General features: G+C 51.7%; 60 protein-coding genes (2 of these 60 running past the window's edge). 16 read left to right on the top strand and 44 right to left on the bottom strand.

All coding sequences use genetic code 11. The annotated features are described in order from the left end of the window. Positions 1-135: the 3' portion of a valine--tRNA ligase gene (locus tag CVV30_02795; protein PKL70303.1), read on the top strand. The gene continues 2,460 nt to the left of window position 1, outside the view; 135 of the gene's 2,595 nt are visible here — the last part of the coding sequence; its start codon lies beyond the left edge, outside the window; it ends in the stop codon at positions 133-135. Positions 136-441: 306 nt separating this feature from the next. On the opposite strand, the gene CVV30_02790 is transcribed toward CVV30_02795, so the two are convergent. Together CVV30_02790 and CVV30_02785 are read right to left on the bottom strand one after the other, a co-directional pair. Further along, positions 442-1,059, bottom strand: coding sequence for a dTMP kinase (locus tag CVV30_02790; protein PKL70946.1), 618 nt, complete (start codon positions 1,057-1,059; stop codon positions 442-444). Then, the gene (locus CVV30_02785) at positions 1,053-1,724 is read right to left on the bottom strand and encodes a nickel transporter (protein PKL70302.1); all 672 of its coding nucleotides are present in this window, start codon (positions 1,722-1,724) and stop codon (positions 1,053-1,055) included. Before CVV30_02785 ends, CVV30_02790 begins: the two co-directional genes overlap by 7 nt. Positions 1,725-1,768: 44 nt before the next feature. Here CVV30_02785 and CVV30_02780 point away from each other — a divergent pair, with 44 nt between their 5' ends. From CVV30_02780 to CVV30_02745, 8 genes are all read left to right on the top strand, one after another. Further along, entirely contained in the window at positions 1,769-2,455 is a 687-nt protein-coding gene (locus CVV30_02780) for a hypothetical protein (GenBank protein PKL70301.1), read from the top strand. Between the two features lie 17 nt (positions 2,456-2,472). Next, positions 2,473-3,942: an IMP dehydrogenase gene (locus tag CVV30_02775; GenBank protein ID PKL70300.1), complete on the top strand. Its 1,470-nt coding sequence runs from the start codon at positions 2,473-2,475 to the stop codon at positions 3,940-3,942. Between the two features lie 625 nt (positions 3,943-4,567). After that, a complete protein-coding gene (locus CVV30_02770; GenBank protein ID PKL70299.1) occupies positions 4,568-6,874 on the top strand; it encodes an arginine decarboxylase in 2,307 nt (768 codons plus the stop codon). Further along, on the top strand, positions 6,874-8,310 hold the full coding sequence (locus CVV30_02765; protein ID PKL70298.1) for an amino acid permease: 1,437 nt from the start codon (positions 6,874-6,876) through the stop codon (positions 8,308-8,310). Before CVV30_02770 ends, CVV30_02765 begins: the two co-directional genes overlap by 1 nt. A 47-nt stretch (positions 8,311-8,357) precedes the next feature. After that, positions 8,358-8,804, top strand: coding sequence for a hypothetical protein (locus tag CVV30_02760; GenBank protein ID PKL70297.1), 447 nt, complete (start codon positions 8,358-8,360; stop codon positions 8,802-8,804). 318 nt (positions 8,805-9,122) lie between these two features. After that, positions 9,123-9,653, top strand: coding sequence for a hypothetical protein (locus CVV30_02755; protein PKL70296.1), 531 nt, complete (start codon positions 9,123-9,125; stop codon positions 9,651-9,653). Between the two features lie 71 nt (positions 9,654-9,724). Continuing rightward, positions 9,725-10,351, top strand: coding sequence for an ArsR family transcriptional regulator (locus tag CVV30_02750; protein PKL70295.1), 627 nt, complete (start codon positions 9,725-9,727; stop codon positions 10,349-10,351). Next, positions 10,341-10,769, top strand: coding sequence for a hypothetical protein (locus tag CVV30_02745; protein ID PKL70294.1), 429 nt, complete (start codon positions 10,341-10,343; stop codon positions 10,767-10,769). Before CVV30_02750 ends, CVV30_02745 begins: the two co-directional genes overlap by 11 nt. Positions 10,770-10,830: 61 nt before the next feature. Here the strand turns inward: CVV30_02745 and CVV30_02740 are convergent, their stop codons facing one another. The 3 genes from CVV30_02740 to CVV30_02730 form a co-directional block, all read right to left on the bottom strand. Next, complete coding sequence (locus CVV30_02740) at positions 10,831-11,775, bottom strand: hypothetical protein (GenBank protein ID PKL70293.1); 945 nt, start codon at positions 11,773-11,775, stop codon at positions 10,831-10,833. Positions 11,776-11,866: 91 nt separating this feature from the next. Continuing rightward, on the bottom strand, positions 11,867-14,050 hold the full coding sequence (gene nrdD / locus CVV30_02735) for an anaerobic ribonucleoside-triphosphate reductase (GenBank protein PKL70945.1): 2,184 nt from the start codon (positions 14,048-14,050) through the stop codon (positions 11,867-11,869). Next, positions 14,050-14,319: an NrdH-redoxin gene (locus CVV30_02730; GenBank protein ID PKL70292.1), complete on the bottom strand. Its 270-nt coding sequence runs from the start codon at positions 14,317-14,319 to the stop codon at positions 14,050-14,052. Before CVV30_02730 ends, nrdD begins: the two co-directional genes overlap by 1 nt. Before the next feature lie 159 nt (positions 14,320-14,478). Between CVV30_02730 and CVV30_02725 the strand changes: the two genes are divergently transcribed. Further along, positions 14,479-15,018: an RNA 2',3'-cyclic phosphodiesterase gene (locus CVV30_02725; protein PKL70291.1), complete on the top strand. Its 540-nt coding sequence runs from the start codon at positions 14,479-14,481 to the stop codon at positions 15,016-15,018. Further along, a complete protein-coding gene (locus CVV30_02720) occupies positions 15,012-16,376 on the top strand; it encodes a CCA tRNA nucleotidyltransferase (protein ID PKL70290.1) in 1,365 nt (454 codons plus the stop codon). Before CVV30_02725 ends, CVV30_02720 begins: the two co-directional genes overlap by 7 nt. A gap of 650 nt (positions 16,377-17,026) precedes the next feature. On the opposite strand, the gene CVV30_02715 is transcribed toward CVV30_02720, so the two are convergent. Genes CVV30_02715 through CVV30_02700 form a run of 4 tightly spaced genes read right to left on the bottom strand, consistent with a single transcriptional unit; the run spans position 17,027 to position 21,360 of the window. Next, positions 17,027-18,049, bottom strand: a complete 1,023-nt coding sequence (locus CVV30_02715; protein PKL70944.1) for a hypothetical protein — start codon at positions 18,047-18,049, stop codon at positions 17,027-17,029. A 5-nt stretch (positions 18,050-18,054) separates the two neighbouring features. Further along, positions 18,055-18,798 carry a hypothetical protein gene (locus CVV30_02710; protein ID PKL70289.1) on the bottom strand — a complete coding sequence of 248 codons (744 nt, stop codon included), beginning with the start codon at positions 18,796-18,798 and terminating at the stop codon, positions 18,055-18,057. A gap of 1 nt (position 18,799) precedes the next feature. Then, on the bottom strand, positions 18,800-20,311 hold the full coding sequence (locus CVV30_02705; protein PKL70288.1) for an FMN-binding glutamate synthase family protein: 1,512 nt from the start codon (positions 20,309-20,311) through the stop codon (positions 18,800-18,802). After that, positions 20,308-21,360 (bottom strand): hypothetical protein, encoded by a 1,053-nt coding sequence (locus tag CVV30_02700; protein PKL70287.1) that lies wholly within the window; start codon positions 21,358-21,360, stop codon positions 20,308-20,310. The genes CVV30_02705 and CVV30_02700 overlap by 4 nt, the downstream gene beginning before the upstream one ends. 119 nt (positions 21,361-21,479) lie before the next feature. Here CVV30_02700 and CVV30_02695 point away from each other — a divergent pair, with 119 nt between their 5' ends. The 3 genes from CVV30_02695 (at position 21,480) to CVV30_02685 (ending at position 24,614) form a co-directional block, all read left to right on the top strand. Beyond that, positions 21,480-22,805: a type I glutamate--ammonia ligase gene (locus CVV30_02695; protein ID PKL70286.1), complete on the top strand. Its 1,326-nt coding sequence runs from the start codon at positions 21,480-21,482 to the stop codon at positions 22,803-22,805. Positions 22,806-23,064: 259 nt separating this feature from the next. After that, the gene (locus CVV30_02690; GenBank protein PKL70285.1) at positions 23,065-24,273 is read left to right on the top strand and encodes an ammonium transporter; all 1,209 of its coding nucleotides are present in this window, start codon (positions 23,065-23,067) and stop codon (positions 24,271-24,273) included. A gap of 11 nt (positions 24,274-24,284) precedes the next feature. Then, a complete protein-coding gene (locus CVV30_02685) occupies positions 24,285-24,614 on the top strand; it encodes a transcriptional regulator (protein PKL70284.1) in 330 nt (109 codons plus the stop codon). A 137-nt stretch (positions 24,615-24,751) separates the two neighbouring features. On the opposite strand, the gene CVV30_02680 is transcribed toward CVV30_02685, so the two are convergent. Beyond that, positions 24,752-25,153, bottom strand: coding sequence for a hypothetical protein (locus tag CVV30_02680; GenBank protein ID PKL70283.1), 402 nt, complete (start codon positions 25,151-25,153; stop codon positions 24,752-24,754). Between the two features lie 132 nt (positions 25,154-25,285). Here CVV30_02680 and CVV30_02675 point away from each other — a divergent pair, with 132 nt between their 5' ends. Further along, the gene (locus CVV30_02675; GenBank protein ID PKL70282.1) at positions 25,286-26,434 is read left to right on the top strand and encodes a hypothetical protein; all 1,149 of its coding nucleotides are present in this window, start codon (positions 25,286-25,288) and stop codon (positions 26,432-26,434) included. 639 nt (positions 26,435-27,073) lie between these two features. On the opposite strand, the gene CVV30_02670 is transcribed toward CVV30_02675, so the two are convergent. The 34 genes from CVV30_02670 to CVV30_02505 form a co-directional block, all read right to left on the bottom strand. Beyond that, entirely contained in the window at positions 27,074-27,508 is a 435-nt protein-coding gene (locus tag CVV30_02670) for a hypothetical protein (GenBank protein PKL70281.1), read from the bottom strand. 20 nt (positions 27,509-27,528) lie between these two features. Continuing rightward, on the bottom strand, positions 27,529-27,861 hold the full coding sequence (locus tag CVV30_02665; GenBank protein PKL70280.1) for a nitrogen fixation protein NifD: 333 nt from the start codon (positions 27,859-27,861) through the stop codon (positions 27,529-27,531). A gap of 373 nt (positions 27,862-28,234) precedes the next feature. Then, positions 28,235-28,573 carry a transcriptional regulator gene (locus tag CVV30_02660; protein PKL70279.1) on the bottom strand — a complete coding sequence of 113 codons (339 nt, stop codon included), beginning with the start codon at positions 28,571-28,573 and terminating at the stop codon, positions 28,235-28,237. Between the two features lies 1 nt (position 28,574). Further along, entirely contained in the window at positions 28,575-29,936 is a 1,362-nt protein-coding gene (locus CVV30_02655; GenBank protein PKL70943.1) for an ammonium transporter, read from the bottom strand. A gap of 463 nt (positions 29,937-30,399) precedes the next feature. Next, positions 30,400-31,116, bottom strand: a complete 717-nt coding sequence (locus tag CVV30_02650; protein ID PKL70278.1) for an ABC transporter — start codon at positions 31,114-31,116, stop codon at positions 30,400-30,402. Further along, on the bottom strand, positions 31,113-31,922 hold the full coding sequence (gene modB, locus CVV30_02645) for a molybdate ABC transporter permease subunit (GenBank protein PKL70942.1): 810 nt from the start codon (positions 31,920-31,922) through the stop codon (positions 31,113-31,115). Before modB ends, CVV30_02650 begins: the two co-directional genes overlap by 4 nt. A gap of 61 nt (positions 31,923-31,983) precedes the next feature. Next, complete coding sequence (gene modA, locus CVV30_02640) at positions 31,984-32,811, bottom strand: molybdate ABC transporter substrate-binding protein (protein PKL70277.1); 828 nt, start codon at positions 32,809-32,811, stop codon at positions 31,984-31,986. A 46-nt stretch (positions 32,812-32,857) separates the two neighbouring features. Then, complete coding sequence (locus tag CVV30_02635; protein ID PKL70276.1) at positions 32,858-33,136, bottom strand: hypothetical protein; 279 nt, start codon at positions 33,134-33,136, stop codon at positions 32,858-32,860. Positions 33,137-33,142: 6 nt separating this feature from the next. Further along, complete coding sequence (locus tag CVV30_02630) at positions 33,143-33,805, bottom strand: nitrogenase (protein ID PKL70275.1); 663 nt, start codon at positions 33,803-33,805, stop codon at positions 33,143-33,145. A gap of 4 nt (positions 33,806-33,809) precedes the next feature. Continuing rightward, positions 33,810-34,118 carry a 2Fe-2S ferredoxin gene (locus CVV30_02625; protein ID PKL70274.1) on the bottom strand — a complete coding sequence of 103 codons (309 nt, stop codon included), beginning with the start codon at positions 34,116-34,118 and terminating at the stop codon, positions 33,810-33,812. A gap of 1 nt (position 34,119) precedes the next feature. Then, entirely contained in the window at positions 34,120-35,505 is a 1,386-nt protein-coding gene (locus tag CVV30_02620) for a nitrogenase (protein PKL70273.1), read from the bottom strand. Continuing rightward, the gene (nifE, locus tag CVV30_02615; GenBank protein PKL70272.1) at positions 35,502-36,881 is read right to left on the bottom strand and encodes a nitrogenase iron-molybdenum cofactor biosynthesis protein NifE; all 1,380 of its coding nucleotides are present in this window, start codon (positions 36,879-36,881) and stop codon (positions 35,502-35,504) included. The genes CVV30_02620 and nifE overlap by 4 nt, the downstream gene beginning before the upstream one ends. A 28-nt stretch (positions 36,882-36,909) precedes the next feature. Further along, positions 36,910-38,277: a nitrogenase molybdenum-iron protein subunit beta gene (locus CVV30_02610; protein PKL70271.1), complete on the bottom strand. Its 1,368-nt coding sequence runs from the start codon at positions 38,275-38,277 to the stop codon at positions 36,910-36,912. After that, a complete protein-coding gene (nifD, locus tag CVV30_02605) occupies positions 38,270-39,895 on the bottom strand; it encodes a nitrogenase molybdenum-iron protein alpha chain (GenBank protein PKL70270.1) in 1,626 nt (541 codons plus the stop codon). The genes CVV30_02610 and nifD overlap by 8 nt, the downstream gene beginning before the upstream one ends. A gap of 15 nt (positions 39,896-39,910) precedes the next feature. Then, positions 39,911-40,330 (bottom strand): P-II family nitrogen regulator, encoded by a 420-nt coding sequence (locus tag CVV30_02600; GenBank protein ID PKL70269.1) that lies wholly within the window; start codon positions 40,328-40,330, stop codon positions 39,911-39,913. 11 nt (positions 40,331-40,341) lie between these two features. Beyond that, positions 40,342-40,668, bottom strand: a complete 327-nt coding sequence (locus CVV30_02595; protein ID PKL70268.1) for a P-II family nitrogen regulator — start codon at positions 40,666-40,668, stop codon at positions 40,342-40,344. A 50-nt stretch (positions 40,669-40,718) separates the two neighbouring features. Further along, complete coding sequence (gene nifH, locus CVV30_02590) at positions 40,719-41,546, bottom strand: nitrogenase iron protein (protein ID PKL70267.1); 828 nt, start codon at positions 41,544-41,546, stop codon at positions 40,719-40,721. A gap of 86 nt (positions 41,547-41,632) precedes the next feature. Beyond that, entirely contained in the window at positions 41,633-41,881 is a 249-nt protein-coding gene (locus CVV30_02585; protein ID PKL70266.1) for a hypothetical protein, read from the bottom strand. Between the two features lie 827 nt (positions 41,882-42,708). Then, positions 42,709-44,298 carry an FMN-binding glutamate synthase family protein gene (locus tag CVV30_02580; protein PKL70265.1) on the bottom strand — a complete coding sequence of 530 codons (1,590 nt, stop codon included), beginning with the start codon at positions 44,296-44,298 and terminating at the stop codon, positions 42,709-42,711. 253 nt (positions 44,299-44,551) lie between these two features. Next, entirely contained in the window at positions 44,552-45,658 is a 1,107-nt protein-coding gene (locus CVV30_02575; protein ID PKL70264.1) for a 4Fe-4S ferredoxin, read from the bottom strand. 187 nt (positions 45,659-45,845) lie between these two features. After that, complete coding sequence (locus CVV30_02570; protein ID PKL70263.1) at positions 45,846-46,334, bottom strand: ferritin; 489 nt, start codon at positions 46,332-46,334, stop codon at positions 45,846-45,848. 137 nt (positions 46,335-46,471) lie between these two features. After that, the gene (locus tag CVV30_02565) at positions 46,472-46,930 is read right to left on the bottom strand and encodes a hypothetical protein (GenBank protein PKL70262.1); all 459 of its coding nucleotides are present in this window, start codon (positions 46,928-46,930) and stop codon (positions 46,472-46,474) included. Continuing rightward, positions 46,927-47,940 (bottom strand): hypothetical protein, encoded by a 1,014-nt coding sequence (locus tag CVV30_02560; GenBank protein PKL70261.1) that lies wholly within the window; start codon positions 47,938-47,940, stop codon positions 46,927-46,929. The genes CVV30_02565 and CVV30_02560 overlap by 4 nt, the downstream gene beginning before the upstream one ends. A gap of 134 nt (positions 47,941-48,074) precedes the next feature. After that, positions 48,075-48,677, bottom strand: coding sequence for a hypothetical protein (locus CVV30_02555; protein PKL70260.1), 603 nt, complete (start codon positions 48,675-48,677; stop codon positions 48,075-48,077). Between the two features lie 145 nt (positions 48,678-48,822). Then, positions 48,823-48,963 (bottom strand): YHS domain-containing protein, encoded by a 141-nt coding sequence (locus tag CVV30_02550; GenBank protein PKL70259.1) that lies wholly within the window; start codon positions 48,961-48,963, stop codon positions 48,823-48,825. A gap of 15 nt (positions 48,964-48,978) precedes the next feature. Beyond that, a complete protein-coding gene (locus tag CVV30_02545; GenBank protein ID PKL70258.1) occupies positions 48,979-51,411 on the bottom strand; it encodes a copper-translocating P-type ATPase in 2,433 nt (810 codons plus the stop codon). A 134-nt stretch (positions 51,412-51,545) separates the two neighbouring features. Continuing rightward, complete coding sequence (locus tag CVV30_02540) at positions 51,546-52,469, bottom strand: hypothetical protein (GenBank protein ID PKL70257.1); 924 nt, start codon at positions 52,467-52,469, stop codon at positions 51,546-51,548. Between the two features lie 86 nt (positions 52,470-52,555). Next, positions 52,556-52,840, bottom strand: a complete 285-nt coding sequence (locus tag CVV30_02535) for an aldolase (GenBank protein PKL70256.1) — start codon at positions 52,838-52,840, stop codon at positions 52,556-52,558. Between the two features lie 4 nt (positions 52,841-52,844). Continuing rightward, positions 52,845-53,213: a cupin domain-containing protein gene (locus CVV30_02530; protein PKL70255.1), complete on the bottom strand. Its 369-nt coding sequence runs from the start codon at positions 53,211-53,213 to the stop codon at positions 52,845-52,847. Positions 53,214-53,533: 320 nt separating this feature from the next. Beyond that, positions 53,534-53,770 (bottom strand): hypothetical protein, encoded by a 237-nt coding sequence (locus CVV30_02525; GenBank protein ID PKL70254.1) that lies wholly within the window; start codon positions 53,768-53,770, stop codon positions 53,534-53,536. 311 nt (positions 53,771-54,081) lie between these two features. After that, complete coding sequence (locus CVV30_02520; protein ID PKL70253.1) at positions 54,082-54,417, bottom strand: cupin domain-containing protein; 336 nt, start codon at positions 54,415-54,417, stop codon at positions 54,082-54,084. A 41-nt stretch (positions 54,418-54,458) separates the two neighbouring features. Further along, complete coding sequence (locus CVV30_02515; GenBank protein PKL70252.1) at positions 54,459-54,701, bottom strand: ferredoxin; 243 nt, start codon at positions 54,699-54,701, stop codon at positions 54,459-54,461. Between the two features lie 269 nt (positions 54,702-54,970). Next, positions 54,971-56,191, bottom strand: a complete 1,221-nt coding sequence (locus CVV30_02510) for an anion transporter (GenBank protein PKL70251.1) — start codon at positions 56,189-56,191, stop codon at positions 54,971-54,973. Positions 56,192-56,297: 106 nt separating this feature from the next. Next, positions 56,298-56,978, bottom strand: coding sequence for a 2,5-diamino-6-(ribosylamino)-4(3H)-pyrimidinone 5'-phosphate reductase (locus CVV30_02505; GenBank protein ID PKL70250.1), 681 nt, complete (start codon positions 56,976-56,978; stop codon positions 56,298-56,300). Positions 56,979-57,066: 88 nt separating this feature from the next. Here CVV30_02505 and CVV30_02500 point away from each other — a divergent pair, with 88 nt between their 5' ends. Next, positions 57,067-57,671, top strand: partial view of a PAS domain-containing sensor histidine kinase gene (locus CVV30_02500; GenBank protein ID PKL70249.1) — the 5' portion only. It continues 1,186 nt past the right edge of the window; only the first 605 of its 1,791 coding nucleotides appear in the window; the start codon lies at positions 57,067-57,069; its stop codon lies beyond the right edge, outside the window.

Genomic DNA, 57,671 nt, shown 5'->3' with positions numbered 1-57,671 from the left:
ACGATTATGCTCGAAGGCACAGAAACCGCAGTTCCCGAGAACGCCTTTACACCAAAATATTCGTATATGGAAGAGGGCGCACAGGTGGATGTGATCACGGTCGGCGATGTGATCCTGACGATCGCGAAAGTGTAAGATTTTACTCTCTAACTCTTTTTTTTCAATTTTTTACGATTGCATTCTTCCGTTGATGCTCATAGAAAAATGCGAATGTGACCCCCTCTCTCCCCCAGAGGGGGAGGCACCCCAAGGGGAGCGCCCCTTGACCCCCTTTTTGTTTTTTTACAAACATTCCGGAGTTATCACACTTTGGAAAAATTTACGGTGACTGAAATAAACAAAATAAGAACCTGCCCAGCCGCGACCCGACGAGGCGTCGCGGCGACCCCCATCAGGGGTGGGAAACATCCCAACATTAGAATCCTAATAACCTGACCCGTTCTACCGCTTCCGCCCCTCTTTCCCCGACCGCACAGCCTGCCGGATCCCATCCGCAACAAATTTCGCAATATCTTCTTTTCCCAAAGAAGCATCCACGATCACAAACCGCGAGGGTTCGTTGCGGGCATACGCGAGATAATTATTCTGGACTCCTTCGAGCACTTCCCGCCGCTCGAAATGCTCCCGCCCGCTCTTATCTGCGAGACGGGCAAGCGCATCGTCAATCGAGAGCACGAGCAAAAACGTGCGGTCCGGCGTGATCGACCAGCCATCATGCATTGCCCGTAACCATCCTTCCGGGTCCGGGACAATTCCTTTGAGCGTCACGGACTGGTAGGCAAAGCGGCTGTCGCTGTACCGGTCCGAGATAACGAGCCGGCCTTCAGCAAGAGCAGGACGCACGAGCGTTGCGAGATGTGCGGCATGGTCCGCAACAAAGAGCGAGGCTTCCGTGATCGGATCTATCTGCTCGGCAATCGCTCTCCTCACTGCTTCGCCAACCCAGGTAGCGCCCGGCTCCCGGGTGAAGAGGGGATCGAGATCGGTAAGCTGGCTCTTGAGTGCGGTGAGCAGGGTGCTCTTGCCGCTCCCGTCAATTCCTTCAATCGTGACTAACAACAGGTTCCCCTCCGTATCCATTCAATTGGAATCTGGCCCCGGTGCAGGGCCGTGGCAATGATTGCGCCATCAAATCCTGCTGCGCTGAGGGTTTCGAGATCCTTGACGGTTGCCACCCCCCCCCCGTACAATAGCCTGCCGCGATAGGCAGCCCGCAATGCTTTGAGAGCATCATAGTCCATACCCGATTCCGTTCCCACGGCACCAATGTTGAGGATAATGCATCCTTCGAAATGCCAGTCATTTACCCGGGTGAGGAATGCTTCCGGCGTTTCGTTGGTTGGGATCACCCTGCCATCTTTCACATCGACACTCAGGTAGCCGCCACGGTAACACGAAAGGTCCGCTCCCCCGGTCTCGGTGCCGGTAATATTTTTAATATTTTTTCCGGAAAGCAGATCTGCTGGTGAACGGCAGCCGCGATCAACATAACAGCATGCGACTTTTTCCGCGCACTGTTTTACGATTGCATCATGCGCACCGGTGCCTTCAATGCGATCGAGATCTGCGATGTAGAGATATTTTGGCCGGATAGCGGTTACGTACCCAAGGGGTTCTGCCGTCGGTGACAGCCCCCAGTCCAGCGGTTTATAGGTCTCCCGGTTCCCGGATTTACCATGAACTACACAATTCTGCCGCAAATCCATCGCAAGAACGAGATCCATAGGTGAACAGCAATCACTATTAGGACAAAAGATCATTAAATTCTATGCAATTGCTGGTCAGCCCAAGCTCAATCGATGAGGCAAGATATTCGCTTGCTGCAGATATCATCGACGTCAAAAAACCATCAGAGGGCTCGCTGGGCGCCAACTATCCATGGGTGATTCGCGAGATCAAATCCTTTGCAAAAAAGCCCGTTAGTGCGGCCATCGGCGACTTCGATTTCAAACCGGGCGGAGCCGCCCTCACGGCTTACGGTGCAGCCTGCGCCGGTGCAGACTACATCAAGATTGGACTCACCTTTGAAGGCAAGGAAAAAGCCCGCGAGTTGATCGCTGGCGTCGTAAAAGCAGTAAAAGATGAATTTCCCGAAAAATTTGTCGTGATTGCTGCCTATTCCGATTACCAGCGCATGGGTTCGATCTCGCCGTTTGACATGGCACCTATCGCTGCTGATGAAGGTGCCGACTTTGTCATGGTAGATACCGGCATCAAGGACCGGCAGAGCACCTTTGCCTTCATGGATGAAGAAGCGCTCCGGACATTTACCGAAACCAACACAACACTCGGCCTCAAGACCGCACTTGCCGGGGCCCTGAAATTTGAAGACATTGATGCACTCAAGCGCATCAACCCGGATATCATTGGCGTACGCGGGATGGTATGCGGGGGCGACCGGAATGCAACGGTCCGCGAAGATTTGATTAAGACCGCCCTTGCGATGATCAGGTAATAGTTTACAGGTGACCTATGTACGTCGAGAAACTGGATGTGCCACTCTCATTAACCTTCGATGATGTACTGCTCAGGCCGCAGGCTTCCTGGCTGGAACCGGCAGAAGCAGATATCCGCTCGAAATTTTCGAAAAATATCCGCATGAATCTCCCGCTTGTCTCTGCGGCGATGGATACAGTGACTGAGTCCGGGATGGCAATCGCTCTTGCCCGTGAAGGGGGTATCGGGGTCCTCCACCGGAACATGACCGCCGAGCACGAGCTGCAGGAGCTCATCGAGGTCAAGCAGGCTGAGGAACTGATCGAGCGCGATGTACTCTATGTAGAAGAGCACGCCTCGGTTTCCGATGCCGAACGGCTGATGCACCAGTACAGCATCGGGGGCGTCCCGGTGGTCAATAAGGGATGCATCATTGGTATTGTCAGCCGGCGGGACGTCCGCGCAATCGTCTCCAAACGCGGCGATGAGAATATCAAGACCATCATGACGACAAAACTCGTCACCGCCCCGGAAGATATCACGTCTGAAAAAGCGCTCGAGCTTATGTATACCAACAAAGTCGAGCGCCTGCCGGTGGTCAATGAGAAAGACAAACTTATCGGCATCATCACGATGCAGGACATCTTAGAAAAACGCCAGTATCCCAATGCAACCCGGGATGCAAAAGGTAATCTCCGGGTCGCAGCAGCGGTCGGGCCGTTTGATTTTGCGCGGGCCGAACTGCTCGACCAGAACGGGGTCGATGCACTGGTGGTTGACTGCGCTCATGGGCATAACATGAAAGTGGTGGCTGCCGTCAAGGAGATCAAGGGCAGTGTCAAAGCCGATGTGATTGCAGGAAATATTGCAACATCCGAAGCGGCCGAGGCGCTGGTGAATGCCGGGGTTGATGGGATCAAGGTCGGTATCGGACCCGGCTCAATCTGTACAACCCGTATTGTTGCAGGCACCGGGGTTCCCCAGATCACCGCAATCGCACAGGTAGCTGACATCGCTCATCCTGCGGGAGTGCCGGTCATTGCAGACGGGGGCGTAAGGTTCTCCGGAGACGTGGCAAAGGCCATTGCCGCGGGAGCAGACTGCGTGATGATGGGCAGCATGTTTGCCGGCACCGATGAATCGCCCGGCAAAGTGATCACCATCAAGGGACGGCGGTACAAGCAGTACCGCGGCATGGGTTCACTGGGCGTGATGAGCAGCGGGCAGTCAAGCGATCGTTACTTCCAGAAAAAGGATATCGGGGCCACCAAGTTTGTACCTGAAGGTGTTGAAGGGGTGACTCCGTATGTCGGCCATGTCGGGGAAGTCATGTACCAGCTCGTGGGCGGACTGAAATCGGCGATGGGCTACACGGGATCAAAAACAATTGCCGATATGCATGCCAATGCACAATTCGTCCGGATTACCAATGCCGGCATGACCGAGAGCCACCCGCATAATATTCTTATTACCGATGAAGCGCCGAACTACCGGCTATTTGAATAAATTTTTTTATGAAAACCCGGGAACCGCCTGGTTCCCATGACTTTTTTCTTTGAATTATCTTGCCGTCACATTAAGAGACCAGCGTTACCGTAAATCCGATTATCTTTTCGTGTATCGCTCAAGGTATTGCATAAAAACGAGATGATGAAGACTACCGGACGCTGCTCCGCGGTAGCAGGATGACGCATTGACGGTTGTGAGATTGAGATGTCTGCTGCATCTGTAGCAGGCTTCTTTTTGCAGTTTTTACAGGATTTTTTTGCACCGTTAACCGCAAATAGGCTCCACGAGATCCTGGAGCAGGTAATTGTATCCGCAAATCTAGGTTAGAGTTCGCGATATACCAAAGATATGCTTAAATATCACGTCGCAACAGTTCTGTTGTGCGGGGCAGGTACCGGAGAAGGGGAATGATTATCATTCTCCAATAAACCGATAACCTGCCCTGTAACCGGATTAGGAACGGATACTTCTGACGGTAGTGCCCAGACGAAGGATTAAAAAAACCTGTGAACTGGAGCCGCCGGGGAACATATATGGAATCGTTACTGCTTCTCATACAATACCCGGAAATTAAAAACCCGGGTACTGAACAATCGTACCGGACAAATACGGGGAGAACACCATGAAAAACGAAGAGTCATTGACGGTCGCCATCATCGACGATGCCCATAAGACCGATTCACCGCAGGGGCGTGCAATCCTGCGAATCATTAACGGGCTCAAGGAATATGGTATCCGGGTAGGAGAAGCCGCCTCACCTGAAGATGCCCGGGCTGCCTACGCAGCACTTCCTGAAGTTGACTGTATCCTTATCAACTGGAACCTTGGAGGCGACACCCACGAAAAGCATCTCGTGACGGAAAAACTCATTGACGAGATCCGGGAGCGCAATGAAAAAATTCCCATCTTCCTGATGGGCGAACCAACCAATGCCCCGCAGACGTCCCTTCATTTAAAAACCGTCCGGGAGATCAATGAATACATCTGGGTGATGGAAGATACTCCCGAATTTATTGCCGGGCGAATCACTGCCGCAGCAAAACGCTACCGGGAGAATCTCCTTCCCCCGTTCTTTGGCGAACTGGTAAAGTTCTCCAAGGATTTCGAATACTCGTGGCACACGCCGGGACATGCCGGGGGAACAGCGTTCCGGAAATCACCGGCCGGGCGTGCGTTTTTTAATTTCTTTGGCGAACAACTCTTCCGGTCCGATCTTTCCATCTCTGTCGGCGAACTGGGTTCACTCCTCGATCACTCAGGACCTGTGGGCGAGGCAGAAAAGTACGCCGCAAAAGTATTCGGCGCAGATATGACCTATTTCGTGACAAACGGCACATCCACGGCAAACAAGATTGTCTTTTTCGGCCGGGTGAGCAAGGATGAGATCGTTTTAGTTGACCGCAACTGCCACAAATCAGCGGAACATGCGCTGACCATGACGCACTCCGTTGCAGTGTACATGATCCCGACACGGAACCGGTACGGTATCATCGGCCCGATTCCCCCGGAAGAGATGACGCAGAAAGCACTGAAGGCTAAAATTGCCGCCTGCCCGCTGGCAAAAACCGCCCGCAGCCAGAAGCCGGTGCATGCGATCATCACCAACTCAACTTATGACGGGCTCTGTTACCATGCCAAACAGGTTGAGGAGAACCTGGGAAAAAGTGTAGACAGTATTCATTTCGATGAGGCATGGTACGGGTATGCCCGGTTTAACCCGATCTACAAGGACAGGTTCGCGATGCGGGATGGCGCCCGGAACGAAAAAGGCCCGACCATCTTTGCCACCCAGTCCACCCATAAACTGCTGGCGGCCCTTTCCCAGGCATCCATGGTCCACGTGAGAAACGGGAGAATCCCCATTGAACATGGCCGTTTCAATGAAGGGTTCATGATGCACAGCTCCACCTCCCCGCTCTACACCATCATCGCATCGCTCGATGTAGCTTCAAAGATGATGGACGGGGTATCCGGTAAGATGCTGACTACCGAGTCCATTGAAGAAGCGATCCGGTTCCGGAGAACAATGGCACGCATCAAGCATGAGATCGAGACGGTAAAGGGAAAGAAGGACTGGTGGTTCCCGATGTGGCAGCCGGATACCGTCACTGATCCCAAAACCCGGAAGAAGACTGCATTCCAGGATGCATCGCTCGATACTCTCCGGGACAACCCGTCCTGCTGGGTCCTGCACCCGAACGAGATCTGGCACGGGTTCAATGGCCTGCCGGACAATTACTGCATGCTTGACCCCATCAAGGTCACCGTGCTTATGCCCGGCGTGAACAATGACGGCACCCTGGCCAGCTGGGGTATTCCGGCAGCACTCATGGTCAAATTCCTCGATACCCGGGGCATCATCAATGAAAAATCCGGCGATTATTCCATCCTGTTCCTCTTCTCCATGGGAATTACCAAAGGAAAATGGGGAACACTCATCACTGAACTCTTCGAGTTCAAACGGTTGTATGACGAGAATACCCCGCTTGAAGAGGTCTTCCCGGACCTCACGACCGGGCACCCGGAACGCTATGGCGGCATGACGCTTAAGGGACTGGCCGATGAGATGCACCAGTTCAAGAAAGGACATAAAATGTGCGACATTCTCCAGAAGGCTTACGCAGTCCTGCCGGAGCCGGCGATCACATACGCTGAAGCGTTTGAAAAACTGGTGCACAACGAAGTCGAACACATACCCATAGAAAAGGCAGGAAACCGTATCGTGGCAACCGGAATATTCCCGTACCCGCCCGGTATCCCGATCCTCGCACCGGGAGAGCGTTGCGGGAAACAGAACGGCCCGGTGCTCCAGTACCTTAAAACCCTGCAGGATTTCGATCGGCACTTCCCGGGATTCGAGCATGATACGCACGGTATCGAGTGTGTTAACGGGGAATACCGGATGTACTGCATCAAGGAGAAAAGATAATGAGTGACGAAGAAACCGGCGGGAGCACGGGGCTCCCCTCGAAAAAAGTGCTGGGACTTTTTGCCCTGGCAATGATAAACGTGGCTGCGGTCCTGAGTATCAGGAACTTCCCTTCAATGGCAGTCTATGGATGGTCATGTATCGGCTGGTATATTTTAGGAGCGGTCATGTTCCTCATCCCGATCTCCCTTGCCGGTGCTGAACTGGCAACCGGCTGGCCGGAAGGGGGCGGTGTCTATGCCTGGGTCAAACAGGCATTCGGGGAGAAGGGAGGTTTTACGGCCCTCTTCTGTGAATGGTCGAACAACCTTGTCTGGTTCCCCACCGTTCTTTCGTTCATCGCATCCACGCTCGCATTTGCCCTGACACCGGCCCTGGCAAATAACCCCTGGTACATGTTCAGCGTCATGATGATCGCATTCTGGGGCACCACCGCAATCGCGTACTTCGGGGAAGAGGCTTCAACGAAGTTCGGCAATGTGGGGGTCATCCTGGGTAGTATCATTCCCGCGGTCCTGATTATCATGCTCGGCATCTGGTGGATGGGATCCGGACAAGCCATTGTGCTTCCGCCCCTCACGCTTGATGCAATGATCCCGGTAATCAATGTTTCAACCCTCCCATTCTTTGCTACGATCATTCTCCTGTTCGCAGGGATGGAGATGGCGGGTTTCCATGCTCTCGAAACAAAAAATCCCCAGAAGGATTTCCCCCGCGCAATGGCCCTGTCAGCAATCATCATTGTGATCTGCACAGTGCTTGCCACGCTTGCAATCGCGATGGTGATCCCGGCAAACCAGCTCAATCTGGCATCGGGTGTCATGCAGGCCATCGAGTACTTCTTCAAAGCTGCCGGTATGTCCTGGCTTGTGGCACCGATGGCAGTATTGATCACGCTGGGCGGGGTTGTTTCCCTGGCAGCCTGGCTGATCGGCCCGGCCAAGGGTCTGGGTATTGTTGCTGAAGAAGGTAACATGCCCCCGCTCTTTGACCGGACCAACAAGTATGGCGCACCTGTTGCAGTACTTGTCATACAGGCACTGATCGGTTCTGTCATCTCCCTTCTCTATGTCTTCCTCCCGTCAGTCAACCAGGCATACTGGATTCTTTCGGCAATGACAGTCGAACTGCTCTGTATCGTGTATGTCCTGGTCTTTGCATCGGTGATCAAACTCCGGTACAGCCAGCCTGATGCCCCACGCCCCTTCAAGATCCCCGGCGGGATGGCCGGCATCTGGCTCGTTGGGGGACTAGGCATGTTCGGGACCATCTTTGCATTCATTGTAGGTCTCATGCCACCCTCGTATTTCACGACCAGTGGATTTGTGTACGTGGGTTCGGTGCTGCTCGGCACCTTCCTGCTCGCGGTGCCACCGCTGGTATTCCTGAAATTCAAAAAGGCCAGCTGGCTCAAATCAGCTGGAGGAGTGCGGTGAGGGATGATGAAAACAACTGATACCATCACGCGGAATGGAGGAGAATCATGAGCACCTACACCCGGCTGGAGATCGGGCTCTTCCTACTCGTCATCATGGTGGTCCTGATGCCCTTTGTTCTGATTATGGGAATTGCAAACGCATCTCCTTACCACCAGGTATCCGGTGAACCGGTGAATGAAGCTGCGCAGGCAACGGGAATTACCGTTGCGAGTGTCAGGGATTCAACCTGGAACCTGCCCGGAGCACAGGGTGGGAAAACCTATGTCCTCACGGACAATACCGGCGAGACAATTTCCGTATCCACGCAGTCATTTGACAACGCCGAATCCCGGGATGCGGCGGTCCGTTTACATTATGCCCAACAAGTCGGGCGCAGCAAGCCGGTGGGAAGCCTTGTTGTTATCGGCCAGCACCTGATCTACGTGACTCCTGCCAACAGTAACATTCTTGAGCGTCTTGCACCGATCCTGAAACAGAAAATATCACCGTAATTTTTTTTTTAGAAATTGTTCTGTTGAAAATTTTTTCCCATTGCTTGGTTATCCTCTGTGGCTGATAGGAAGGGGAAGCAGCCCAAGAGGTGCACCCCCTTGACCCCCTTCATATTTGGAAGGTCTCATCTATCACCTGGTGGGCAGTCCAATTTGATTCAACCCCACTTCTCCAGAGCGTGAAGTTGTGCAAAAAAATACAACTTTCGCATAATTTACAAACAACCTCAATGGCATAACCTCACGGTTGTGCGAATGAACCTGCACAATTTTTTGATTATTTATCCGCATTCTGCTCATGTCTGACTAAGAATTCTTATGTCAGATCATACTCCCGCATCCCACCATCACCAGAAAAAGATCCATGTCCTGGGTGTCAGCAGAAAGAAAAAATATCTCAAGGTCCTGATCGTCATTCTTTTTGCTGTTTTTGCAGCAATGGCCTGGTTCACCATCTCATCGGGCATCCTTGCAGATGAAAATCCGGAAATTCCCCGACACCTGGTTGCCTGGATAAATACGGAGCGCGCGGCTTCCAGCCTGCCGGCAGTCACCATCAGTGACACACTCGCCCATGAGGCATTGCTCGCGAGCCAGGAAATCCAGGTATCCCGGACAGCCTATTCCACCTGGCAAAAAACACCAGCGGATCAGGATTCCGATGTTTTCATTTATCCGAAATTATCCTGGGCCATGTCCGGTATCCGACTGGAACCCATGCTCTTTGATGCGTGGCGGACAAGCGATCCCGGTTCTGTTTCCCGGATACTGGACAAGGATACCAGTGATGTCGGAATCGGGGTCTCAAGCGATGGCTACAATTATTATATCGTCACAAAATGGCAGTAATTGTTCGCTCTAATTCCTATGAACGCTCCTCAAGTGATTTATCTGTGACCAACACTAACATTATGTAAATCATGGACGATGATCGGGAAGTTGCCCGCCTGTTAGATATACTCGGGAACCGGAACCGGCGGCGCATCATCGAACTGCTCCGGCAGAAACCCTGTTTTGTCACCGAGATATCTGACACGCTCCTGCTCTCCCCAAAAGCGGTCATCGATCACCTCCAGTTGATGGAGCGCGAATCAATCCTGTCCTGCGAGACCGATGACCGGCGCAGGAAATATTACTACCTGGAAAACGACATCCTGATCGATGTGAGCCTGAGGCAGGCACGGGTTCCAAGCGCCATGACGGGCACTAAGGGAGAGCAGAACGAACAACTGAAAAATTCAGTCATCATGCTCGCGCGGATGATCAAGGCGCATGACCAGATCCTCTCTTCGCTTGAGCAGGTTAACCACGACATAGAGCTCAAGATTTCTGATATTGCCCATAACCATAAGGATATATTTTTGAGCGAGAGAGATTTTACTGTAATTATCGCACTCTCGCACGATTCACTTACCCTTCCTGAACTTGAGGAAGCAACCAAGGTGCCCCAGAATGAACTGGTCACCCACCTCAGAAGATTTGAACGGGTGGGGATCGTAAAGAGAGTAAAAGAACAGTACTCACTTCGAGGCGTTCATGCAGAATAATCCGAACAATCCCTACGATGATGTTTTCAGCAACCTGGCAAAGATTGTTGAAGATATCGTCAAGAACATGCCGGATAATGAACATGCCCGTATCGTGGGATATACCATCATCTCCCGCCAGCCCATGAATGGCGATCCCGGTATCTTCCGGGGAGGCATACCTGAAGACGATGGCGAGATCCCTTACGAGCTGACTGAGAGCGAAGACCAGATCTTCATCACCGCAGAGATGCCGGCTACCCTCAAGAACGCGCCTATCGCTGACATCGAACCGGAAGTTGTGCGAATTATTGCCGATGATCACACCACTACCATCATACTTGAGCATAAGGTAGACCGGATCCACAGTTACTACCGGGTCCACCGTGGCGTGATGGATATCACGCTCAAGAAAGAGCCGGTATATTCCCAACTCTGATACTTTTTTTAATAATTCACAGATTCTGTGCAAAACAGAAACAAAAAGAAATTGATGAATATCAGCCGAGTTTCCAGGCAGCCCGGTCATTGCTGTCAAACTGGATCTCAACGTAGGTGTCCTCTGGTTTCAGGGACGTGGGTACCTGGTAAATCAGGTAGCCATCGATCGCATTTCCCTGCCCGGGATAGACAAAATCCTGGGTAGTTGCATGAGAGTACCCATAATCCTCAACCCGCTCCAGGTTGAAATAATCGGACTGCGTCTCGACTTCCTTAATCTCGACAGGTATCGCCTTGCGGTCCGTTGCCTTATCCGGAAGGTAATGGGTGGAGTCGACATAGTAGACATCACCGTCATTGTGCACACGGATCATGCTGGACTTCGGGTAGGGATACCCATCCTTACCAATATTTTCGATATTCACAAAGACAAACAGGTACTTGAATCCCTGTTTCGGTTTCTCCGTATAGTAGCGATTATCCATATCATTGTGCCACTGGTAGGTCGCATTCATCCAGTACCGGTATAAGGTTGCCCTGCTGGCGTACTTGCCTTCGTTAAAATTGAACAACTCCTTCACCTTGTATGCATCCGGAAATGGATCGGGAATCAGGGTCGGGGGTACCTCAATTGTCGCAACCATAGCCGGTGTCGATTCAGTTACCACGGGGGTAGCGAGAGGGGTCGGGGTTCCCGTTGTTCCTGGGAGAACGGGAGGAATAGATCCACCGGACAGTTTTGGCAGCACAAAAATATACGCTACTCCGGCCAGAAGAACGAGGACAATTACGATTCCCACAATGATCTTGGGAAGGGGGATTGCTTTCGTTGTTCCTGCCGGTTCGGGAGATACGGGCGCTGCGGGTGCCGGTGAGCTCCCGGCCGGGGGAAACGCCGGGGGAAACGCCGGGGGAAACGGCTCAATCGCCGCACCGCAACTTTCACAGAATTTTACCCCCGGGGAGAGGACAGCCCCGCAAGCAGTACAGAATTTTTGTCCCATACTGAATTAGTCACCCCGGCAACTAATAAAAAAAGCGGATTTTATCCGGTTACGCTGCCCGCAAGGGCAATGGGCACTGGCAACTGGACGATTATACTTTCACGGGAATATCGGAAGGTTCCCACTGGCTGATGGATTTCTTTTCCGGCCGCATCTCATGGAACTGCTTGAGCGAGACCGTGATGTCGCGGGTAAAGGCAAAGTACCCGATCTGGGTGGTGCGGCAGAGTTTCATGGCCATATCCATAAGACCTCGTGGATCGGGGCGCCCTTCTCCCAGCCAGATATGGAAGATGTTGCCGCCATCTACGATCGGGAAGAAGACATGCTCGATCTCCATGCGCTTTGGCAGGGAAACATTCGCCCCCGGGGCCACGTGCGTACCGTTCGTATAGTAGATCGGGAGATCACGGGATTTGCCCAGTTGTTCAAGGCCGAGCTCGACGTCGCCCTTGATCACCTTTACTGCAAAGTCGTGGTAGCGGCGGTCAAGAAGATCGGCTACCGCAAACCGCTGACCGGTCGTCTCGGCCGGTGTGCGGGCAAGTGCAATGGTCATGTTGTTCTTCTTGCTGAGTTCGCGCCCGTAGAGTTCCAGCTCGGTCATTGCCCGGATAGCAAGTTTGAAGGCGTCCTTGGATTCGTGCAGTTGCTTTCCGATATGGTGCTGGACCATCTCGTTGACGCCGACCACACCGATCGTGTACACGAGACCTTCGAGATCAACGGCAACGGCACCGCGATCACCCGTGTTGGGATCCTTGGGGCGCTGCATGGCAAAGGGCATCCGCCCGTTCCCGCGGATATTGTCCATCCAGCGGCGCTTGATCTTGAAGATCTCGACTGCCACATCCATGAGTTTCTTGAGCTCGGCAAAGAGACGGGCATCGTCTCCCTCCGCATTGTAAGCCGCACGCGGGCAGTTGACCGAGACTACCTGCCACGAACCCATCGAAAAATGCTTGCCTTCTTCAAAGAAGAGTTTCCGGTCGAAATCCGAATCTTCCTCCGCAACTGCCGAGAACTGGTAAGCGCAGCACTGGTAACAGGAGATGCCCTTGCCCGCACCGCGGTATGCGGGAAGCTGGTTGTCATAGTAGGGCGTGCCAAACTTGGAGGCCAGCTCAAAGGTCAGCAGGTAGAGTTCCTGGTACGTGGGGAGCTCGGGGTGCATTTTGTTGAACTCCTCGCGCTCACCCATGAACTCCGGTTCAATGCTGATCTCGGGCTTGGGGAAGTTGAAGGGCTTGCCCCAGTAGTCACCCTCAAGCATCACTTCCATGGTTGCCTTGAAGAGCAGGCGAACCTCGCGCTCGAACTCGCCATAGGTTCGCTTGGGTGCGGATTTCCCGTCCCAGACCTTTCCTTTAAAGACACAGGGCTTGTCCTGCCAGAGGGAAGGGACACCGGGAGTGAGCTGGATGGAGGAGAAGACGAGCTGCCCGCCCCGGGCCACCATCATCTGCGTCATCTCGTACACAAACATCTGTATCAGCTGTTTGATCTCTTCATACGCCATGCCCTCGACAAAAGGCGAGAGGAAGGTTAAGAAATTATAATAGCCCTGTCCACCGGCAAAATTCGTCTGGGCGGAGCCGAGCGCCTTGACCGCGTGAAGAATTGCAACTTCCGCCCGCTTGGCCGGGCCCGCAACCGAGGCTTTCGTGCCGGTGCCATCCGGCATCAGGCCGTAATAGAAGAAGTAGCGCAGGTCCCAGTCCTGGCAGAACGGGCGCGTGCCGAAATATTCGAGATCATGGATGTGCATCTCGCCGGATAAGTGGTAGTCGGCAAGACTGGGCGGGAGCTGGAGCAGGTACTGTTCCTTGGAGATCTTGTCCGCCTTCTTCTTGTGGCTGGTCTCGGCATTCTCCTGCAGGTTCGCATTGTCGTGCGCTTCAAATCCCTTACCCACGTCAATCATGTGAGCATCGTAAACAGGAGTACCGACCCGGGTTGAGACATTCCGGTATTGGATCATTCCCTTTTCAAGCAGGGTAATATTCACGATCTCGCGGATGAGGGGGCCGGAGAGGGACTTGAGTCCCATGCTTTTTATCTTGTTCTCCACGTCCCGGGCAATCTCCTGCGCAGTAGCCTCGTCCGCACCGTGATAGCCGTAAAACGTCTCGACAAGTTTGGTCTCTTGTACAATCTGGTGGATGATCCGGTCACGGTCCCATTCGACGATATGCCCATCGCTGGTCCGCACCGGGGGAAGGGTTGGGGCATACGCACCAAAGATAGTCTGCTGGCGGGTCTCCTTATGGGGCATCATTCACCCGCAATCAGTTTTGTTATATGTGCGCCATCCAGTTTACCTGAGGGAAAGAGATCTGCGGAGGTAAAGAAGTCGTCATTCACTTGCAGGACGGGAGCTTCTGAAACAAAGACTCCGTTCAGCCGCAGCTCGGTAAGGGATTCCGCTGTTGATAGATCGCGTTCGGCAAAAGCATGACCCCCCGTTTTTAAAAACCCTTTCAGGAGGTCGCAGTTCGGGCAAAATTCTAGCGTATATACAATCAACTGCGGATTTTCTGGCATAAAAATAACCCTCACTCTGTAATTATCAATTAGGCATTAGGTGAATAAAAAAATCATGGTTTGTGCACGCAGATTTTTCCAAACATAAATTCATCACTACAAAAGCGGAACATAAAAAACGATCACCATTTGTAGAGGTATGCAATAATAATACATTCAATGGTACGGGTTTTTGTTGCGCTTGAGCTTTTCACGGAGATACGGGAGCAGCTGACAGAAGCACAGGATGTCCTGCACGGGTGCAGGGCGCGTCTTACCTTCGTAGAACCTGCACTCATCCATATCACGGTCAAATTTTTAGGCGAGGTCACAGAGCAGAAGATCCCCGCGGTTATGGATGCGCTCCGCACAATCCGGGTTGCCCCGTTTTTGGTTACGGCTCGCAAAGTAACCCTCAACAACCCGTCACGCCCGCACACGGCCTGGTGCACGATTGACGATGACGGGGAGTCGGAGCGGGTGTTCCAGCGCGTTGAAGAAGCACTTCATCCCTTAGGGTTTGTCCGTGAAACCCGCAGGTTTACCCCTCATGCAACGGTAGCCCGGGTTAAATCGCCGGATCCCTCGCTCTTTGCAGCAATCAGCCAGCTGGACACCAGGGAATACGGGAGCTGTTCAATCACCGGGCTGAAATTAAAAAAGAGTACCCTTACACCGCAGGGGCCGGTGTACGAGGATCTGCTGGAGGTCACATGGTAACCCGGCTGCCCCTTGAAGAGGCAGTGCTTGCTACTCTCCGCCCGACACTCGCGGAGCGCGAGCATGTCTGCGGCATCGCAAAACGCCTGCTGGAGGCGATTGCCAAGAGCGGGAAGGCGCAGGGCATGGTGGTGGGATCGATTGCCCGCCACACCTGGGTGCGGGGAGACCGTGACCTTGATGTGTTCATGCTCTTTGATGCCGGTCTCTCCCGCGAGGCGCTTGAAGAGGAGGGACTTGCCCTTGCACGAAAGATTGCCACAGAGTTCTCGACTAAGTATCACGAGAAGTACGCCGAGCACCCGTATATCAATGCCGTGATTGACGATGTGGATGTAGATCTTGTGCCCTGCTACAACGTGGACAGTGCCACAAAGATCCAGAGCGCAGTTGACCGCACCCCGTTTCACACGCGCTATATCACCGACAAGATCAATGGCCTGATCGATGATGTGCTCCTGCTCAAGCGATTCACCAAGGCCGGGGGCATCTACGGCTCCGATCAGATGACCGAAGGGTTCTCCGGGTACCTCTGCGAACTGCTGGTCCTCTACTATGGCGGGTTTACCCCGCTCCTGCAAGCTACGGCCGAATGGCACCCGCATATGGTCATTGATCCGGAACATCATGCAGCAAAAGAGTTTGACGAACCGCTCATCGTGATCGATCCGGTAGATCCCCGGCGCAATGTTGCAGCGGCAGTGTCGCTCGACCGCATGGTGGAATTTGTGGAACTGGCCCGGGGATATATCGAATCCCCCTCAGAAAAATATTTTTTATTGCCTGCGCCGCAGACAATCACCAGAGAAGAGCTTGGCAACCTTCTTGCAAAGCGGGGCACGGGCCTCTATGCGATCACGTTTGCAACACCTCCCTATATTGAAGAAGTCATTGTGCCGCAGCTCAAACGGAGCATGATTGCCATTGCTGAACATCTCGAACGAAACGGGTTTGCGGTGCACCACGTTCACTATACCATGGAAGAGGAGCGGTGCATGTTCCTGATGGAATTATTAGTAACAGAACTCCCCAGCGTCCGCATACACCAGGGACCTCCGCTCTGGAACCGGGTGAATGCGGAAAAATTCCGGGAAAAGCATGTCGTCTCTTCCTTACCGGGACCCTATATCAATGAAGGGAAGTACGAGATGGAAGTGCCCCGGGAATTTACCCGGGTAGAAGACCTGCTCACTTCCGAAAGTCTGCTGGAGGTAAGATTGGGAAAACATGTCCGGCAGGTGCTTGCAAGCGGGTGGAAACTCCATTGTGGGACGGAGTGCTGGCACGAGGAATTCGCACCGTTTATAGCGGGATTTTTTGACCGGTGTTCTCCACTGGTGCGGGTCAAACGGGAGTGAAAGACAGCTCTTTAAAAATTGCGAGTGTGACCCCCTCTCTCCCCCAGAGAGGGAGGCAACCCAAGGGGAGCCCCCCTTGACCCCCTTTCAGGTTCTTTTGGTTTCATAATTTTGCGGAACTGCACGCAGCACTGCGATGATTATGAGATCGCATTAAAAAGTATCAAAACCGCCGCGGTGGCGCCCCTCCGGGGGGGGTGGGGTTCATCGCTATTGGAGGTATGGGGATTCCAACCCCCATGATAAATAATGAAAAAAATACGCCATTTGCGGGCTCTTTTTCCCGTTTTTAGATTCTGGTCAATACCGGAAAACCCCGATAATTCCTTCTTTTCTAATTGTAAGGAAAATATTCCCGAATATCGCTCCGTTTGCCAAAATAAAGGTGGAAACAATCTCACTCAAAGCCCGCCAAAGGCCCTTAAACCGAGTCAAAAAAAGCCACTTGGTTTACTCCATCCGGGCGCTGTAAACCCTGCCGGAATGAGAATATGAGGATCTTTTTTTCCGACGTGTCGGTTCCTGGATGATAAGATAGTAGACGAACGGTGTGCATCACGTTAAAAAAAAGGGAATATGATAGATTCAGGAAAATGGGTATCGCAGGGGTTCTTTTCCCCACTTCGATAATCAGTCACCGGAACAAGGACTCACTTTTTTGCATTTTTCTTAATTTTTGCCGATGCCAGCTTCTCGATGGGAGCAGTATCGACACCCGGAGTCAGGGTAAGTTTGTGGTTCTGCACGGCACTGTCAACAAATCCTTTGCCCGTGGGGGTCCGGATGATCAGTGTTGTGTTGCCGGCAGGGCTCCCGATGGCCCCGGCAGAGATATCGGATAACACCGCGGTGAGATCCGTGCAGGAGTGACACCCTTTGCGGATGCAGGATTCCAGTTCAGCAAGCGGCACGATAACCGTGGTGCCATCATGTTTGAGAATTTCGAGTTTTCCTTTTACATCCAGTTTGCTAATCTCGTGTGCCTCTACTTTGTATTCGGTAAGGATTTTTCCCTGGATGAGGGTCGCGTAATCGAACGTCTCGGTGCAGAACAAACCGATGACCAGCCGGATCGCCTTCCCGTACGGCATGAGCAGATCGTTATCGCTCTCCCGCATGCGTGCAACCGCCTGGACTGCACAGGGAACTCCTATGACAGCGATTCGCTTGAACTTGCGTTCCACCACCGCGTGCTTGAGCGCAGCAAGAAGCGGCACCCACCAGCTGTAGCGGCTGCCGGCCTGCTGTACCAGCACATCGGATTTCGTGATGATGACTGATGACGGTTTGAGAGTCCAGCGATCTTCAGTGACCGTAACGATTGCGTCGATGAGGCCCTGGTCCAGTGCATTGGCAAGGATTGCTGTGACTGCCCCCCCGCTCTGTTTATGCGGGACGTCAAAGGCCGCTTTCGCACAGGCCAGTTCGAGATACTTCCCGAGTGTCTCGGCCGGTTGGTCGCCAACCCGGGGGCATACCGCGTAACATGCCCCGCAGCTCACGCCATCAGTTGCCTGCTTGCAGTACCCGTTGCTCTTTGGTGTAAGCACCATCTCCCCTTCATCAAAGGAGATGGCATCGGCCGGACAGACCGCCACGCAGGCACCACATCCCGAGCAGATACCCTTGTCCCAGACCTCGCTTTTCAAATCGAGATAACTCTTGAGTGCCATCTTCATCACTCCCATGTGTACTTGTTTGCAAACGGCCGTGCACTTGCCGGAGCAATTCGTGTGTAGTCAGCAGCCAGCAGCGGAGCCGGGTCGAGGTTAAACATCTTCGCAAAATCCTCGATAATCGGTTTGATCATGGCTTTCTGTTCATCGGTTGCCGGGGTCTGTTTCGCACCGACGCCGAGATACTGTTCATCCACCGGACCCCGCACCAGGATCTCGCCGCCATGAATGCCGCTTCCGACACCCCGTTCTGATATCGGCGTTACACCATTGAGGCCCAGGACAATGAGAAGCCCCCCGGCCATATATTCTCCGAGGAATGCCCGTGCTGCGCCCCCGACAACAAGGATCGGTCGCTTCTCCATGTACTGCTTCATGTGGATGCCACCACGGTACCCGATATTGTCGCGGACATAGACCCTGCCGCCCCGCATACTGTGGGCAACTGCATCCCCGGCACTTCCATGGATGATGACTTTGCCCTTGTCCATGGTATTTCCGGGTGCATGGTCGGCGTTGCCGTTGACGATGACGGTCGGACCGCTCATGAACATGCCCAGATCTCCGCCCGGGACTCCGTTGACGGTGATAGTGACATCCTCTCCCCTCACACCATCACCGATAAAACGCTGGCCTAAGACATTGTCGATAATGATCTCTTTGGCGCCATTGGCAATCGCAGCCCGAATCTGCTGGTTCAGGGGCGTGTAATGGATCTGGTGTGCGTTAATGCGAACCATAGTCATCTCAGGCCCCCACGGACTTAACATCGAGGACTTCCATCAGGCCTTCGTCGAGCATGTAGCCCCGGAGCCGGTCCCGGTTGCCCCGCAGGCTTTCGATGCTGTTGATACCTGCAGCACCCATCAGCTCGGCAAGCTCATCGGTCCACCCATGGATCAGGTTTGCAACCTGCACAGCATTTGTCTCGGGATCCAGGCGCTTTGTCAGCTCAGGTTTCTGGGTGGCAATCCCCCAGGCACAGTTACCCCGGTAACAGGTACCACAGACCCGGCAACCCATGGCAACGAGTGCTGATGTGCCGATGTAGACTGCATCAGCACCGAGACAGATGATCTTTGCTACATCTGCACTCTCGCGGATACCTCCGCTTGCAATGATGGACACTTTGTGCCGGATACCCTGCTGGCGGAGTTTTGCGTCAACGCTGGCGACCGCGGCTTCAACCGGAATACCCACGTTATCCCGGAATACCCGGGGGGCTGCACCGGTTCCGCCTCGGAACCCGTCAATAACAACGGCATCTGCAGCGGAACGTGCGATCCCCGCAGCAATAGCAGCTGAATTATGGACTGCGGCAATCTTGACAAAGACGGGTTTTTTCCATTCGGTGGCTTCTTTCAGGCCGCGTACCAGTTGTTTGAGATCTTCAATACTGTAGATATCGTGATGCGGAGCGGGGCTGATTGCATCGCTTCCTTCCGGGATCATCCGGGTGCAGGACACATCCGCGCAGACTTTTTCGCCCGGCAGGTGCCCGCCAATTCCCGGTTTTGCTCCCTGGCCAATCTTGATCTCGATGGCTGCCCCGCGCTCAAGATAGTTGATATCCACACCAAACCGGCCTGATGCCACCTGGACAATCATATTCTTCTGGTACGGGTAGAGGGAATCGTGAAGACCGCCTTCTCCGGTTCCCATGAAGGTACCAACTTTGGTCACGGCTTTTGCAAGAGCAGTCTGGGCATTCAGGCTGATGGCACCATAGCTCATGTGCCCAATCATGATGGGCGTCTCTATCTGGAGATTGGGGACGAGTTTGGTTATGAGTTCGACATCGCCATCAGGGTGTTGCTTTAATTTAAGCGATGAAGGTTTCTTGCCGATATACGTGCGCAGCTCCATGGGCTCACGGAGGGGATCGATGCTCGGGTTGGTTACCTGACAGGCATCCAGCACCAACCGGTCAAAGATGACCGGGTAGGGCTTGGCATTTCCCATCCCGGCAAGGATAATTTTACCGGTTTTTGCCTGGTTGAAGATCGCTTCCCTGACTTCCCGGGTCCAGAGCGGGTGGCTCCGGTAATCATTGGGTTTTTCCTCGATATCGATCGCATCGCGCGGGCAGAAGGCGATACAGCGGTGGCAGGCAACACAGTTCCGGGAGTTGATCCGGATCTCATCTCCTTCCTGCCGGAACACGCCATACGAACAGTTCTCGACACAGCGTCCGCAGGACATGCAGCGATCCGGATCAATTGATACTTTGAATTTTTGAGGAATGCTGCCGATGCTCATGAATACACCCTCCCGATCACCGGTTCACCGGCTTTTGGCATGGTAATATTTTCTACATCCGGATCGATCCTTCGTATGGCAGATTCTTCGCTGGAAATGTAGAGTCGATCACCGGATTCACCGCTGACGAGCGGGCGGAGCTTGATACGGTCCGTAAATCCCACGAGTGTATTCTCGTTGGCAACACAGATCGCAAACGGACCATTCATGAGCGCAGGTCCATAAGTGAGACGTATAGCCCGGTTGAGTTCCTGCTCTTTGGGTGGCATCCGGTCAATGTCTTCCCAGAATGGCGGGGCAAGTGCCCGCACGGCCAGTTTCTCAGAGAGGCCGTGTTTCCGTACCAGCAGGTCAACTAGATAGGCTACTACTTCGGTATCGGTATACATGGTGCATTTGTAGCCAAAACTCTCGATATAGCGCCGGTTCGTACCATAGGAGGTGATCTCACCGTTGTGCACAACGCTCCAGTTCAGGAGATTAAAGGGGTGTGCCCCACCCCACCACCCGGAGGTATTGGTCGGGTACCGGTTGTGGGCTAGCCAGAGATATCCCTTGTAATCCTCGATCCGGTAAAAATTTGCCACATCTTCCGGCCAGCCGGCGGCTTTGAAGACACCCAAATTCTTTCCCGAGGAGAAGATCAGCGCACCGTTCTTTTCTGCATTAACCTTCATGACCAGGTGGGTGATGATGTCTTCATCGGGTGTGGTACTTTTCGGCATCAGGCTGCGGTCAGGGCGGAAGAAATATCTCCAGGGGGTGTGGACTTTCCGGATATTGGGTTGCTCGTAGGTCTTGATCTGCTCATCATGGACGATGGTACCCCATTTCTCGAGCAGGGTATCAAGGGCTCCCTTGTTCTCACGGATATTGTCGAAGAATACATGCAGGGCATAGTAGTCCTTGTAATCCGGGTATATCCCATAGGCGACATAACCGGCTCCTTCTCCGCTACCGCGCTCATCCATCATAGCGAGCGAATCCCTGATCTTCCCGCCATCCATGAGCTGGCGGTTCCTGTCAATTACACCAATTATACCACACATATTATCACAAAGAACAATGATTCATTATACTAAGCCTTTCTTAAAAGTTCGTTGAGTTTTTGCTCAATTACGTTAGTTAACAAAATATATATGCGATTGGGTGGAATCTTTCTTCCATTATGTCAGCAGACGTAACGAAGATGCTCAAGAAAATTGAAGCGGATAAAGTCAAATTCATCCGGCTCCAGTTCACGGATATCCAGGGGATGCCCAAAAATGTTGCTATCCCTACAATCCAGGCGGAGAAAGCCCTTACAGAAGGAATCTGGTTTGATGGATCATCTGTTGAAGGTTTTGCACGGATCGAAGAATCCGATATGATCTTAAAACCGGACCCGGAATCCTACGCGGTTCTCCCCTGGAGACCCCAGGAAGGAAGAGTCGCACGTTTCATTTGTGATGTCCAGACCTATGGGAACAAGTCCTTTGAAGGAGACCCCCGGTTTGTCCTGCGCAAAACAATGACTGAAGCAGCTAAGATGGGATATACCTTCAACACCGGACCTGAACTCGAGTTTTTCCTGTTCAAGATGTACGATGGCGTACCCACTACAGAGTTTGAAGATCACGGCGCGTATTTTGATCTTGCACCTACAGATTCTGCAGAAGATGTCCGACGCGATGTTGTTATGGCACTGACCGACATGGGATTTGAGATTGAAGCCTCCCACCACGAAGTCGCCGACAGCCAGCACGAAATTGATTTCAAATATGGCGATGTCCTTACCACTGCTGACCGTGTGATCACGTTCAAATTTGCCACCAAGTCAATTGCCCTCCAGTATGGGCTCCACGCATCCTTCATGGCAAAACCGATTGCCGGCATTAACGGGAGCGGTATGCACACCCACGGTTCCCTTGCCAAGAATGGGAAGAATGCATTCTATGATGCAAATGCAGAACTTCAGCTCTCCGACACCGCGATGTATTACATCGGCGGTATCCTGAAGCATGCACGGGCAATCACCCGGGTAGCAAACCCGACCATCAATTCGTACAAGCGCCTCGTCCCCGGTTATGAAGCTCCCTGCTACATCTCATGGAGTGCAGCCAACCGTTCAGCCCTTGTCCGCGTTCCCGCAGCCCGCGGTAATAGTACCCGTGCAGAGTTCCGCAGTCCGGATCCGATGTGCAACCCATACCTCACCTTTGCCTCCATGCTCGCAGCAGGACTTGATGGTATCAAGAACAAGATCATGCCACCGGAAAGCACCAATACCAACATCTACCACATGGATGCAAAAGCACGAAAGAAACTTCATATCGAAATGCTGCCCGCAAGCCTTTCTGAGGCAAATGCAGCGCTCCTCAAGGATGATATCATCTGCAAGACTCTTGGCGACCATGTTGTAGAGAACCTTACCCGCATCGCAGAGATGGAGACCGATTCCTTCCGCCTTGCAGTTCACCCGTGGGAACTGGACAGGTACCTGGCTACCTACTAATTTTTTTTTGGATCACAAACAATTATTTTAAATACGTAGGAATGCAACTTCCTTCTAGTAAATCCAAAAACAAATCGTTGTATTGATCAGAATGACAAACTCCCACTATGACACAAATCAATTTCCCGGACTTTCTATCCGGATTAACATCTGGTGGAAGTCTTTACCGGCCCTCTTGCAGGATCGAAATTCTGGAGTAAAGGAAATACCTTTATATTCTCCAATAAATATGAAAAATTAATTTTTACAGGTGAAATGAATGGCTATTGAAACAGGAGCAACAGCATGGATTCTTGCCTCAACGGCGCTTGTCATGATCATGACGCCGGGCGTAGGATTGTTCTACGGGGGCCTTGTACGGAAGAAAAATTTCATCAACATGATCACCCTGTCGTTCGTTGCCTTTGCACTCGTCAGCATCCAATGGGTGTTGATCGGGTATTCCCTCGCATTCGGTTCGGATGTCGGCGGGTTCATTGGCAACTTGGAGTACCTCGGGTTGAATAACGTAGGCATGGAAGCGGGACCCTACAGCCCGGTTATACCGGGACTGCTTTTCATGGTCTTCCAGCTGGTCTTTGCTACGGTGACTATGGCAATCGTAACCTCAGGGTTTGCAGAGCGGATCAAGTTCAGCTCATTCCTGGTCTTTGCGGCGCTCTGGACAACTATTGTGTATGACCCGCTTGCTCACTGGGTCTGGGGTGGTGGCTGGACTGCACAGTTCGGTGCAATCGACTTTGCCGGGGGGACGGTTGTCCACATCAGTTCTGGTTTTGCAGCACTTGCACTCGCGCTGGTCATCGGTAAACGTGTTGGGTACGGCAAGTACGCAATGGAGCCGGCAAACATTCCCTGGTCCATTCTCGGTGCGGCCCTCCTCTGGTTCGGCTGGTTCGGGTTTAACTCGGGCAGCGCAATTGATGCGAACGGGTTGGCATCGTTAGCATTTGTCACTACCAATACCGCAGCTGCAGCAGGTGCACTCGCATGGATGCTCGTGTCCTGGGCACATGGCGGCAAACCGAGTTCGCTTGGATTTGTCTCGGGCGCAGTGGCAGGTCTAGTTGCGATAACTCCCGCAGCCGGGTTCGTAACACCAATGGCGGCGATAATCATCGGTGCAGTTGGAGGAGCGCTCTGTTACAGCATCATGCTCTGGAGGCAGTCCAAAGGAGTTGACGAGAGCCTCGACGCATGGGCGGTCCACGGTATGGGCGGCCTTTGGGGAGCACTCGCTACGGGTATCTTTGCCGTGGCAGCTATCAACGGGAAATCAGGACTTATCGAAGGCAATGTCCAGCAGTTTATTGCACAGGTTGTCGGGGCAGGCGCTGCAGTAATATACGCCTTTGTCATAACGTACATTCTCGCAGTTGTTATCGACAAAACCATGGGCCTTCGCGTCAGTGAAGAGGAAGAGTACGTAGGTCTCGATATCTCCCAGCATGGGGAGCGGACAATATAACGGTGATTAACATGAAAATGGTAAAAGCAATTATTAAACCGGAACGATTCGAGTTTGTCAAAAAAGCTCTTGAAGACAAAGGCTTCAACGGCATGACCATCACAGAAGTCAAAGGTCGCGGCGAACAGAAGGGAATTGCCCTGGAGTACCGGGGAGGGCTGATGACAGTGGATCTCCTGCCAAAAATCCAGCTCGAAATCGTTGTCAGGGATTCTGAGGTTGATAACCTGGTCCTGACCATTACCGAATCAGCCCGCACGGGAAAAATCGGGGATGGGAAGATCTTTATTATGCCGGTTGAAAAATCCTTAAGGATACGAACCGGAGAGATTGAAGCATAAAATAAAATCGGGTCAGCTATCACTTTCCCGGGGGAATTAATCCCCTCTTTTTTTGGTTATTACCGGCCATAGCACAAAATTTCTATCGTAGCGACATTCCCATGCAGCAGGATGATACGGCGGAAATAAAAAAAAAGTTATTGGAAATCCAGTAGGGCGTGTAATTTCATTTCTATGTGTGGAGTAATCGGGTAATGAGACGGAATCATTAATTTTCCGGTATCCTGCTGTATTGCTTCCTCAAGATCGTCTTCTGATATACCCAGTTTTTCATGATCGACAACTTCATGGAAGTATATCTTGCCGCCACCCGGCACTATCCGGCACAGGGAACAATAGTCCTCTCCGGCACGGATATAAAAATACGAAGAACCAATGAGCGAATACTGGTATTCCTGTAACTGTTCAAGAATTGCCGCATAATCAGGTTCCGATGCATCCGGCATGATGTACCGCGGCACAGGATCCACACCGTTTATTTTTTTAGCGCTTGGCATTTTTATCCCCCCTTTCTTCTTTGTACTACCACCGACCTGCATTTTGTACAGATCTGAGGTACGATGGAAATATCTTTCCAATATATAAATAATTTACCATGAAAAAATTAAACCATACTTCGCATCCATAGCAGAATGTAATTACTACTATGAAAGAAATTTACTACTGCAATTATGATCCCGTGGCTGAATTTAAATTTTAAAAATTTCAAACCGAACGCCAAAATCGCCCTCAATGCCACGCGGCACATGAACAAGATCGAACGGAAAAAACTCTTCTCTCCTGATATCGAACCGATGCGTACCGCAGAAGGACGCTGGTTCGAAGCCATCGTGTACGAAATGTTTTTAGAGATCTCGAATACTTCCGACCGGATAAAATATCTCGCCATGAAAGGCGCTGATGCCCCCCGGCAGCGCGAAGAGGTCCGGCTCGGACAGAATGGGATTTTTTATTCCAAATATGGAGATATTACGGTCCGGGGGAATGGCCAGGATCTTGCTGAGTTTGATATGCTTCTTGTCGACTCGGACAATCACATTGCCTTTGCCGAAGTTGTCACCTCCCCAGCAGATTTAAAAGAGTTTGAAGCAGAGATCGAATTCAAGAAAAAACTCCTGGGTTACCTCTACAACCAGAAAGTGACACCATTCCTTCTGGTCTCATCATTTGACCTTTCCAACTATTCTGTTGTCAAACGGCTGGCCAAGGATAAGACAAATGCGATCATTAACACCAGCTCCTGCGAGGAGATCAAATCTTTGGTAAAACATTACCGCCCCCGCATTCTCTATAATAATCCCGAAAACCACCCCAAACTGATTCGGGCAACAGACATTCCAACTAAAAACCCGTTTGATTACAAACGTTATCATGATGAAGTGCGCACGCAGTTTTTCACCGAGATTGCAAAAACGGGCGAGAAGAAAAATTTTGAGAGAAACAGCCAGACCGGACAGATTGTTAAAAAAATACTCTATGGAGGATTGTTTCCCCCGGCAATAAAAGCACTCTGTGATTCCTATGGGCTTTCTGTGAAGGGTAAAAAAATCGAGTTCGAAGAGTTTTCGAAATATTATTCGAAAGCAATCATCGCCACGGATCTTCCCGGATTTGAGCTGATCATCTACCTCCGGTCCAAGCAGAAGAAAGAGTACCACAAGATGGTGCAGGTAAAAGACGGCCACTTCAAATTTGAACGCCCAACTCCGCCCAAGGTAGGATTTTTCCTCTGGTTAGAGGCGATCCAGCCATCTCTCGGCACGAGAATTACTCTTGAAGTACTGGATACATTTTCCATAAAAGAACAGGTAAGGAAATAAAAACCATAGAATCCCGTAATAATTGGTTTAGGAGACCAGCAGCATACCTGGCACTGCTACGGGCTGCGCTTTATTCACCTGCTTAAAAACCCATTTTTTTATCCCTTTCCTGAAAAAAGTGCCCCATATTCTCATTCCGGCCGGGTTTCCCTGACCCGGATGGGATAAACTAAGTGGCAAAAACAGCCTCGATTAAATACCCTTTGGCAGCCGTTAGGGGAGGGGGTTTCCGCTCGTATTTCGGCAATCGGAGCGAATATGGGAGTTATTCTTCCAATGATCAGAAACGGGCTTTTTTGCGGGGTTTTCCGGATTGGGTTTTTGAAAACAGAGCCCGCAAATGGCTTAATTTCACTCAAGGTGTGATCCTCGGATTTTCAGAGTAATTTTAAAAAAGAATACACGAGAAGATGATCGATTCACACGCATCCCTAAGGCGAGCTCATCATCCTTTTTAATACTGAATTTGGATCCGGGAGATACTCATGGCGTTATATTATCTGAAAAAGAGGGGGAAGGTAAAATATTCCATAATCTTTATGGCGGTTCATCCTTGTATTAAAAAAAATATGATTCAGAATAGTCTTTTCCAGACTCCAGATGATATTTCAAAGACGAAGAAGAGTTGAAAACTTTTTTTTATGACAGCGCACTGTTACCACAATCCCCGTTCCCGATCTCTATTGCAGTGGCCATAGGGCAGACAAATAATTTCCCGTCACCATATCGCCCGCTTTGATGGATATGAACGAATGTCTGAACAATGGGATGAACGTTTTCATCGATTATTATCATCATAAACATGCTTTTTTGAATGAATTCCTGTTCGGAAGTAATTTCAGGTTCATGATATACCGGACTTTCTTTATCAGGGAGAAATCCACGCTGCTGGTACTTTTGGATACCGGATTTCTGTTGCCGGGTAAACTCAGGATACGCATCGCAAATCACATCATTCTGCAATTCTTTATCCAATACAGGAATGATCGTAACATCCATTATCCCAAGTGTTTCCAGATCAGTTTTTAATGGTTCCTGATACTCATTCCGGATGATGGCAACAATCATTTTCATATGAATTTTGTCCCAGCCACCTATTGGCCAGTCCTGAGGGTATAAAAATCTTCAACATAAGTGATAAAGATCTTTCCATTACCGGTCTTTCCGGTATCCGGATAATTCTTTAAGCAGTTCTTGGCCGCAGTTCTTATTGCCACAACAGCCTTGGCGACATCGCAATCTGCAAGTACGAACATGAGCATCTCTTTCGACATTTCCGCAGACGAAATCGATCCTGCCGGAAGCCCCAGTTCCCTGATAGGGCCAGCGACATTTATTCTAGTCATTGCATGGATTCCTGTTTTTTCGAGTGCATCAATTACCAGTTGTACAGATTCGGATCTGATAAGCGCCCAGATCATTTTCATTGAGTCTAACCCCTAAAGAATCCTTTTGGTTTTTTTATAAGATCCATATAATTCCCTTAAAAAAACATAGTATTGATTGTGGTATTCATCTCTGGTTGGACATTTCTGAAGTATGAAATCAACCGGTTCTCTGAACAATGAGGGGTGTGGTGATCCCCATTATCATACCGGTCATAGTTTTTTTGATTACACTTCCATCATTATCCCTCCGGTATCCATTTTTGGATCCTGCATCCAGCAATCTCTGATCATCGACCCGTGCTGAAACTGCAACATGAAAAACCTGAAAGAGGGGGAGCGAAGTTATGCTCCCATCAACAGATCCTCTGTTAACTCAATCATCAGCGGGCATGACAGATTGTTAAGGATCAACTTACAGGATCCCGTCCCCACGCTCCTTTGTCCTTACCCGTATGGCGTCCTTTATCGGTATGAGGAAGATTTTCCCATCGCCGATATTCCCAGTATTTGCTACTTCGCAGATAATATCTACAATTTTCTCGGCTTTCTCATCCGGGACAACGATTTCGATCTTTGCCTTGGGAATGAAATCTACCACGTATTCGGCTCCCCGCCATTGCTGGGTAATTCCCTTCTGCTGGCCCCTTCCTCTCACTTCGGAAACCGTCATTGACCCGGCTCCGACTGCATCAAGGGCGGTCTTTACTGCATCAATCTTCTGTGACCTGATAATTGCTTCAATTTTTATCATCTCAATCACCTTTTACTTGGGGCTCTATTGGTACAAAGTCCGGATAAGCAGACATTCCATGTTCACCAATATCAAGTCCTTCTATCTGTTCGCGATCCGATACGCGGAGACCCATGGTCTTTTTCAGGATATAGAACATGATAGCGCCCATACCGAATGCCCAGACAATCACGGTGACGACACTGATGATCTGAGACACCATGAACCCGGAATTGCCATAGAGGAGACCGGTAACATCACCATAGGTCCCATCGGCAAGCAGGCCCAGTGCCAAGATACCCCAGACACCACAGACGCCATGCACGGAGATTGCTCCGACCGGATCATCAATACGCAGTTTCCAATCAATAAACCAGACACTGGCAACAACAAGTGCACCCGCGATTGCGCCAATCAGCACTGAAGCTGAAGGATTAACCCAGGCACATCCGGCAGTGATTGCGACAAGTCCGGCAATTACACCATTTCCCGCCATCGGTACATCGGGTTTTCCATATTTCCACCAGGTAATAAGCATTGCAACAATTCCACCAGCTGCTGCTGCCAGAACAGTATTTGCTGCGATGACAGAGATCCTGAGTTCGGTGGCAGCAAGCGTGCTTCCCGGGTTGAACCCGAACCAGCCAAACCAGAGGATGAACACACCAAGGATAGCCAAAGTGATACTATGACCCGGGATACCGTTCGGCGTCCCGTCTTTGCGGTATTTGCCAAGACGCGGACCAACCATCCAGGCACCGGCCAGTGCAATGAAACCACCAACGGCATGGACAACGCCGGATCCGGCAAAGTCAAGAGCGCCTAACTGCGAGAGCCAGCCGCCACCCCACATCCAATGCCCGTAGAGGGGATAGATGAATGCCGTGACAATGAGACTGGCCACACAATAGGTACTGAATTTGGTGCGTTCTGCCATGGCCCCGGAAACGATGGTAGCCGCAGTAGCGCAGAAAACCATCTGCCAGAACCACATCTCAATGGTTGAGACATCATAGGCATTGCCCCAAAGGAAAAACCCGTTCAGTCCAATCATCAGACCGGTGATACCTGTTGCAGTACCCATCATCAGGGCAAAACCGACTGCCCAGAATCCAAGAGCACCAATGCAGAAGTCCATCATGTTCTTCATCATGATGTTCGCAGCATTTTTTGCCCGGGTCAGACCTGCTTCAAGCAGGGCAAACCCGGCCTGCATGCTCATAACGAGAAAACCACAGATGAGAACCCAGCTGAAGTTTATTGCCGTGTCAGGGTTATCTGCATACGTTGCCGCTCCAGAAGGATCTGCACCGAATACTGGTGAGATCAGAGCAAGAAGACAGATCAAGAGTATGATCAGTCGTTGTGCATTCTTCGTAATCATCAGAATTTTTCCTCCTAATATTGCAAGAAAGCATATTCCTTCCATGGTTTAAAAATGTTTCTTTTTTTTAGATAAAACGTATTTTATCAAAACCGGTCTGATACGCGTGAACCATGGATTTTTGGCGGTTCATCGAGGTGCGGTGAGTTTTACAGCCATACATTTTCAAAAAAAAATGCATGAAGTTTAAGACTCAGCACAAAAGCAAAGAAAATTTTGTTTTCCGAATTAATTTTTTTTCATGATAAAATTATCTGGTAATATGTCACAGCCATTGGTTCACAATGGTATCCAAAAGAACTGGTAATTACCATTAATGCAGTGATCGCAAAAATTATCCAGAAGGTTGCTAAAATGGCACCCGCACAAGGGAATCACCGGGCAACAGGGAATATAGCATGGCGAACCTGCTCACTACCGTTTCATCCAGGTAAAAAAAAGGAGATACTGATGATATATTTCTTTACGTTCCGATAAAAAACTGGTCGATAAACGGGTGCCGCCCTTTCTGAAGGATCGCATCCGCATCCCCGCAGAGCACGATCTTTCCCTGTTCCATTAAACAAATCCGGTCACCGAGTGCAACCGCGTCCCGGAGATCGTGGGTGACGATGATTGCAGGAATCTTTGCCGCAGACAGGACCTCTTTGAGTTCCTCTCGCATCTGCACCTGTGTCCGGACATCGAGAGCACTGAACGGTTCGTCGAGCAGGAGACAATTCGGTTTTACGGCAAGTGCCCGGAGCAGGGCGACCCGCTGGCGCTGGCCTCCCGACAGTTTTCCTACCATCTCATCACAGATCCCGAGCAGACCGAGCTGCCCGGCAAGGTTACGGACCCGGGCATCGATCTCATCGCGGGGAAGATGGCGGATGCGCAGGCCATAAGCGATATTTTCATACATGGTCATATGCGGGAAAAGGGCATAGTTCTGGAAGACATAGCCGGTGCCACGGGATTCAGCCGGAATGCAGGTCCGGGTTGCCGTGTCGATAAAGGTTTCACTGCCTATCCGGATATGCCCGACATCCGGGGTCATGAGCCCGGCAACAAGGTTGAGGATGGTCGATTTTCCCGCACCATTTTCACCAAGAAGGACAAGTGTCCCCCCGTCCGGCATCTGGATATCGACATCCAGCACGAAATCCCGGAGCGCTTTTTTCACCACGATATCCATCATGAAGCCGCCTCTTCTTTTTCCGTTAAGACTTTCACGATAATGATCACAGCAAACGATATGATAACGAGCATTACCGCAAGCACGAGCGAGGCATCCATGTCGCCCTGCATCGCGCCATAGATGGCAAGCGGCATGGTCTGGGTTTTCCCCTGCAGGTTCCCGGCAAACATAATCGTTGCCCCGAATTCCCCTAAAGCCCGGGCAAAGGTCATGACTGCCCCGGAGAGAATACCGGAGAGGGCAAGAGGGACGGTTATTGAGAAGAATGTCGTGAGCGGTGAAGCCCCGAGCGTCCGGGCGGCATGCTCATACACCTGGTTGACCCCGGCAAAACTTGTCCGGGCCTGCCGGATGTAAAACGGCGAGGCGACAAAAACCTGCGCCATGATCACCGCAATGGTCGTAAACGCGATATCGATTCCCATCAGGTTCAGGTACTGCCCGACAAGCCCCCGGCGCCCGAACGCCATGAGCAGCGCAAGACCGGCAACTGCGGGGGGGAGCACGACCGGGAGGTCCGTGATGGTATCGATGATCTTCTTTCCGGGGTACTGGCAGCGGGCATTGATGTACGCGATCGGCGTCCCAAAGCCAATCACGATTACAGTACTGATGCTGGCAGTAAAAAAACTCAAAAACAGGGCATCGATTACCACCGGGTCCTGCAATGAGGCGAGCAGGAGTTCCGGGGGTACCCTGAGCAGGAGAGCGACCAGCGGGATGCCAATAAACGCGACCGCGAGCACGACCAAGACAGCAATCAGGATACGGAGCGGCAGGTTTTCCCTCTTGCAGATCCGTTCCATGGTGATAGTCATGTTCGTTTGATCTCCTGTCCGGGTTATTCCTGTCTCATTCCAGAATGGTTCAGTGGCTTACGGGTGTAAACCCATAGCGCGTTAAGATCGCACTTCCCTCTGGGGATTCTATGAACTCTACGAACGCTGCGGCCCGGTCCTGAACCGGAGAGTCCTGTACAATCCCAAGCGGATAGGAGGCGATTACATTGTACTGGTCCGGTATCGGGATCGTTGTAATCAGTAACCGATCCCCTTCACTTACATCGGACGCATATGCAATTCCTGCATCTGCCTCACCGAGACGGATATGGGCAACGAGTGCTGTGACGGCGGGATCTTCCGAGACCACGTTGTTCATAACGGCATCGCGGTATGCCGGCCCGTAAGCGGAGTCATTGGCCATTTTCCCGAGTGCCTGCCGGGTGTAATCCCCGAACGGGACTTCCTTTGTCCCCATCACGAGCCGGATACCGGGTTGCGCAAGGTCAGGAAGACCGGTGATGTTGGCCCGGTTTTCTTTCGGAACAATGAGGGCCAGCTTGTTTTTTGCAAAGATCGCAACGGATTCGTTCACCATCAATCCTTCCCCTTGCAGGGCCGACATGTGTTTTGTGTTTGCCGACAGGAACAGATCTGCGGGAGCACCCTGCTCAATCTGCGTACGGAGTGCCTGGGATCCATCGAAGTTCAGGACAATTTTTGTGTCCGGGTGCAGTGCCTCATAGGCTGTGGCAATATCGGTCATGGCCCCCGTGAGAGATGCAGCGGTAAATACCGTCAATTCTTTTTTCTCCACTGCGGGAGCTGTCCCGGAAGAGGTACAGCCTGCCGCAAGGAGCAGGGCAAGGATCGTGATCCCTGCCGCTAATGAGATGAGTGATATTCTTCTGGTCATAGTCATACCTGGATTTTTTTTTGGTTTTCTTGCAGTTACGTACGTTTTACCTTCCACTTTTTGAGAAGGTATCAATAGTCCACGAACATTTGGTGTCGTTACCGGCTACACTGCCATGGCGTATCTCTTTGGCAATGACCTCGAGGATATCAGCCGTTTCATCCTTACCGGAAATCCCCGCTAACGTAATACTCAGGTTTCGGTCCCGGTTCACGTTCAGATTAATCCGTCCCTGTTCTTCCCGGGTCATGAACGGCGGGTCAGGCAATGTAATTCCTTTCGTGGCGGGAAGCAACAGGCCGGTGCGGGATTGAAACGTTACCATGATCTATCAGCACCCGCACGATCCTGCTGAGGTTTTCATCAGCCGCAACCGGACCTCGTTGGGCCCCAGTTTTTCCGAACTCAGGGAAAAACCCCGGCACGCTGCATCCATCTCTATCCATGGAGGCACATGATCGCAGATAATTTCCAGTTCCCTAAATTGTCCCTCGCGGATGAACTGCTGGAGCACCTGCTTGCTGCTGATGGCCGGTGATTTTCCCTGGACTTCCTTGATCGAGATGAAGAAACTGCCCGGTGCACGCTCAGCAGGAGCCGGAATACCCGCAACTCCCGTTACCTGTGCGGCCACCCGCTCTTTCTCTTCATCTTCAAGAACGATTGCCAGGAAATCTGCCGGTTTTCCCGTAATCTCCCAGATACTGAAACCGGCTTTCTCGAGCTCGAAGTACAGGGCGCCGCTTGCCGACCGGGCAACAAAAATCTTACACCCGTTAAGGAACTCAATAAGTTCTGCCATTTTCGCTCGCAGCTCTTTGAGCCCTTTGTCTTTGTCGAGAGCAAACGCCATCTCACGCACCGGTTCAAAGGAGCAGCCCTGTCGTTGGTACACGACAACCGTTCCCGGTTCGGACAGGGTACTGCTGCACCCGTCTTTACCAAGGATTGCGGCAATCTCCGGTCCCCTGCAATCCTGTCGTTTCTGGCACATGATACTAAATCACCAGTCTTTCGACAATGGTGCCCCCTTCAATATGGCTGTCGAGGATCTCTTCAACATCATCGGGCGTAACCGACCCGTACCAGACATTTTCCGGATACACCACGACAACCGGTCCTTTCTCGCAGATACCGAAACAACCGGTATTGGAGAGGAAGACCTCGCCGCCAATATCCCGCTCCTCGATTCCTTCCATGAATTTCATCATGATGTCGACGCTATTCTTCGAATGACAGAAGCCTTTCTGCTGGCCGTTTGGCCGTGAACTTGAACAAACAAAAATATGATGTTTTGGTTTTTGCATTTCAAACACCTTCTCTGATACCCATCTCTTCTTTTCTCAGTTCGCGGTACGATTCGTATTTGGTCTCTAACAGGGCGTTGGTGAACCGGTCGAGAAACACTAAGGTGCCTGTATACCCGGCCGATAACACCCGCTGCCCGCCGGTCCGGTCATGGATGGGAAATCCCACCCGGATGAGGGGAGTGCCCCGGCGCTCGGTTAAGAATTTTCCACCGGAATGGCCAATCGCGATATTTGCCCCTGACATGAATCCTGCATCATCGATTGCAGCAAAGTCGGTCTCCTCCAGGATGACCGGCTGCTCATCCGCATCAGCAAGGAGCGTGGTCAACATCCCAGTGAGCCGGCTGCTTTTTGTCCCACTCGCAATGACAACGGGGATAGCACCATTCTCCACGCAGATACTGGAAAACGCGTACACGTGCTCGGGCTCACCGTACACGATCGGCCGACCGTCCGCATTGTACTTGTGCGAGTCCGCCATGCCATCCAGCAGCCACCCGCGTTCCCGTTCGAGAATATCCGGCAGGGACCGGCCGCTGAGTTTTTCTAAGGTTTCAACCAGGCGGTCCATGTTCTGCAGGCCAATGGGCAGGGGCAGGTTGTGCAGGGGCACGCCGAACTCCTGCTCGAGGAGCAGGCCAGGGGACAGGTTGTCAGGACACGTGAGCCCGAACTGGATCGTGGCTCTTGCCCCGGTCATGCGGGTGATATCCTGCGTTCGTGTGCCACCCGGTGGGATCTTCTGGTACCGGCCCCCATAGGGTCGGTCGAGCGTCATTGAGTAATCCGGGAGCATCGTATATGAGAGCCCGAACAGGTCAAGGACGCGTTTAATCTCCCGGATATCTGCCGGGCTGATATGGGGGATGATTACGTTGATCCCATTGTGCCGTTCAACAGGTTTTGCATAGTACGCCACCAGCTGCCGGGTTGCTGCCCAGAATCCTTCTGTCTGGGTGCCGCTGTAACTCGGGGTCGCTACCGGAATGATGTCGACTGCGGTGATGCCACGGTTCTGCCGGTAGGTTGCGACGATCCGTTCGAGATCCTCACCCATCGTTTCGGTAAGACAGGTGGTCATAATGCCGATGACTTTTGGCCCGTACACCCGGATGACATTGTCGAGCGCCTTGTGCAGGTTTGCTTCCCCGCCATAGATGGTCTGTTTTTCATTGAGAGCCGAGGAGGCAATATCCACGGGTTCATTGTAATGCTCAACATTGGTTAAGCGCATGTAGGTGCTGCAACCCTGCGAACCGTGTATGAGCACCATCGCGTTCTCGATGCCTTTGAAGACAACGACACCGCCGAGTGGCATACACTGCTGGCACTGGTTTTCGTTGACCTGTTTTACTTTGGGTGTGGCTGCGATTTCCATGCTCATACCCTCCTGCCGGTTGCTTTTAACTGGCTCCAGACCGGCGAACACGTAGTCACAAAGACCTCGCGGGCAAACCTGACCGCCCCGTCAAAGCCGGCGAGCCCATCTTTCCGGTCATGGTTGTGGTCAACAAACCCGATGCCCAGTTTGTAGGCAAGGGCACGTTCCTTGACGCCACCGGCCATCACATCGACATTCTTTTCGAGCAGGAATTTTTCCAGTTCTGCCGGATTTGCATCGTCAATGATAATCGTTCCGGGATCGAGCAGGGTGCTCAGGTTATCGTACTCCTCTTTTTTCCCGGTCTGGGTACCGGTAAGTACGATCTCTACTCCCAGTTCACGGAGCTGGCGAATAATCGCGACGGCCTTGAAAGCCCCGCCTACGTAAATCGCAGCCCGTTTGCCGGTCAGTTTTTTCCGGTATTTCTCAAGGATCGGCCGAATACGCAGCTGCTCGCGTTCGATGAGCACTTCGGTGCGACGTATCATCTCTGCATCCCCGTAGAACTGAGCAATCTTCCGCAGGCTTTCTGCCGTGTTATCGGCACCAAAGAAGTTTACATCCATATAGGGGGTGCCAAACTCCTGTTCGAGGTTCATCGCCACCCAGTGCATGGAACCGGTGCACTGCACCAGGTTCAGGCAGGCACCCGGCGCCTGTTTGAGGGCGGCAACGGTTGAATCCCCGGTGAACGCGACATTGATCTCAATGCCAATCTCTTGTAGGTAGCGCTCAACTACCCATTTTTCTCCGCCGAGATTGTACTCGCCAAGGTAATTGAGTTTCTTTGTTTTTTCTACCGTCACTCCCTCTTTGGGCTTGATCAGCTGCATCAGGGCAACGGCTGCTGCCCGGTACCCGACAACTTTGTTGCCGGAGAGAAAACCGCTGGACTCAACCGGGATAATATCGATTGCATGCAGGTTGGAAGCTGCTTTGCAGACCGCGATGATGTCGTCGCCAATCATACCTGAAACGCAGGTCGAATACACGAACATTGCCGGCGGGTGGTACTTGTTTACGACCTCGTCAATGCAGGTTGCAAGTTTCTTCTCCCCGCCAAAGACCACGTCCCGCTCTTTCATGTCGGTGGAAAAACTGTTCCGGTACATCTCGGAACCGCTTGAGAGGCTCCCCCGGATGTCCCACGTATAGGTGGCACAGCCGATGGGGCCGTGGATGAGATGAGCTGCATCGGTGACCGGGTTTAAGACCACCCGGGCCCCGCAGAACACGCAGGCCCGCTGGCTGACGGAGCCGGCAAGGCTGTCGTCAGCGCAGTGGATGCTGCTTTTGCTTTTCCCCGTGGTCATAATGGAGTTCTGGCGTTCGCTGATACATGCCGCCCCTTCGGCGGTAACTGAGCTGGTATCCATGTTCCATCACCTATCCGGGCATTACCCGTTATAACACAAGTTCAAAGTCTTCATCAAGGCTGTCGCGGTCCCGGCGGTCAAGGAGCGCGTTGCTGATCTGCTCGATCAGGCGCAGGCATCCACGGTAGCCGACAACCGGCATAAGCGGGTGCACGGCCCGGTCGAGAATCGGGAAACCGAAGCGGACGAACGGAATGTCCTCAGTTCTTGCGATATACTTGCCGTAGGTAGTGCCGATCAGCAGATCGACTTTCTCTTCCCGTATCCACTGCTGGAGTTCAAAGAGATCGCCTTCCACTTTTACCCTGCTTCCCGTGATCCCGGCCTCTTCCAACATCTTATTAATCTCGATGGCGAACGCCTTGCCGGGCGTTCCGGTCAGGACATATTTCGGAACCATTCCCATGGTCAGAATGAATTCGGTCATGGCAATGACATGGTCAGGGTCACCAAAGATTGCAACGGTTTTTCCCTGGTAGTGGATGTTTGTGTCAATGAGGGTGTCAACTACCTGCCCACGTTCAAGCGCGAGAGAGGCAGGAACCTCAACGCCAAACCAGTCTTTGATAGCCATGATGAACGCATCCGTGGCTTTCAGGCCAATGGGGAGTTTTAAGGGGACACCAGTGACCCCGCATTTTTCCTGCAGGAGCCCGGCGGCATCATTTGAGGCGAACGCACCCAGCGCAAGCGTGAGCGAGGAGTTGCCGGCATCGCGGATCTCGGCGACTGTTGCACCGCCATCGGGATACATCTGGTATTTTTTCGTGAGCGGGGCATCAAGGACACCTGACGTATCGGGGAACATAATCATTTTCACGCCGAGTTCGGTCACGATACGGCGGATCTCCCGCATGTCGCCCGGGTTCACAAATCCCGGGAGAACGTTCACCTGATCTTTCTGGGGCGTCCCGTCAGACTCGCTGAGGTACGCAACCATCGCCTTGCACATACCGGCAAAACCGGTGATATGCGATCCCTGGTAACTGGGAGTGTTGATGTGGATGACCGTCTTTCCTTCGGGTATCTCTGCCTGTTTGAGAATGCTGGGGATATCGTCACCAATTGTCTCGGAGAGGCAGGTTGTGTGAATTGCCATGACCTCGGGATTGTAGATGGCAAAGACGTTCTTGATGGAAGTCTTGAGGTTTGCCGCACCGCCAAAGACCGAAGCTCCTTCAGTAAAGGAACTCGATGAGGCAAGCGCCGGTTCCCGGAAGTGCCGGGTCAGGTGCATGCGGTGGTAGGCACAGCAGCCCTGCGAGCCGTGGCTGTGGGGCAGGCAGCTGTGGATGCCGAGCGCAGCATACATAGCGCCGAGAGGCTGGCAGGTTTTGGCCGGGTTAATCTTCCCGGTCGTATGTTCTATCGGAGTCTCCGGGATACATTCAAGCATTGTTCTCACTTCCTGTTTTCTCTGTTTTTTCCCACGGGGGAATGATCAGGTTCCAGGCCGGTGTCATCAACGCGTCTGTTACATCACGCGCAAAGTTCACTGCACCGGTATAACCGGCATACGGTCCGCTGTAGTCGTACGAGTGGAGCTGTTTTGAGGCGATACCCAGTTTATGGGCGATATACTTGTCCCGGACACCGGAGAAGACCAGGTCGGGTTTATAGAGTGCAACGAGTTCTTCTATCTCGTGATGGTTGCAGTCGTCAATGAGGAGCTCCCCGCTTTTCATGTTCGGGAACATCCCTTCGTAATAACTGAGCGGGATCTCTTTTTTGAGCGCATCATATTGTTCTTTCGAGATACTGAGGTGCTCATGCGCTTGACGGTACAGGTTTGCATCGGGCGACAGGTGAAGTTCGGGGATATTCTTGGAATCGGAATCCGTCTTGATCGTGGGTATCACCTGACGGCCTTCATAGTCATCGCGGTGGGCAAATTCGTATCCCGCAACGACAACTTCCATGCCAATATCCCTGAGCAGGTACTGGTAGTGGTGGCTTCGTGAACCGCCGACAAAGGCAAACGCAGTCTTACCCGTACACATTTTCCGGTATTGTTCAAGCGCTGCCATCACCCGGGTAGTCTCCCGTTCGATGACCATTTCGGTTTTTTGTACCAGTTCCGGATCACCAAAGCATTTCGCCATCTGTCGCAGCGACTGGTTCGTTGACTCGATACCGATGAAATTTACCTTGAGCCAGGGGGTGCCGTACTTGGTCTCCATCATTTCGGCAATGTAGTTGATCGAACGGTGGCACTGGACGATGTTGAGATCGGCAAGGTGCAGGTTTTTGATGTTAAGGTAACTCGCATCACCGGTGAGGATACTGTTGACCGTATACCCGATCTCTTCGAGAATGCGCTCCAGTTCCCACCCATCACCGCCGATGTTATACTCACCAAGGATGTTGATGACGTGTTTGCCGGGTTTTCTTTCCGTACCTGTCCCGACAATTTTGTCCATGATGATGTTGTTGGCAATATGGTGACCTGCCGACTGGCTGACTCCTTTGTAGCCTTCGCAGTTGTAGGCGAGCACCTGGATTCCGTGGCGTTCCTGTGCGGCTTTTGCTACCGCACCGATATCGTCACCGATCAGGCCAACCGGGCAGGTTGCGCAGATGTTGATCGCCCGCGGGTGGAATGCGGCCACAACCTCATCGATCATCTTTGCAAGTTTCTTCTCCCCGCCAAAGACGATATCCGGCTCCTGCATATCGGTGATGAAGCAGAGCTGCGAATAGATCTTGTCTTTGGGTGTCGTCTCATCCGCCCGTGCTTTGTTGCGGCGCGTTCCCCAACTGTAGTACCCGCAGCCGACCGGGCCGTGGGTGATGGTGATCATATCCTTGATGGGTGCAACCACCACACCTTTGCACCCGGCATACGCACAGCCGCGCTGCGAGATGATACCGGGGATTGTTCGCGTATTCGCTTCAATCTGCGGACAGCATTCGACCGCCTCGTTTTTTAAAACGAGATGCTTTTTCCGGTTTTTCTTTACCAGATCCGGGTAGGGCGCGAGCATCTCCTCTATCGTTCCTTCTGTTTCTGCCATTTTTATGCCTCCCTGTTACCAGATAGCTGCTTCGCCTGCTTCACCGGTGCGCACGCGGACTGCGTCGGCTACCGGCAGGACAAAGATGGTCCCGTCCCCAATCCCATATTCCGTGCGGTTCGCGTTTGTGACCGCTTCGATAATACGGGGAACGTCATCATCATGTGCCAGGATCGTGAACAGGCGTCGCGGGAAGAACCGCGAGCCGTCCAGGAAACTGGTGACAAGCTTCTCGGTGTCACCCGACTCACTGAACTCGTCCATACCCATCGACATGAGTTTTTCCCGGCATTCTTCAATTTTTTCCGGATCGGTCACAAGCCTGCCCCGACCGAGCACTTTTACCGCAGTAAAACCGGCCACGCCAGCTGCGATGAGAGCTTTTTTCGTGGCTCCGGTCTTTTTCATCCGGACAATCGCCATAATTTCTTTCATCGTGCTCCTCCTCACAGACCCGGGGTGCCTTTTGAGATGGTATAGACTTCTTCAACGGGACTGACAAAGATCTTGCCGTCGCCAAATGTTCCTTCCGTTCCGGTCTTTGCAATTGATAAGATCATCTTGATGACCATGTCCTTGGCCTCATCCGGGATGACCATTAAGATGAGAGTCTTTGGGATCTCATCATAGACCATTCCGCCAATCTTGATTCCTTTCTGCTTTCCCCGGCCAACCACATCGACCATGGTGGCTGCATTGAATCCCGCAGTGGACAGTTCAGCAAGCACTTCATCTTTCTTTTCGGGTCGAACAATTGCTCGTATCAGTAACATGTATTTCACATCCGCCTTTTTTTATCTCGTTCGTATTGGTTTACCGCTCTTCACATTGCGTCCAGGAACCCGTGCTGCATCATGAGCTCTTCAAGGCGTTCCTGTGTCATCGGTTTGGGGATAACAAACAGCTTGTTTTCATCAATGGCTTTAGCCAGATTGCGGTACTCATTTGCCTGACCCGAAGTCGGGTCATAGTCGATTACCGTCTTTTTGTTGATTTCGGCCCGCTGCACAAGGTTGTCCCTAGGGACAAAGTAGATGAGCTGCGATCCAAGTTCTTTGGCAAATGCTTCGAGCAGGGGACGTTCGTTGTCGACATTACGGCTGTTACAGATAATACCGCCGAGTCTCACTTTTCCGTTGTCGGCATACTTCTTGATCCCTTTTGCAATATTGTTGGCTGCATACAGCGCCATCAGTTCGCCGGACGCTACAATGTAGATCTCTTCTGCCTTTCCTTCACGGATCGGCATTGCGAATCCTCCGCAGACTACGTCACCAAGCACATCGTAGAAGACGTAGTCGAGTTCATCCGTATACGCTCCAAGAGATTCGAGGAGGTTGATTGACGTGATGATTCCCCGGCCTGCGCAACCGACTCCTGGTTCCGGGCCACCGGACTCGACACATTTCGTGCCTTTGTATCCCGGTTTGAGTACGGCTTCAAGCTCGATGTCGTCTCCCTCGTCCCGAAGCGTATCTAAGACTGTCTTCTGGTGCATCCCATGCAGGAGGAGCCGTGTTGAGTCCGCTTTCGGGTCGCACCCGACCACCATGATCTTCTTTCCCGCTTCTGCCAGTGCTGCAACCGTGTTCTGGGTTGTGGTCGATTTGCCGATACCGCCTTTTCCGTAAATTGCTACCTGTCGTTTCATTGTTATTAGCCTCCTTTTTTCGCCTTGTGTTATTACTCAGTTTTTTTTAATTGTTCCCGCTCGTTCAATTCCTGATTTTTATTGCATCAGTTGCATGAGCAGAGGAAACCCCCGGATCTATCGTCATCGCTTGTTGCGCTTTTGACGATGTCCATGATACCGTTGTCCTTCATGAGTAGACCCTTACATTTACAGGACCAGCCATACCCAAATCCCGGTTCGGGATCAACAGAATCAACGTGCGTAATTTCAAACACCGTTGCCTTGATCTTTCCGCCCAGGGATAAGCAGGTGGATTTCTCCTTTCGGTCAAAATTTTTCGACTTGATACGCATTCGTTGCGTAGCAGGTGCAGTTGTCAGCTTCCGTGGAGATTGTGAAGATCTGATTTTACCCGGACTATGGATTGTGACCTGTTGCATGGTACCTCCTTTTAGTATTACACAGAAATGTTAACTCTGCATACATATATATGTGCTAGTAGGAATATTCCTTCCATCTAACCCAATGATAAATAATGAAGGATTGCGGTTTGCATTAACGACAAGGTGGAAATTTCTGCTCTACCTATTGCTTAAGTGATTTCTACAGGAGATTAGAGCGCAGAAAAACAGTAGGGAATTTTTAAAAAATCCATGATTCGAAGACCGAGGCAGTCAGACTAAAAAACCTGATGATTTTAACCCCAACCTTTTGCTTTAATCCGGTGGCACACATTTGAACACCACCACGGTCCCATGATTTGGAGTACCCCGACACGGCATTAAGCTCCTCGTATTCCGGGTCAAACATTTTTTACCAAATTCACGGAAAAAGTGCCTCATATTCACATTCCTGTCGGGTTTCCGGGGCACGAATGGAGTAATATAAGTGGTGAAAAAAACCGCGGTTTAAAGGCCATTAGCATCAATCCGGTGAGGTCGTTTCCGCTCGTATTTTGACAATCGGGGCAATATGCGAGGGAATTCTCAAAGTAGCCTGAAACGGGCTGTTTTACGGGCTTTTCCGGATCATGTTTCAGGAAACTGAGCCCTTACAGGACTTATTTACATCAGGACCCGGATGCCCCGATTATCGGGTACAAGTGAGAAATCGAAAAATGAGACCTAAAAAAAATACCGGGAATAAATCCCGGAGCAGACGTAAAAAAAATTATGTGAGCTCAGTCAAGCAACTGGCCCATAGCTTCGTCATACCGTGCAGACATGACATAGTCAATGCCGGAAACATCTGCGGCTTCGGGCGTGAGTGCCATCAGGTCATCACGGGACATTGTTGAGAGCCGGAAGTTCCTGCTGCCGGCCATGATCTGCTGGAGACCGGTCCTGAACTTCTGGGCATAGGTGTAGATACCGACTGCACCCATGGGGATCTCAGACATGCGTGGACCGAATTTCTCCTTGAGATCTTCGTAGCAGACAAAGATCTCTTCGATATTGTTGCCATATTTGGAGACAGACTTAGGCAGATCGCCTTCTTTTACCCACTTGTCGATGTTCTTACCGACAAATCCGGGGATCATGAGACCACGGCCCATGCAGACCGCCTTGAAATACGGGCTGCCCATGGCAAGTGCCTTGAATGCACCGGGCTCATCGGAGAAACCGCCGGCCATTGCAAGATCCGGTACACGGAAGCCTTTCTTCTCGAGCTTGCAGGCAAATTCATAGGCAAGGGACTGCAGGTAGAACGATGGGATACCCCATTCATTCATCATCGGCCAGGGGCTCATGCCGGTTCCGCCGGGAGCTCCATCGATGGTGAGCAGGTCAATCTTTGCCTCGGAACTGTACCGGAGGGCCATTGCCAGTTCAACCATGGAGTACGCACCGGTCTTTAAGGTAACGCGCTTGAACCCGATGTCACGGAGGCGGTCAACCTCTTCTAAGAATCCTTCCTTGGTAACAAAACCAAGCCGGGAGTGGCGCTCGAATTCCTTGATGGCCCCTGCCTTGAATGCGGCCTGGTTCTCTTTGAGGGTCGGGTCGGGCAGAACAATATAGCCCCGCTTCTTGAGCTCGATTGCACGCTCAAGAGACTTGACCTTGATCTCGCCACCGATACACTTGGCACCCTGTCCCCACTTGAGTTCTATGGTGTCCAGGTTGTGTTTGCTGGCGACATACTCCGCGGTTCCAAGCCGGGTGTCTTCAACATTCATCTGGACAAGGATCTCTCCAAAGCCGTCGTGGAATTTCTTGTACACATTGATACGGCGGTCCATCTCAGGGGACTCGATAACTTTACCCTTGTTATCGAGTTTTAAACCAGGATCAATACCGCAGACATTCTCACCACAGACCAGCGTGATACCGGCGATTGCTGCACCGATTGCAAAGTGTTCCCAGTTTACCCGGGCAATTTCAGTGGATCCAAGTGCGCCAGTGAAGATTGGCAGGCGCATCTTGACTTTTTTGTCCCAGCCATACTCGGTCTCGGTATTCACATCCGAAAAGATCGCAGTATCCGGACCGGCTTCAACGCCATCAGGAAGGCCGTTTGCACCGACTGCATATCCCTGGATATTCAGATGGGAGTAATCGATCGGGTAATTCTTGTCGGCACCTGCGGTGATCTCACCGAACGGACCGGGATAGAGTACTTCCCTGCCCCTGAACGATGATAACCAGATCTCACAGCTGCCTTTACATCCATCAATGCACCGGGTACAGATACCTGAGCACGGAGCAACACTCCGTGACCGGTTCACGGTCCCGTTTGCTTCATTTGCATTTGGCTGTCGAAGATTCATTAAAAACACTCCATTATCATAACGGACTGTCCCTTGTTAAACACGAAAGGGAATGTTTGAGCGAAGATCTCAAACTAAGTTTTAGTTAAAATCTGTTCGCTAATAAGCGCTTGCTTTCCACCCCTTAATAACGATTACGCTTTTAGATCGCGATGGCAATACAGTTCCACCCCATTTTTACATAAAATGGGATCTAAAAATGCAAAATTTGCAAAAAATTATTAAAAATTGGAAAATCAAAATTTGGAAAAATTTAGATCCTGATCAGATCATAAGCGCGGTTGCCCAGACCAATCTCTTCTGCGTATTGGATCTGCCGGAACCCATCGGTCTGGGCATGGACACCTTTGAATTTGTCTTCACCTGCGTGATGATGAGCCGTAAGGAGGGTATCAGTAAAACCCTGCTGCTGGTTGACCAGGTCAAAACTTGCGGCATCAATAGCAACCGGGTCAAGCGAGGCGAGGATGCCGATGTCCGGGACAATCGGGGCATCGCTGAACGGGAAACAGTCACAGTCAGGAGTGATGCGGATTAAGAAATTCATGTACCCGATCTTCTTCTCTTTTCCTTTCGTGGCGCCATACGCATATTCAACCATCCGTTCCATAAATTCCGGAATCTCGGTCTCCCAGTCGATATCGATCGCATGTTCCGGGCAGGCATGCATACACTCAAAACAACCAATGCAGAGTTCCTGATCGATCACCGATTTGGCGTCTTCAATGCGGATCGCTGACTTCGGGCAGACCTCCGTGCATGAGCCGCACCCGGTACAATTTTCAGCGAGCGTGAACGGGCGGGCATTGTGCTGGGCACGTTTTCCTTCCGGGGGAGCACACCCCATGGCAAGATTCTTGATTGCACCGCCAAACCCGGATACAATATGTCCCTTGAAATGACTCAGGACAACCATGCTGTCAGCCGCAGCAATATCACCGGCGATCGAAACCGTGCTGAAATGTTTTTTGCCGATCTCAACCCGGGCAACATTTTTGCCTGAAAGCCCGTCTGCGATAATGACGGGAGCTCCGCAAACTGCAAAATCAAACCCGTGCAGGATCGCAGTCGTGATATGCTCCACCGCGTTTGAACGACTCCCGAGATAGAGAGTATTAGTATCGGTAAGGAAGGGCAATGCCCCGCACTCTTTTACCTTTTCCACAACCTGCCGGATATAGACCGGGCTGATGAACCCGTCATTACCCATCTCACCGAAATGAAGTTTGAGTGCTGTCTTGTCATGAGGAGCAATGAGTTCAGGAAATCCCGCACGCTCAAAGAGCCGCCGCACCTTGGCTGTTGTACATTCCTGATCGGAATGTGCCCTGAGGCTCGCAAAATAGACCGGACTTTTCATGATTTTTTCCACCGGGTGGAGGTTAAAACCTGAAAAGAGAATAATCCATCGGTGACAGCCAGAAAAACAGCATCAATATTCCATCGTTTATTCCGGGGAGTGCTGCGATGGGAAGAATCGTGTGGACGCTAATATTGCCGGACGCATCAGAGCGGGGCCAAAGAATTCTGTGAAAAAAAGGGGGGATTTATCCCCGCTTGCCAAGTTCGTGATCAAGGTAGAAGAGGTGGCCGGGCACATCGCCAACGCACTTGATCTGTTCAAGGATTGCAAGCGAATGCTCCTCTTCTTCGACCTGTTCTTTCACAAACCACTGGAGCATCTCAAAGGTTGCGTGATCCTTTTCCTTAATAGCAAGATCCACCAGTGCATGGATCATGCCGGTTACCTTCTGCTCATGGGCATAGACCTCTTCAAAGACCTGGCCGGCAGACGCCCATTTTGCCTTCGGTGCTTCAATCGCACCAAGAGTGACCTTTCCACTCCGTGCCATAAGATAATCTAAAATTTTGTCCCCGTGAGACTGCTCTTCTTTTGCCTGGATTCGCATCCATTTTGCAAAACCCTTCAGGTTGGCGGATTCGAAGTAGGCTGACATTGCAAGATACAGGTATGCGGAGTAATACTCCCGGTTTACCTGTTTGTTTAATGCATCTTCCATAGTCTTTGATATCATACAGAAACCTCCGTTCAATCGATGTTCTTGGTTTCTATCGGCATAATGGTTTTGCAAGGGACAAAAAAAACCTGACCGTGGCAGCAGTTTTATTTTAGGAGATACGTTCTCGGGGATGAGAGAGAAAAGAAATAAAATTATCTGCCAACTTTTTTTCTCTCGGATTCAATATCTAAAATAATCTCAAGTTCGAGAGATTTACCATAGGCAACCTGTGCTTCATCGCTCCTGTCCAGTTCGTCAAGACAGACCCCTTTAAGGTACCAGGCAGTTACATCGTTCCCGTTTAAGGATGAAGCCCGGGTACTGGCAAACAGGGAATCTTCATACCGTTCAAGATTGTAGAGCGCAAGACTCTTCTTGGTCCATGCATCAGAATAATTCTGGTTAAGAGCAATAGCCTTTTCGCAGTCAGCAAGCGCTTCACTGCTTTTACCGGTCTCAATGAGAAGGGATCCCCTGAGGCACCAGCCTTCGGGATTGTTCGGATCAAGAGAAATTGCCTTGTTATAGTAGGCAAGCGCCTCCTTGTATTTGGTCCTCCTGGCATAAGAGAACCCTTTTTTTAATAACTCAACGGCCTCTTTTACGGTCATGAACCCCCCCACGTATCGGTTACCAGATCCCCGAATATTTTTTTCACCGCATCCTTTTCATACAGCCCTTTGTTTTCATGGGCCTCGAGCAGGTGCTGGGGAGATTCCCAGACGTACCAGTCCTTCATGGTCATATACGAGAGAAGACGATCGGAAAGGTTGACCCCTACTTTATAGAGATCATAATAATAATCGAGCGTCGGATCTGCATTCCAGTTGACCAGGGAGAGAGGCTTTTCCATAATCTCAAGCATATTGTCCCCAAAAACCTTCGACTGGTACCAGGCAGTGTGGGTCCACCGGGTGGTGAGCATCTCCTTGACCTCAAGGTGATTGAATTTTTTCATCTGGGGAATGTTGAGAACGGGCATCAATTCATCGGCAGGAAGGGTTTTTGCAAGAAACATGTCCCGGGCATAAAACATGGCCTTGTTCAAAACAAAGTACCGGCGGGGAATGATCTCCTCCTGATCGATCATCTCATCCATATCGTTCTTGCTCTCTTTCATGACATTGTAGAGCTGTGTCTTGCGTATCTTGGACATGCGGTGATACACACTGGCATTAATGATCGCGTTCCAGGGAAGCTCATTGATGTCCTCGTTAAAGTGAGAGTAGAGGAGGAACAGCATCTGGATGAGTTTCTGGACGGGGAGTTTGTTCTTCTTACCGGCCTCATCCTTTAACGCATCGAGGTAGATCTGGCGCATTCCCCGATAGACAGAATCCCCGGTATAGGAACAGACATGATAGGTTCCTTTTTTTGCTGCCGCTCCTTTGATCATCAGGTGAGTGCAGTGTTTTGCAATGATAAAATCCTTTAAGAGCCCGACATATTGCGCAGGAAAAATAATGACATTCCGGTCAATCTCGTAGGAATAGACATCAACGAGTGTACCGCCCGGCTCTGCATCCGGCTGGCGGAGCAGCGATATCTCGGTATCAAGAAGTTCCTCGGTAGTATTGATAAAACGGCGAATGGGTTTTGATAAGGGCATATCAGTTTTCATGAGTGTATACCAGACGTCACTTTTTGCGTTTCTACGCGGTCATCTGTTAGTTCACTTGGTGCCGGTGGAAATTAACTTATCCGTGCGGGGATATTAACCTGCCGGGATTTTGGCAGTGCCCTTGTTAAAAAAAATTATTTTTTCTTTCCCGTATTGACAATTGCATGAAAGAACCCGGAAAGGGCACCGGATTTTTTCGGGCGGAATACTCCTTCGTTTGCGTACCGGATATCCTCGATGGAAAAAAATGAGTGGGGAGTATTTGTCCGGAGGTATTCTGTTATCCGGGGCAGGTCAGTACGATTGACCAGCGTGAGGATTAGTTTGACATTGCCCCGTGCACCTTTGGCATCGAGGCTGGTGACGCCAAAATTTTCTGACCGGAGAAACGATGCAATCTCTTCATTGGATTCTTCAGTCGTGACAATGCGCAGGATAACCATGCCGATGGATAACTTCTCCTCAATCACGAGACCTACATACGTTCCCGTAGCAAACCCGAATGCAAACGCAAAGAAATTTGCAATATTGGTCAGGTCACTCATCACCACTTCCATGGCAAGCAGCCAGATAATAATTTCAAAGAAAGCGATGATCGGAGCGAGATACTTGATCCCCCGGGAGATGTAGATGACCCGGATGGTCTCCATGCTCACATCACCAACACGGGCGATAAAGATCAGGAGAGGGAGAATGATCCATGCATAGAGTTCAGGATTGATAATGAAAAACGACATATTTCGCCTTTTTTCTGGATTTACTGACTATTGAACAATAAGCTGAACAGACGTTATCGACTGTTTCTATATCAATATTCTCTGGATTTTGTAAAAAAAGAAAGATTTGAAGCGATTAGCTGAAGGCGAATGTATGCCTGGTTTTTCACGCGTACTTTTCCGGGGTTGCATCGAACTTCTTCTTGCATCCCGGTGCACAGAAATAATATTTCTTCCCTTTGAATTCGCTGGTGAACTTTGCAGTCTTCTCATCAACCGTCATCTTACAGATAGGATCGATTGCCATTCTACAACACCTCAGTTATCTCCCTTTCTTGGCGTCAGGTATATACTTTGTGAGCAGGAGCGAGAGCGTGACTACCGTTACGGAACTTGCTGCCATGGCAAGAGCCGCCAGCTCGGGCCGGAACATAATGCCAAACGACGGGTAGAGCACCCCTGCGGCAACGGGAATGAGCGCTGCATTGTATGCAAACGCCCAGAAGATGTTGCCCTTGATCCTGCCCATGACTTTTTTCGATAACTGGACTGCAGCTACCGCATCGAGCAGATCGTCTTTCATCAGGACGATATCGCCGCTCTCGATGGCGACATCGGTGCCACTGCCAATTGCAATGCCGACATCGGCCTGGGCAAGTGCGGGTGCATCGTTGATGCCATCGCCGACAAACGCAACCACCTCACCCTGTGCCTGGAGTTTTTTTACTTCAGCCTCTTTATCCTGCGGCAACACCTCGGCGATTACCCGGTCGATGCCAATCTGGCGGGCAATCGCATCGGCTGTCCGCTTGTTGTCGCCCGTGATCATGACGATCCGGACCCCCATTTTTTTAAACTCTGTTATGGCATCCCGGGTTGTATCCTTGATGGTATCAGCGATTGCAATTACACCGGCCATCTGGCCACCGGCAGCAACAAGCACTGCGGTCTTGCCTTCCAGTTCGAGCGCGGATATGCGTTCATCGAACCCTTCCGGAATGCTGACCATTTTTTCCTCAAGGAATGCCCGGTTTCCGACAAGCACGGTTTCAGAAAGGACCGTGGCAGCAACACCTCTCCCGCCAAACGTATCGAACTGTTCTGCCGGTTCAATCGTCACCGCCCGGCTTTCCGCCATTCTCACCACTGCCTGTGCAAGCGGATGCTGCGAGTTCTTTTCGACACTGGCGGCAAAGGACAGGAGCGTTTCTTCAGAAATGCCAACGGGTACGAGATCCGTTACCTCCGGTTTTCCTTTGGTCAAAGTCCCGGTCTTGTCAAAGATGACCGTTGTCACCTTTTCAGCAACTTCGAGCGCTTCCCCGTTCCGGATCAGGATACCGAGCTGTGCCCCCCGGCCAACACCCACCGTGACCGCAGTCGGGGTCGCAAGCCCGAGTGCACAGGGACAGGCAACGACCAGGATCGAGATGAGTGCCGTGAGCGCAAACAGGAGCGTTGATCCCAGCAGGAAGAACCACACCACAAAGGTGAATGCTGCAACCAGAAGCACAACCGGAATGAAGTACGTTACCGCCACATCAGCGATCCGCTGGACCGGCGGTTTGGACCCTTGTGCATCCTCCACCATCTGGATGATCTGGGCAAGCATGGTCTCCTTGCCCACTTTTGTTGCCCGGACGGTCAGCACGCTGTTGGTGTTCAGGGTCCCGCCCACCACGTGACTGCCCGCAGTCTTGAGAGGCGGGACTGGTTCTCCGGTGATCATGGCTTCGTTGACATAGCTTTCACCGGCCACGACCTCGCCATCGACCGGCACTTTGGCGCCGGGCTTCACAATGACCTGGTCGCCGACAACCACATCCTCGACCGCCATCTCCTGCTCCTGCCCGTCGCGGATCACGATCGCGGTTTTGACCCGGAGGCCGGCAAGTTTCTTTATCGCTTCTGAGGTCCGGCCTTTTGCCCGACCTTCCAGGTACCGCCCGAGCATGAGGAAGGCCGCCAGCATGATCGCCGTATCATAAAACATGAATTCGTGCGTGAGCACGATGCCAAACGTGCCCATGACACTCGAAACGAACGCAACACCGGTGCCCATCGCGTACATCACGTCCATGGAGAGCATGCGGTGCGAGAGCGAGATCCAAGCAGCCCGGAATATCGGGTAGGCAACAAAGGCAAAGACCGGTGTTGAGATGACGAGCATCACGTACCCGAGCTGCTGCATGGAGATGGGGAGCGGGAGCCACATCGCCAGCATGAGCGGGATGCTGACTGCAAACCCAACCATGAACCGGACAAACTTGTCGTGCAGGTCCTTGTCCCGGGCAATCTTCTCTGCCTCCTCGCTCACTTCCCCGGAGATCCCGAGATACTGGTATCCCGCATCTTCGATCGCTTTTTTCATGTCGTCGATGCTGGTCAGGGAGGGGTTATAGGTGATATAGGCTTTTTCTGTGCCAAGGTTTACCGTTGCCGTGACAATGCCGGGGAGTTCCTTTAAGGAAGTCTCGATCGTCTCGACACAGGTAGCACACATCATGCCGCCGACTTTGATCGTGACCTGGCGGTTCACGACATTGTACCCGACCGCTTTCACCGCATTTTCGAGCGCAGCAAGCGAAACTTTGGCCGGGTCGTATTCCACGTGGGCAGTGTCGGTGCCAAAATTTACTTCTGCTTTTGATACATCCTTCAACCCGGTCAACGACTCTTCAATATTCACCGCACAGGTTGCGCAGGTCATCCCCGTAATTTTTATCTCGGCCTTCTTCTTCTCCGGTTCTGCCATGATTTCATCCACTCGCGATTACTCGCAAAAATCCTGTTGTTCGGTATTCTCCCGTTACAGCCATATATTTCTTCTGAATGTGTCAAAAGAATCCGAATCTCGTAGAGCGGGATCGCTCTGCCCGAAAAAAAGAATCAGTGCGCTTCCGGCTGCGGCATTGCCCTGATGGATTTTACTAAGAACCAGCCAACGATGCCGAACGTGAGGAGGGGAGAGACCCAGAAGGGGATGGGAAGACCGAAGCTGTCAAGGATCATGATGCAGCCGAGGACAAGGATGGAGTACATTGCGCCGTTTTTCAGGTAGGGATATCGCTTGATCTTATCCACGTTGCGAACGGTCAGTTCCCGGACCACGAAGGCACCGAGCCCGTTTCCAATGATGATCAGCGGAACAGCCATGGTAAACGCAAATGCCCCGACTACGCCATCGATGGAAAATGTCGCATCAATAACCTCAAGGTAAAAGATCTTGCTCAAATCGGACATGTCGCCGTGCAGCATCTTCTTCTCTGCGGCTTCAGCATTCTGGCGGAAACCGTGGACAATGAAAAATGCGGTTGACCCGATGACCGCCCCAAACGCCATCATCGGGCTTTTTGCAAGCGCGAACCAGACGATTGCCGCGAGCAGGACCGAGACGATTGCAAAGAACCAGACTCCTTTTTTGGCAATGTAGCGCTCACCCCGCAGGCCGAAGTTCTTCTCTTCCAAAAACAGCCAGTGGAAGAAGAGGAAGATCAGAAACACCCCCCCGCCCATCAGGAGGATGGGAGCGGAATGCTCGATGGCCGCAATCACGAGCGGGTCGGAAGAGAAGGTGGCCGTCAGGGCACCGATGGGGCCAAGAGACGGGGTGGACAGCCAGACGATCAGCCAGGGCAGCAGGCCCCGGACGGCAAAGACGGCAAAGATCAGGCCCCAGAGCAAAAACCATTTCCGGGCCCGCTCTCCCATAGTGGAGAGGACTTCGGCATTGATGATGGCATTGTCGATGCTGGTGATAGTCTCGAACAGGCAGAGCCCGGCAATGATGAGAACGATTGAAAGGATGTCCATGTGCTGGTACCGTATCTGTGCCCGGTTCTTTTTAAAATTGCGTCAAAGCGTCGAATTATGATCTAAAAAAATTACCTTGAGTGCGGTTACGAGTTGATTAAATTTTTCCGGTATTCAGCGAGAAGGGCATCGGCATATTCTGCCGTCTTTTTTGTGGGCACGTAATTAAAGACCTTTACCCGTTTGAGAATCTCATCAGAAATTACTGAATTGTTATCCAGCCGGAGTTTTTTTACTTCGTCAAAAATAAAGTCCAGGTGATCGATACCGGTCTCTTTCCCGTCAATAAGCACCCGTTTGGTTGTAATCTTATCGGGCGGTATCCCCCCGCAGATCGAGCAGTAGTTGCCATCCTTGTCATCGCCGGACATGTACTCATTCCTTGATCATTGTCAGGCTCATCTTGAATTTCGTGATGGCTGACAGGGCATGCGGGACATTTGCCGGAAAAATAATCGTCTCTCCCGTTTTCATCGGGAATGTCTGCCCAGCAACCCAGACTTCGCATTCTCCTTCAAGGATCGTAACCAGCGCATCGAAGGGAGCCGTGTGCTCAGAGAGTCCTTCGTTCTCATCAAACGAGAAGATCGTGATATTGCCCGCTTTCCGCGAGATGACCATCCGGCTGGCGACCGTTCCGTCCGCATAGTTGACCAGATCCTTGAGACTGATCACTTTCCCTTTGAGATCTTCGCGTTTCTTATCCGGTTTGTCTTCGTGTTTCGGGGGCTCGTACTCGACCATGGAATATCAGATAAATGATAATAGAGGGTAGAGGTTTTTAAAATATCCGGTATTCCTGTCCGGAGAATCACGGAAATCCCTCCGCTTAAAAAAAACCGGGGCCGACCACACTCAAAGCAGACTGCCCGACCCCCATTACTATTTTGTACCCACGCGACCCCCATTACTATTTTGTACCCACGCGACCCCCCCCCATCATCCAAATCCCTCTACAAGCACAACTTCACCTCGCTAAAAATGCAAAAATCCGGAAAAATCCGGAGAGGGGGGAGGGGGGTCGCATGGGTACATCTTGTTTTTTCCCCCCGGGCTTCATGCGGCTACGGGCGATCATTTGAGATCGTATTCCTGACGTAAATATGGAGGAAATGAGAGTTTGTATACAGCGGCCCGGGCTGAATCCGGGCCGGGCACGTGTACCCATGCGACCCCCTCCGACCCTCGTTACCCGGCTCGATCTCTTCCACCTCCCCCACGCGGGCGGCCCGGCAGAATTTTCCAACCCTAAAACCGGGTTCCGGGATCTGTTCCTGCCACTCACCGAACAGCCTGATCATAGGGATAGGAGGGATCGGCCAACCGGACGCGAATGCGGGCGGTTTTTTGCAGGGTGATTTCCTGCGATTTGTCCTGACCATCCAGCCCATCGCAGGGACCTGAGATCGTCAATCCAAACAGCTCCAGACTGGCCGGTTTTCCTCCAGGCAAAAGCGTCCGTTTGGCAATCAGGAACGGAATATTACGAATTGTCAAAATAGTGAAGGAAAATGCCCCGAACTGGCCGGTCCTCTACCGTCCGGTTCCGGCAATCCGGGGTTAAAATGAGCCCGGAACAGGAGATTTGAGGGACACTGGCTGATGCGGATCTTCATTCCCGGATCATCGTAAGCATCATCTTGAACGGTTTCTTTGCAAAAACCGCGTGGGGGATATTTGCCGGGAGAATGATCAGTTCACCCGTATGCACAGTGAAAGGCGCACCGGCAATCTGCACTTCGGCTTCTCCCTCAGTAACCTGGAGGATGGCATCGAAAGGGGCACTATGCTCTGACAATCCTTCCCCTTCATCGAAGGAGAATATCGTCAGATTCCCCGCTTTTTTGAACACGATCATCCGGCTTGCAACCGTACCAGTCTGGTACGCGATCAGGTCATTGATTGCCAGCACTTTTCCTTTGAGTTCTTCCCGCTCAGCATCCTGCATGATATCTTTCTCCTGTTTCGTTTGCGAATAATTCCGGGGATTTACCTTTCCTCTGATTCGTCCGGGGTGATGGCGATGATCCCGACCGGGCAGAGATTCACCACTTCCCATGCACACGCGACCTGATCTTCCGGAACAGTTCCTTCAGCCCGATCGCCACAGAACCGGAACGGTTCTGCGATCTGCGCGAAAGTATCGCAGGGATTCTGCTCGAAGAGATCCGGGCAGGTATTCCAGCACGCTCCGCAAATCACGCATCCCATGCGGTCGATGGTCACATTCATACCGTTTTGTCCGTTGTTCTCTTTCGCTGGCGGAATCTTAAAAGATTTCTCTGCACTCCGGAATATTTTTTAAAAGTCTGGGAATTAATCCGGCTCGTTCAAGCGGGAAGGAACGGATTCGATTTTATTCATTTTCCTGCAGGAAAGAGACTTACCGTTTCTAAAAAAAATTTCTGAACACCCAACAGTAAATTTTTTCCGGCAGGTGAACCCGGGAGATTCAGCTCAATCCCCTTTTTCCGGATCAACCGCAAAAACCCGGGTCCGTATCAGAGTATCGAAAGAAAAATTCCGTACACAAAAAGCTGGAGAATCGTTACGGGGATGCCCACTTTTGCAAACTCCATAAAGGAGATCGTCCGGCCCTGCTTCTCGGCATTCTGGATGATGATGACATTGCTTGCAGCGCCAAGGATTGTCAGGTTCCCGGCAATGGTGCTGCCGGCCGCAAGCGCCATGAGCCGGGCGGTAGCACCGCCACCGGCCTGGAGGATCATGGGCTGGAAGAGCGCAACAAAGGGAACATTGGAGATAAACTGGCTGATCAGCACACTGGTCCCGAGGATCATCGGCACGGAAGAGACCATGCCCCCGCCAACAAAGGACTGGAAAAAACCGGTCTGCCAGACGCTCTCCATCAGGACAAACATCGCGGCAAAGAAAACAAGGGTTGCCCAGTCAATCCCGCGGAGCACGGTCCATCGCCGTTCCGAGAGCAGGAGAACCGGGGCCGCGGCTCCCAGTGCAATCAGGGGCAGGGTAATTATCATCCGGGCGCCCAGCAGCGATGCGGCAATATTTGTTGCAGCGAGCAGGAGGATGATTGCGAGCGAACACCGGACCGGCAGCGTCGCGCTCGGGTCGCAGGGAGTTATGGGATCTTCGGGAACCGGCCGGAACGAGAACTCTTCCTTATAGAAAAGGCGCAGCACCACAAACGCGAGGAGGAGACTGATAAGGGTCGGGATGAGCAGGTAAGAACCAAAGGTCACGAATGCGGTTGTCATCCCGCTGTCCTGTGCAATCAGCAGGTTCTGGGGATTTCCGATCGGGCTCATCACGCTGCCGGTGGTGATCGCAACTGCCAGCGTGATAAGGAGCAGGGAAGGTGAGAGCTTAAACCGCGTGGCAAGCGCGAGCACAAGGGGAGTCCCGATAATCGCCAGCGTGTCATTCATCAGGAGGGCTGATAGCAACCCCATGCCAAACAGGATCATGAGCACCAGCTGATCGGGATTTTTTGCCGGGGAAAAAAACCGGTGGGCAATAGAGGCAAGATACCCGCTCTCCACGAGCGCTTCCCCGACAACAAACATCCCGAATAAAAAGAGCATCACATCGGGGTTGATCGCACGCAGTGCATCGGGTAGTGCAATCTGACCGGTGACCAGGACGGCCACTGCTCCGCCGAGCATGATCTGCCAGATCTTTAACGTGAACCGGCCCACCTGCCTGACTGCAATCAGGAGAAAGACAGCCGCTAACACAATAACTGCGATATACGTAGATGAATGTCAACCGTGCCGGCAGATGAGCATTCGCATCTTTCCGGAAAAAAGTTTTCAGAAAAAGTATTGCACCGGTAAACCGGAAAAATTATGAATTTTCCACGTGCCAGTGGAGAAGAATACCCTTCTCAATCCGGTGCGACTCGATAAGAGTGAGCCGGCAAAACTCTGATTCAGAAATAAATCCCGCCCCGTCAGCGAACGTGGGAGCATCTTTTCCCCCGATGATAATGTTGCCGATAAAGGAGTAAATCTCATTGACCAGCCCGGCGCTTAACAGCCCGGCGATCAAAGTTCCGCCACCTTCAACCATCAGGCGCTGGATGCCCGCTTCACCCAGCTTGTCCATCAGGGTTACCAGGTCGACATCCTGCTCCCCGGCAATAATCACCGTGGCAAACTCCTGCAGGGCAGTAATTTTCCGGGGATCTGCCTGTCGCGAGACCGCAACAATCCGTTTTCCCGGTCCCTTGTGCAGGATGGATGCTTCCAGCGGGATGCGGGCTGCACTGTCGACAACGATACGAACCGGATGTTCATCCACGCCGCGGTGCACCCGGTGGACACGGCATTCCTCGGATTTTACCGTGAGGGAGGGATCGTCAGCAAGCACGGTACCGATCCCGACCATGACCGCATCCGCACCTGCTTTGAGCCGGTCAACGCGTTTGAAGTCCTGTGCACCGGAAATTTTTACCTGCCGGCGTTCCCGGGTGGATATTTTTCCGTCGGCACTCATGGCAACATTGACCACGACATACGGTCGCATGCACTATCGTTGGTTGCCCTGCCAAATATATTCACAGCATTTAAAGTGAATGTTCAAATAACAAGAAATTCAATTGTCCACAGAAGATATGGATGGCAAAGTGATTCGGATTTTCCAGCACACGATACCACAGATTGACGTTGTCCGTTTCTGCGTTATCTCGTCGCTTGCCATCTGTAGTATCCTCATCACCGCACTCTCCTTTTCCCGTTCAATAGATTTCATCAATTACCAGCTCTTCTTTATTCCCATCATCTATGCTGCTTTTTTTTACCCGAAGCGGGGGCTGCTGGTCGCGTTCATCTGCGGCATCATCTACCAGGCCATTGGCTATTACTACTGGTTCCCCAATTACGGGGCTCTTGCCGCCATCACTTCTGAAGCCGTGATCTTTGTCATTATTGCCTACCTGATCACCTTTTTTATTGAAAAAATCCGGGACGGGGAAACCCGTTACCGGCTGGTATTCGAGCATTCCCAACTGGGTTTTGTCCTGTTCAGTCGTACGGATTATACAATCCGGAAGACAAATCCCCTGTTCCTGGCAATGCTTGACTATACTCCTGAAGAGATCAAGGGCAGGCCTTTTACATCACTTTGCCTGACCCCAAGAGAAAGGGAACGTTTTCTGGAACGAATAGCAAAGAATGGCGCCACGGAAAATTTCGAGACGCGTCTTGCAACCAAATCCGG

This window comes from Methanomicrobiales archaeon HGW-Methanomicrobiales-1, from assembly GCA_002839675.1.
GTDB lineage: Archaea > Halobacteriota > Methanomicrobia > Methanomicrobiales > Methanospirillaceae > Methanoregula.
The sequence above is the reverse complement of the archived record's forward strand: the minus strand, read 5'-3'. Positions and strand labels throughout refer to the sequence as shown.

Bases quoted from the DNA above. Each gene is read 5' to 3' on its own strand.
- CVV30_02595 (PKL70268.1), bottom strand. From the start codon at position 40,668: ATGTTACTGATACGAGCAATTGTTCGACCCGAAAAGAAAGATGAAGTG.
- CVV30_02555 (PKL70260.1), bottom strand. From the start codon at position 48,677: ATGTCGTTTTTCATTATCAATCCTGAACTCTATGCATGGATCATTCTC.
- CVV30_02675 (PKL70282.1), top strand. From the start codon at position 25,286: ATGATCCCGTGGCTGAATTTAAATTTTAAAAATTTCAAACCGAACGCC.
- CVV30_02695 (PKL70286.1), top strand. From the start codon at position 21,480: ATGTCAGCAGACGTAACGAAGATGCTCAAGAAAATTGAAGCGGATAAA.
- nifD (PKL70270.1), bottom strand. From the start codon at position 39,895: ATGGCAGAAACAGAAGGAACGATAGAGGAGATGCTCGCGCCCTACCCG.
- CVV30_02700 (PKL70287.1), bottom strand. From the start codon at position 21,360: ATGTGTGGTATAATTGGTGTAATTGACAGGAACCGCCAGCTCATGGAT.
- CVV30_02715 (PKL70944.1), bottom strand. From the start codon at position 18,049: ATGGCACTCAAGAGTTATCTCGATTTGAAAAGCGAGGTCTGGGACAAG.
- CVV30_02545 (PKL70258.1), bottom strand. From the start codon at position 51,411: ATGGCAGAACCGGAGAAGAAGAAGGCCGAGATAAAAATTACGGGGATG.
- CVV30_02505 (PKL70250.1), bottom strand. From the start codon at position 56,978: ATGCGACCGTATGTCGTGGTCAATGTTGCCATGAGTGCCGACGGAAAA.
- CVV30_02670 (PKL70281.1), bottom strand. From the start codon at position 27,508: ATGAAAATGATTGTTGCCATCATCCGGAATGAGTATCAGGAACCATTA.
- CVV30_02680 (PKL70283.1), bottom strand. From the start codon at position 25,153: ATGCAGGTCGGTGGTAGTACAAAGAAGAAAGGGGGGATAAAAATGCCA.
- CVV30_02740 (PKL70293.1), bottom strand. From the start codon at position 11,775: ATGGGACAAAAATTCTGTACTGCTTGCGGGGCTGTCCTCTCCCCGGGG.
- CVV30_02525 (PKL70254.1), bottom strand. From the start codon at position 53,770: ATGATCAGGCTGTTCGGTGAGTGGCAGGAACAGATCCCGGAACCCGGT.
- CVV30_02635 (PKL70276.1), bottom strand. From the start codon at position 33,136: ATGGTAACGTTTCAATCCCGCACCGGCCTGTTGCTTCCCGCCACGAAA.
- CVV30_02580 (PKL70265.1), bottom strand. From the start codon at position 44,298: ATGAATCTTCGACAGCCAAATGCAAATGAAGCAAACGGGACCGTGAAC.
- CVV30_02630 (PKL70275.1), bottom strand. From the start codon at position 33,805: ATGTGCCAGAAACGACAGGATTGCAGGGGACCGGAGATTGCCGCAATC.
- CVV30_02520 (PKL70253.1), bottom strand. From the start codon at position 54,417: ATGCAGGATGCTGAGCGGGAAGAACTCAAAGGAAAAGTGCTGGCAATC.
- CVV30_02760 (PKL70297.1), top strand. From the start codon at position 8,358: ATGAGCACCTACACCCGGCTGGAGATCGGGCTCTTCCTACTCGTCATC.
- modA (PKL70277.1), bottom strand. From the start codon at position 32,811: ATGACCAGAAGAATATCACTCATCTCATTAGCGGCAGGGATCACGATC.
- CVV30_02750 (PKL70295.1), top strand. From the start codon at position 9,725: ATGGACGATGATCGGGAAGTTGCCCGCCTGTTAGATATACTCGGGAAC.
- CVV30_02785 (PKL70302.1), bottom strand. From the start codon at position 1,724: ATGGATCTCGTTCTTGCGATGGATTTGCGGCAGAATTGTGTAGTTCAT.
- CVV30_02745 (PKL70294.1), top strand. From the start codon at position 10,341: ATGCAGAATAATCCGAACAATCCCTACGATGATGTTTTCAGCAACCTG.
- CVV30_02550 (PKL70259.1), bottom strand. From the start codon at position 48,963: ATGGCAATCGATCCTATCTGTAAGATGACGGTTGATGAGAAGACTGCA.
- CVV30_02720 (PKL70290.1), top strand. From the start codon at position 15,012: ATGGTAACCCGGCTGCCCCTTGAAGAGGCAGTGCTTGCTACTCTCCGC.
- CVV30_02535 (PKL70256.1), bottom strand. From the start codon at position 52,840: ATGTCCGGCGATGACAAGGATGGCAACTACTGCTCGATCTGCGGGGGG.
- CVV30_02570 (PKL70263.1), bottom strand. From the start codon at position 46,334: ATGATATCAAAGACTATGGAAGATGCATTAAACAAACAGGTAAACCGG.
- CVV30_02755 (PKL70296.1), top strand. From the start codon at position 9,123: ATGTCAGATCATACTCCCGCATCCCACCATCACCAGAAAAAGATCCAT.
- CVV30_02620 (PKL70273.1), bottom strand. From the start codon at position 35,505: ATGAGCATGGAAATCGCAGCCACACCCAAAGTAAAACAGGTCAACGAA.
- CVV30_02530 (PKL70255.1), bottom strand. From the start codon at position 53,213: ATGGTCGAGTACGAGCCCCCGAAACACGAAGACAAACCGGATAAGAAA.
- CVV30_02515 (PKL70252.1), bottom strand. From the start codon at position 54,701: ATGAATGTGACCATCGACCGCATGGGATGCGTGATTTGCGGAGCGTGC.
- CVV30_02565 (PKL70262.1), bottom strand. From the start codon at position 46,930: ATGACCGTAAAAGAGGCCGTTGAGTTATTAAAAAAAGGGTTCTCTTAT.
- CVV30_02625 (PKL70274.1), bottom strand. From the start codon at position 34,118: ATGCAAAAACCAAAACATCATATTTTTGTTTGTTCAAGTTCACGGCCA.
- modB (PKL70942.1), bottom strand. From the start codon at position 31,922: ATGGAACGGATCTGCAAGAGGGAAAACCTGCCGCTCCGTATCCTGATT.
- CVV30_02650 (PKL70278.1), bottom strand. From the start codon at position 31,116: ATGATGGATATCGTGGTGAAAAAAGCGCTCCGGGATTTCGTGCTGGAT.
- CVV30_02705 (PKL70288.1), bottom strand. From the start codon at position 20,311: ATGAGCATCGGCAGCATTCCTCAAAAATTCAAAGTATCAATTGATCCG.
- CVV30_02665 (PKL70280.1), bottom strand. From the start codon at position 27,861: ATGAAAATGATCTGGGCGCTTATCAGATCCGAATCTGTACAACTGGTA.
- CVV30_02690 (PKL70285.1), top strand. From the start codon at position 23,065: ATGGCTATTGAAACAGGAGCAACAGCATGGATTCTTGCCTCAACGGCG.
- CVV30_02575 (PKL70264.1), bottom strand. From the start codon at position 45,658: ATGAAAAGTCCGGTCTATTTTGCGAGCCTCAGGGCACATTCCGATCAG.
- CVV30_02655 (PKL70943.1), bottom strand. From the start codon at position 29,936: ATGATTACGAAGAATGCACAACGACTGATCATACTCTTGATCTGTCTT.
- CVV30_02685 (PKL70284.1), top strand. From the start codon at position 24,285: ATGAAAATGGTAAAAGCAATTATTAAACCGGAACGATTCGAGTTTGTC.
- CVV30_02540 (PKL70257.1), bottom strand. From the start codon at position 52,469: ATGGACATCCTTTCAATCGTTCTCATCATTGCCGGGCTCTGCCTGTTC.
- nifE (PKL70272.1), bottom strand. From the start codon at position 36,881: ATGGATACCAGCTCAGTTACCGCCGAAGGGGCGGCATGTATCAGCGAA.
- CVV30_02560 (PKL70261.1), bottom strand. From the start codon at position 47,940: ATGAAAACTGATATGCCCTTATCAAAACCCATTCGCCGTTTTATCAAT.
- CVV30_02730 (PKL70292.1), bottom strand. From the start codon at position 14,319: ATGCCAGAAAATCCGCAGTTGATTGTATATACGCTAGAATTTTGCCCG.
- CVV30_02780 (PKL70301.1), top strand. From the start codon at position 1,769: ATGCAATTGCTGGTCAGCCCAAGCTCAATCGATGAGGCAAGATATTCG.
- CVV30_02660 (PKL70279.1), bottom strand. From the start codon at position 28,573: ATGATAAAAATTGAAGCAATTATCAGGTCACAGAAGATTGATGCAGTA.
- CVV30_02775 (PKL70300.1), top strand. From the start codon at position 2,473: ATGTACGTCGAGAAACTGGATGTGCCACTCTCATTAACCTTCGATGAT.
- CVV30_02610 (PKL70271.1), bottom strand. From the start codon at position 38,277: ATGCTTGAATGTATCCCGGAGACTCCGATAGAACATACGACCGGGAAG.
- CVV30_02585 (PKL70266.1), bottom strand. From the start codon at position 41,881: ATGCGTATCAAGTCGAAAAATTTTGACCGAAAGGAGAAATCCACCTGC.
- CVV30_02765 (PKL70298.1), top strand. From the start codon at position 6,874: ATGAGTGACGAAGAAACCGGCGGGAGCACGGGGCTCCCCTCGAAAAAA.
- CVV30_02600 (PKL70269.1), bottom strand. From the start codon at position 40,330: ATGAAAGAAATTATGGCGATTGTCCGGATGAAAAAGACCGGAGCCACG.
- nrdD (PKL70945.1), bottom strand. From the start codon at position 14,050: ATGCCCCATAAGGAGACCCGCCAGCAGACTATCTTTGGTGCGTATGCC.
- CVV30_02725 (PKL70291.1), top strand. From the start codon at position 14,479: ATGGTACGGGTTTTTGTTGCGCTTGAGCTTTTCACGGAGATACGGGAG.
- nifH (PKL70267.1), bottom strand. From the start codon at position 41,546: ATGAAACGACAGGTAGCAATTTACGGAAAAGGCGGTATCGGCAAATCG.
- CVV30_02710 (PKL70289.1), bottom strand. From the start codon at position 18,798: ATGACTATGGTTCGCATTAACGCACACCAGATCCATTACACGCCCCTG.
- CVV30_02770 (PKL70299.1), top strand. From the start codon at position 4,568: ATGAAAAACGAAGAGTCATTGACGGTCGCCATCATCGACGATGCCCAT.